The organism is Nocardioides sp. Z40_12 (genome assembly GCF_058215795.1).
The window spans coordinates 1-53,909 of the sequence record NZ_JBZAJA010000008.1; the positions used below are offsets into that span (position 1 = coordinate 1).

The 53,909-nt window shown below is 74.2% G+C and carries 59 protein-coding genes (1 of these 59 running past the window's edge); 22 read left to right on the forward strand and 37 right to left on the reverse strand.

Translation table 11 applies throughout. The annotated features are described in order from the left end of the window. Nucleotides 1–78: 78 nt before the first annotated feature. The 5 genes from AC4BG9_RS14890 to AC4BG9_RS14910 all read right to left on the reverse strand — a co-directional run bounded on the left by AC4BG9_RS14890 (nt 79) and on the right by AC4BG9_RS14910 (nt 5,898). Nucleotides 79–1,320: an EAL and HDOD domain-containing protein gene (locus tag AC4BG9_RS14890; protein ID WP_490571900.1), complete on the reverse strand. Its 1,242-nt coding sequence runs from the start codon at nt 1,318–1,320 to the stop codon at nt 79–81. Nucleotides 1,321–1,423: 103 nt separating this feature from the next. After that, nucleotides 1,424–2,212 carry an MBL fold metallo-hydrolase gene (locus tag AC4BG9_RS14895; protein ID WP_490571901.1) on the reverse strand — a complete coding sequence of 263 codons (789 nt, stop codon included), beginning with the start codon at nt 2,210–2,212 and terminating at the stop codon, nt 1,424–1,426. Between the two features lie 158 nt (nt 2,213–2,370). Beyond that, a complete protein-coding gene (locus AC4BG9_RS14900; protein WP_490571902.1) occupies nt 2,371–3,756 on the reverse strand; it encodes a cytochrome P450 in 1,386 nt (461 codons plus the stop codon). A 19-nt stretch (nt 3,757–3,775) separates the two neighbouring features. Beyond that, nucleotides 3,776–5,281, reverse strand: a complete 1,506-nt coding sequence (locus AC4BG9_RS14905) for a DUF6297 family protein (protein ID WP_490571903.1) — start codon at nt 5,279–5,281, stop codon at nt 3,776–3,778. Further along, a complete protein-coding gene (locus tag AC4BG9_RS14910; protein ID WP_490571904.1) occupies nt 5,278–5,898 on the reverse strand; it encodes an ABC transporter ATP-binding protein in 621 nt (206 codons plus the stop codon). The genes AC4BG9_RS14905 and AC4BG9_RS14910 overlap by 4 nt, the downstream gene beginning before the upstream one ends. Nucleotides 5,899–6,540: 642 nt before the next feature. On the opposite strand from AC4BG9_RS14910, the gene AC4BG9_RS14915 reads away from it, so the two are divergent. Beyond that, nucleotides 6,541–6,696 carry a hypothetical protein gene (locus AC4BG9_RS14915; RefSeq protein WP_490571905.1) on the forward strand — a complete coding sequence of 52 codons (156 nt, stop codon included), beginning with the start codon at nt 6,541–6,543 and terminating at the stop codon, nt 6,694–6,696. On the opposite strand, the gene AC4BG9_RS14920 is transcribed toward AC4BG9_RS14915, so the two are convergent. The 3 genes from AC4BG9_RS14920 to AC4BG9_RS14930 all read right to left on the reverse strand — a co-directional run bounded on the left by AC4BG9_RS14920 (nt 6,693) and on the right by AC4BG9_RS14930 (nt 9,026). Continuing rightward, nucleotides 6,693–7,301, reverse strand: a complete 609-nt coding sequence (locus AC4BG9_RS14920; protein ID WP_490571906.1) for a GNAT family N-acetyltransferase — start codon at nt 7,299–7,301, stop codon at nt 6,693–6,695. The genes AC4BG9_RS14915 and AC4BG9_RS14920 overlap by 4 nt on opposite strands. A gap of 84 nt (nt 7,302–7,385) precedes the next feature. Beyond that, nucleotides 7,386–8,654, reverse strand: a complete 1,269-nt coding sequence (locus AC4BG9_RS14925; protein WP_490571907.1) for an RNA polymerase sigma factor — start codon at nt 8,652–8,654, stop codon at nt 7,386–7,388. A gap of 9 nt (nt 8,655–8,663) precedes the next feature. Further along, on the reverse strand, nt 8,664–9,026 hold the full coding sequence (locus tag AC4BG9_RS14930) for a YciI family protein (RefSeq protein WP_490571908.1): 363 nt from the start codon (nt 9,024–9,026) through the stop codon (nt 8,664–8,666). Nucleotides 9,027–9,155: 129 nt separating this feature from the next. On the opposite strand from AC4BG9_RS14930, the gene AC4BG9_RS14935 reads away from it, so the two are divergent. Both AC4BG9_RS14935 and AC4BG9_RS14940 read left to right on the forward strand, forming a co-directional pair. Further along, nucleotides 9,156–9,680, forward strand: coding sequence for an acyl-CoA thioesterase (locus AC4BG9_RS14935; protein WP_489965564.1), 525 nt, complete (start codon nt 9,156–9,158; stop codon nt 9,678–9,680). A gap of 34 nt (nt 9,681–9,714) precedes the next feature. Beyond that, the gene (locus AC4BG9_RS14940) at nt 9,715–11,421 is read left to right on the forward strand and encodes an alpha/beta-hydrolase family protein (protein WP_490571909.1); all 1,707 of its coding nucleotides are present in this window, start codon (nt 9,715–9,717) and stop codon (nt 11,419–11,421) included. A gap of 26 nt (nt 11,422–11,447) precedes the next feature. Here the strand turns inward: AC4BG9_RS14940 and AC4BG9_RS14945 are convergent, their stop codons facing one another. Then, a complete protein-coding gene (locus tag AC4BG9_RS14945; protein ID WP_490571910.1) occupies nt 11,448–11,921 on the reverse strand; it encodes a hypothetical protein in 474 nt (157 codons plus the stop codon). A gap of 64 nt (nt 11,922–11,985) precedes the next feature. On the opposite strand from AC4BG9_RS14945, the gene AC4BG9_RS14950 reads away from it, so the two are divergent. Beyond that, the gene (locus AC4BG9_RS14950) at nt 11,986–12,459 is read left to right on the forward strand and encodes a GNAT family N-acetyltransferase (RefSeq protein WP_490572105.1); all 474 of its coding nucleotides are present in this window, start codon (nt 11,986–11,988) and stop codon (nt 12,457–12,459) included. Here the strand turns inward: AC4BG9_RS14950 and AC4BG9_RS14955 are convergent. Together AC4BG9_RS14955 and AC4BG9_RS14960 are read right to left on the reverse strand one after the other, a co-directional pair. Beyond that, a complete protein-coding gene (locus AC4BG9_RS14955; protein WP_490571911.1) occupies nt 12,441–12,857 on the reverse strand; it encodes a helix-turn-helix domain-containing protein in 417 nt (138 codons plus the stop codon). The two genes, AC4BG9_RS14950 and AC4BG9_RS14955, sit on opposite strands and share 19 nt — an antisense overlap. A 33-nt stretch (nt 12,858–12,890) precedes the next feature. Continuing rightward, nucleotides 12,891–13,466 carry a GNAT family N-acetyltransferase gene (locus AC4BG9_RS14960; RefSeq protein WP_490571912.1) on the reverse strand — a complete coding sequence of 192 codons (576 nt, stop codon included), beginning with the start codon at nt 13,464–13,466 and terminating at the stop codon, nt 12,891–12,893. Nucleotides 13,467–13,563: 97 nt separating this feature from the next. On the opposite strand from AC4BG9_RS14960, the gene AC4BG9_RS14965 reads away from it, so the two are divergent. Continuing rightward, nucleotides 13,564–14,439 carry an NAD-dependent epimerase/dehydratase family protein gene (locus AC4BG9_RS14965; protein ID WP_490571913.1) on the forward strand — a complete coding sequence of 292 codons (876 nt, stop codon included), beginning with the start codon at nt 13,564–13,566 and terminating at the stop codon, nt 14,437–14,439. On the opposite strand, the gene AC4BG9_RS14970 is transcribed toward AC4BG9_RS14965, so the two are convergent. Beyond that, on the reverse strand, nt 14,412–16,076 hold the full coding sequence (locus tag AC4BG9_RS14970; RefSeq protein ID WP_490571914.1) for an FAD-binding protein: 1,665 nt from the start codon (nt 16,074–16,076) through the stop codon (nt 14,412–14,414). The genes AC4BG9_RS14965 and AC4BG9_RS14970 overlap by 28 nt on opposite strands. Nucleotides 16,077–16,132: 56 nt before the next feature. On the opposite strand from AC4BG9_RS14970, the gene AC4BG9_RS14975 reads away from it, so the two are divergent. Next, complete coding sequence (locus AC4BG9_RS14975) at nt 16,133–16,771, forward strand: TetR/AcrR family transcriptional regulator (protein ID WP_490571915.1); 639 nt, start codon at nt 16,133–16,135, stop codon at nt 16,769–16,771. On the opposite strand, the gene AC4BG9_RS14980 is transcribed toward AC4BG9_RS14975, so the two are convergent. Together AC4BG9_RS14980 and AC4BG9_RS14985 are read right to left on the reverse strand one after the other, a co-directional pair. Next, a complete protein-coding gene (locus AC4BG9_RS14980) occupies nt 16,768–17,322 on the reverse strand; it encodes a DsbA family protein (RefSeq protein ID WP_490571916.1) in 555 nt (184 codons plus the stop codon). The two genes, AC4BG9_RS14975 and AC4BG9_RS14980, sit on opposite strands and share 4 nt — an antisense overlap. A 19-nt stretch (nt 17,323–17,341) precedes the next feature. Next, nucleotides 17,342–17,596 carry a hypothetical protein gene (locus tag AC4BG9_RS14985; RefSeq protein WP_490571917.1) on the reverse strand — a complete coding sequence of 85 codons (255 nt, stop codon included), beginning with the start codon at nt 17,594–17,596 and terminating at the stop codon, nt 17,342–17,344. 151 nt (nt 17,597–17,747) lie between these two features. Here AC4BG9_RS14985 and AC4BG9_RS14990 point away from each other — a divergent pair, with 151 nt between their 5' ends. Then, complete coding sequence (locus tag AC4BG9_RS14990; protein ID WP_490571918.1) at nt 17,748–18,782, forward strand: LLM class flavin-dependent oxidoreductase; 1,035 nt, start codon at nt 17,748–17,750, stop codon at nt 18,780–18,782. Nucleotides 18,783–18,833: 51 nt separating this feature from the next. On the opposite strand, the gene AC4BG9_RS14995 is transcribed toward AC4BG9_RS14990, so the two are convergent. Both AC4BG9_RS14995 and AC4BG9_RS15000 read right to left on the reverse strand, forming a co-directional pair. Continuing rightward, the gene (locus AC4BG9_RS14995; RefSeq protein WP_490571919.1) at nt 18,834–20,003 is read right to left on the reverse strand and encodes an ABC transporter permease; all 1,170 of its coding nucleotides are present in this window, start codon (nt 20,001–20,003) and stop codon (nt 18,834–18,836) included. Next, entirely contained in the window at nt 20,000–20,908 is a 909-nt protein-coding gene (locus AC4BG9_RS15000) for an ABC transporter ATP-binding protein (RefSeq protein ID WP_490571920.1), read from the reverse strand. Before AC4BG9_RS15000 ends, AC4BG9_RS14995 begins: the two co-directional genes overlap by 4 nt. 233 nt (nt 20,909–21,141) lie before the next feature. On the opposite strand from AC4BG9_RS15000, the gene AC4BG9_RS15005 reads away from it, so the two are divergent. Next, nucleotides 21,142–22,287 carry an AI-2E family transporter gene (locus AC4BG9_RS15005; RefSeq protein WP_490571921.1) on the forward strand — a complete coding sequence of 382 codons (1,146 nt, stop codon included), beginning with the start codon at nt 21,142–21,144 and terminating at the stop codon, nt 22,285–22,287. A 24-nt stretch (nt 22,288–22,311) separates the two neighbouring features. Here AC4BG9_RS15005 and AC4BG9_RS15010 read toward each other — a convergent pair whose 3' ends face one another. The 5 genes from AC4BG9_RS15010 to AC4BG9_RS15030 form a co-directional block, all read right to left on the reverse strand. Then, nucleotides 22,312–23,286: a methylenetetrahydrofolate reductase gene (locus AC4BG9_RS15010; RefSeq protein ID WP_490571922.1), complete on the reverse strand. Its 975-nt coding sequence runs from the start codon at nt 23,284–23,286 to the stop codon at nt 22,312–22,314. Further along, on the reverse strand, nt 23,280–24,233 hold the full coding sequence (locus tag AC4BG9_RS15015) for a hypothetical protein (protein WP_490571923.1): 954 nt from the start codon (nt 24,231–24,233) through the stop codon (nt 23,280–23,282). The genes AC4BG9_RS15010 and AC4BG9_RS15015 overlap by 7 nt, the downstream gene beginning before the upstream one ends. 32 nt (nt 24,234–24,265) lie before the next feature. Then, nucleotides 24,266–25,537 carry an ATP-binding protein gene (locus AC4BG9_RS15020; RefSeq protein WP_490571924.1) on the reverse strand — a complete coding sequence of 424 codons (1,272 nt, stop codon included), beginning with the start codon at nt 25,535–25,537 and terminating at the stop codon, nt 24,266–24,268. A 220-nt stretch (nt 25,538–25,757) separates the two neighbouring features. Then, nucleotides 25,758–26,501 (reverse strand): GAF and ANTAR domain-containing protein, encoded by a 744-nt coding sequence (locus AC4BG9_RS15025; protein ID WP_490571925.1) that lies wholly within the window; start codon nt 26,499–26,501, stop codon nt 25,758–25,760. A gap of 40 nt (nt 26,502–26,541) precedes the next feature. Beyond that, on the reverse strand, nt 26,542–26,919 hold the full coding sequence (locus AC4BG9_RS15030; protein ID WP_490571926.1) for an MmcQ/YjbR family DNA-binding protein: 378 nt from the start codon (nt 26,917–26,919) through the stop codon (nt 26,542–26,544). Nucleotides 26,920–26,946: 27 nt separating this feature from the next. Between AC4BG9_RS15030 and AC4BG9_RS15035 the strand changes: the two genes are divergently transcribed. The 6 genes from AC4BG9_RS15035 to AC4BG9_RS15060 all read left to right on the forward strand — a co-directional run bounded on the left by AC4BG9_RS15035 (nt 26,947) and on the right by AC4BG9_RS15060 (nt 32,771). After that, nucleotides 26,947–27,738 carry a class I SAM-dependent methyltransferase gene (locus tag AC4BG9_RS15035; RefSeq protein ID WP_490571927.1) on the forward strand — a complete coding sequence of 264 codons (792 nt, stop codon included), beginning with the start codon at nt 26,947–26,949 and terminating at the stop codon, nt 27,736–27,738. A 44-nt stretch (nt 27,739–27,782) separates the two neighbouring features. After that, a complete protein-coding gene (locus AC4BG9_RS15040; protein WP_490571928.1) occupies nt 27,783–28,244 on the forward strand; it encodes a GNAT family N-acetyltransferase in 462 nt (153 codons plus the stop codon). Nucleotides 28,245–28,316: 72 nt separating this feature from the next. Further along, entirely contained in the window at nt 28,317–29,369 is a 1,053-nt protein-coding gene (locus tag AC4BG9_RS15045; RefSeq protein WP_490571929.1) for an NAD(P)-dependent alcohol dehydrogenase, read from the forward strand. A gap of 79 nt (nt 29,370–29,448) precedes the next feature. After that, entirely contained in the window at nt 29,449–30,357 is a 909-nt protein-coding gene (locus AC4BG9_RS15050; protein ID WP_490571930.1) for an ATP-grasp domain-containing protein, read from the forward strand. Between the two features lie 3 nt (nt 30,358–30,360). Beyond that, a complete protein-coding gene (locus tag AC4BG9_RS15055) occupies nt 30,361–31,638 on the forward strand; it encodes a glycosyltransferase family 2 protein (RefSeq protein WP_490571931.1) in 1,278 nt (425 codons plus the stop codon). Next, on the forward strand, nt 31,635–32,771 hold the full coding sequence (locus tag AC4BG9_RS15060) for a hypothetical protein (protein WP_490571932.1): 1,137 nt from the start codon (nt 31,635–31,637) through the stop codon (nt 32,769–32,771). Before AC4BG9_RS15055 ends, AC4BG9_RS15060 begins: the two co-directional genes overlap by 4 nt. Here the strand turns inward: AC4BG9_RS15060 and AC4BG9_RS15065 are convergent. From AC4BG9_RS15065 to AC4BG9_RS15100, 8 genes are all read right to left on the reverse strand, one after another. Then, nucleotides 32,768–34,636, reverse strand: a complete 1,869-nt coding sequence (locus AC4BG9_RS15065) for a sensor histidine kinase (protein WP_490571933.1) — start codon at nt 34,634–34,636, stop codon at nt 32,768–32,770. The genes AC4BG9_RS15060 and AC4BG9_RS15065 overlap by 4 nt on opposite strands. Further along, a complete protein-coding gene (locus AC4BG9_RS15070) occupies nt 34,633–35,721 on the reverse strand; it encodes a PIG-L family deacetylase (RefSeq protein ID WP_490571934.1) in 1,089 nt (362 codons plus the stop codon). Before AC4BG9_RS15070 ends, AC4BG9_RS15065 begins: the two co-directional genes overlap by 4 nt. A gap of 115 nt (nt 35,722–35,836) precedes the next feature. Continuing rightward, the gene (locus tag AC4BG9_RS15075; RefSeq protein WP_490571935.1) at nt 35,837–36,505 is read right to left on the reverse strand and encodes a GNAT family N-acetyltransferase; all 669 of its coding nucleotides are present in this window, start codon (nt 36,503–36,505) and stop codon (nt 35,837–35,839) included. A gap of 38 nt (nt 36,506–36,543) precedes the next feature. Beyond that, complete coding sequence (locus tag AC4BG9_RS15080; RefSeq protein WP_490571936.1) at nt 36,544–37,200, reverse strand: hypothetical protein; 657 nt, start codon at nt 37,198–37,200, stop codon at nt 36,544–36,546. Then, a complete protein-coding gene (locus AC4BG9_RS15085; protein WP_490571937.1) occupies nt 37,197–38,399 on the reverse strand; it encodes a hypothetical protein in 1,203 nt (400 codons plus the stop codon). Before AC4BG9_RS15085 ends, AC4BG9_RS15080 begins: the two co-directional genes overlap by 4 nt. Then, nucleotides 38,396–39,676, reverse strand: a complete 1,281-nt coding sequence (locus AC4BG9_RS15090; protein WP_490571938.1) for a hypothetical protein — start codon at nt 39,674–39,676, stop codon at nt 38,396–38,398. The genes AC4BG9_RS15085 and AC4BG9_RS15090 overlap by 4 nt, the downstream gene beginning before the upstream one ends. 44 nt (nt 39,677–39,720) lie before the next feature. After that, entirely contained in the window at nt 39,721–39,945 is a 225-nt protein-coding gene (locus AC4BG9_RS15095; RefSeq protein WP_490571939.1) for an amphi-Trp domain-containing protein, read from the reverse strand. Nucleotides 39,946–40,021: 76 nt separating this feature from the next. Continuing rightward, nucleotides 40,022–40,855, reverse strand: coding sequence for a hypothetical protein (locus AC4BG9_RS15100; protein WP_490571940.1), 834 nt, complete (start codon nt 40,853–40,855; stop codon nt 40,022–40,024). 147 nt (nt 40,856–41,002) lie between these two features. On the opposite strand from AC4BG9_RS15100, the gene AC4BG9_RS15105 reads away from it, so the two are divergent. Continuing rightward, the gene (locus tag AC4BG9_RS15105; protein ID WP_490571941.1) at nt 41,003–41,869 is read left to right on the forward strand and encodes a hypothetical protein; all 867 of its coding nucleotides are present in this window, start codon (nt 41,003–41,005) and stop codon (nt 41,867–41,869) included. Nucleotides 41,870–41,974: 105 nt separating this feature from the next. Next, the gene (locus AC4BG9_RS15110) at nt 41,975–43,759 is read left to right on the forward strand and encodes a thiamine pyrophosphate-requiring protein (RefSeq protein ID WP_490571942.1); all 1,785 of its coding nucleotides are present in this window, start codon (nt 41,975–41,977) and stop codon (nt 43,757–43,759) included. 22 nt (nt 43,760–43,781) lie between these two features. Here AC4BG9_RS15110 and AC4BG9_RS15115 read toward each other — a convergent pair whose 3' ends face one another. The 5 genes from AC4BG9_RS15115 to AC4BG9_RS15135 form a co-directional block, all read right to left on the reverse strand. Next, the gene (locus tag AC4BG9_RS15115; protein ID WP_490571943.1) at nt 43,782–44,018 is read right to left on the reverse strand and encodes a hypothetical protein; all 237 of its coding nucleotides are present in this window, start codon (nt 44,016–44,018) and stop codon (nt 43,782–43,784) included. Between the two features lie 89 nt (nt 44,019–44,107). After that, nucleotides 44,108–44,980: a sigma-70 family RNA polymerase sigma factor gene (locus tag AC4BG9_RS15120; protein ID WP_490571944.1), complete on the reverse strand. Its 873-nt coding sequence runs from the start codon at nt 44,978–44,980 to the stop codon at nt 44,108–44,110. A 75-nt stretch (nt 44,981–45,055) separates the two neighbouring features. Beyond that, complete coding sequence (heR, locus tag AC4BG9_RS15125; protein ID WP_490571945.1) at nt 45,056–45,832, reverse strand: heliorhodopsin HeR; 777 nt, start codon at nt 45,830–45,832, stop codon at nt 45,056–45,058. Nucleotides 45,833–45,891: 59 nt separating this feature from the next. After that, nucleotides 45,892–46,338 carry a hypothetical protein gene (locus tag AC4BG9_RS15130; protein WP_490571946.1) on the reverse strand — a complete coding sequence of 149 codons (447 nt, stop codon included), beginning with the start codon at nt 46,336–46,338 and terminating at the stop codon, nt 45,892–45,894. A 10-nt stretch (nt 46,339–46,348) separates the two neighbouring features. Beyond that, nucleotides 46,349–46,954: a GNAT family N-acetyltransferase gene (locus AC4BG9_RS15135; RefSeq protein WP_490571947.1), complete on the reverse strand. Its 606-nt coding sequence runs from the start codon at nt 46,952–46,954 to the stop codon at nt 46,349–46,351. Nucleotides 46,955–47,060: 106 nt separating this feature from the next. Here AC4BG9_RS15135 and AC4BG9_RS15140 point away from each other — a divergent pair, with 106 nt between their 5' ends. Further along, a complete protein-coding gene (locus AC4BG9_RS15140) occupies nt 47,061–47,459 on the forward strand; it encodes a VOC family protein (RefSeq protein WP_490571948.1) in 399 nt (132 codons plus the stop codon). After that, nucleotides 47,456–47,968 (forward strand): GNAT family N-acetyltransferase, encoded by a 513-nt coding sequence (locus tag AC4BG9_RS15145; protein WP_490571949.1) that lies wholly within the window; start codon nt 47,456–47,458, stop codon nt 47,966–47,968. The genes AC4BG9_RS15140 and AC4BG9_RS15145 overlap by 4 nt, the downstream gene beginning before the upstream one ends. A 22-nt stretch (nt 47,969–47,990) precedes the next feature. Here the strand turns inward: AC4BG9_RS15145 and AC4BG9_RS15150 are convergent, their stop codons facing one another. Then, complete coding sequence (locus AC4BG9_RS15150; protein ID WP_490571950.1) at nt 47,991–48,920, reverse strand: DUF6910 family protein; 930 nt, start codon at nt 48,918–48,920, stop codon at nt 47,991–47,993. Between the two features lie 191 nt (nt 48,921–49,111). Between AC4BG9_RS15150 and AC4BG9_RS15155 the strand changes: the two genes are divergently transcribed. Together AC4BG9_RS15155 and AC4BG9_RS15160 are read left to right on the forward strand one after the other, a co-directional pair. Next, a complete protein-coding gene (locus AC4BG9_RS15155) occupies nt 49,112–49,444 on the forward strand; it encodes a hypothetical protein (RefSeq protein ID WP_490571951.1) in 333 nt (110 codons plus the stop codon). A gap of 41 nt (nt 49,445–49,485) precedes the next feature. Beyond that, complete coding sequence (locus tag AC4BG9_RS15160) at nt 49,486–50,301, forward strand: hypothetical protein (RefSeq protein ID WP_490571952.1); 816 nt, start codon at nt 49,486–49,488, stop codon at nt 50,299–50,301. Here the strand turns inward: AC4BG9_RS15160 and AC4BG9_RS15165 are convergent. Continuing rightward, nucleotides 50,298–50,594, reverse strand: a complete 297-nt coding sequence (locus AC4BG9_RS15165) for a DUF4193 family protein (protein ID WP_490571953.1) — start codon at nt 50,592–50,594, stop codon at nt 50,298–50,300. The genes AC4BG9_RS15160 and AC4BG9_RS15165 overlap by 4 nt on opposite strands. Before the next feature lie 145 nt (nt 50,595–50,739). Here AC4BG9_RS15165 and AC4BG9_RS15170 point away from each other — a divergent pair, with 145 nt between their 5' ends. Both AC4BG9_RS15170 and AC4BG9_RS15175 read left to right on the forward strand, forming a co-directional pair. Beyond that, a complete protein-coding gene (locus AC4BG9_RS15170; RefSeq protein WP_490571954.1) occupies nt 50,740–51,570 on the forward strand; it encodes a class II glutamine amidotransferase in 831 nt (276 codons plus the stop codon). A gap of 118 nt (nt 51,571–51,688) precedes the next feature. Then, the gene (locus tag AC4BG9_RS15175) at nt 51,689–53,266 is read left to right on the forward strand and encodes an amidase family protein (RefSeq protein ID WP_490571955.1); all 1,578 of its coding nucleotides are present in this window, start codon (nt 51,689–51,691) and stop codon (nt 53,264–53,266) included. Nucleotides 53,267–53,413: 147 nt separating this feature from the next. Here the strand turns inward: AC4BG9_RS15175 and AC4BG9_RS15180 are convergent, their stop codons facing one another. Then, nucleotides 53,414–53,909: the 3' portion of a helix-turn-helix transcriptional regulator gene (locus AC4BG9_RS15180; protein ID WP_490571956.1), read on the reverse strand. 77 nt of this gene lie beyond the right edge of the window; the window shows 496 of its 573 coding nt (coding positions 78–573); the start codon falls outside the window, past its right edge; the stop codon is at nt 53,414–53,416.

The following is a 53,909-nucleotide window of genomic DNA, read 5'->3' on the forward strand; positions in this document are numbered from 1 at the left end:
TCGACAAGCCACATCCCATCCGGAGGTTCTCGTTAGTTCAGCCAGGCTCGCCGATACCAACGTCCTGGCCGGGTACACCTAGGCCGGGGCCGCCGACTCCATCGCGTCGGCGTAGCTGGCGGCCCACGCGAACGACATGGCGCCGATCAGGGTGACCTCGTCGTGGTCGGCGGCCACCCGGCCACCGGTGTCGAGCGCCTGCTCGTGCTCCTCGACCCGGTCGATCAGGGCACCCACCGCACCCTCGCGAGCGAAGGCGGCCTGGGTCAGGTCCTCGCCGACGCTGATCTGCTCCTCGACGTCGGCGACCGGCACGCCCAGCAGGATGTGCAGCGCCGAGAGGAGTCCGGCGGTGAAGGCGAAGGGGCCGTCGATGCCCCGGTTGCGGGCCAGCAGCTCACACATCCGGGCGCGGACCAGGGTCGTGACCAGCGCGTCGCCCTGCCGCTGGCTGTGCCGGCTCAGGATCACCAGGGCCGCCCACTGCCGCAGCCGGACCGTGCCCAGCACCACCAGGGCCTCGCGCAGGGTGCGCACCTGACGGCGGACGCCGCCACCGGCACCGGACGAGGCCATGGTCAGCAGCTGGGCGACCAGGGCCGGGTCGCCGCGCAGGACGTCCTCGATCCGGTCGAGGTCGAGGTCGCGGCTGAGCAGCTCGACCCCGAGCTGCAGCTGCGTGACCGGCAACGGCGCACCGGCCACCTCGCTGGGCGCCTCGAAGACCCGCACCGCGCGCCCCAGGAACATGGCGAAGCCGGCCGACTGCGCCCAGGCGAGCTGGAGCTCGGTGTCGCAACCGGCGGCCACCAGCTGAACCGGCTGCTCCGCGTAGCCGGCGACGGCCGCCTCGGCGGCGGTCCGGTCGAGGGCGCCGACGTCGAGCTTGACCAGGTCGGCCAGGGCCAGCAGCGCAGAGGTCGGCTCGGTCCAGTCGGCGTGCTCGACCAGGATGGTGAAACCGGCCTGCTTGTAGGACTCGATCGCCGCCAGGAGCTCGTCGTCGACTTCCGACGGCACCTCGAGGACGACGCGGCGCGGCGGCAGGCTCAGCCGGGTCTCGCTGACCAGGACCGCCCGGTCGACCGCACAGAAGAGCAGGCTCCGGCCGACGATGGCCGACAGGTTGATGTCGATCGAGCTGAGCAGGCTCGCCCCGCGAACCACGGTCTCGCGCTCGTCGAGCTGGGCGTGGGCGGCAGGGTCGGGCGCGCGGTTGACGAGCTCGAAGCCCACGATCTCGCGGGCGGCGTCCACCACGGGCACCCGGCCCACGATCATCCCCGCAGCCACGTCTGCCTCGTCCATCAGGCCGGTCATCTGTGATCAGTCTCCTGTCGAGCGGCACCGAGAGTTCCGCCCGCAGATCGTATGTCGGCGTTCGCGGTCGCGCAGGAGAATCGGCGCGGGTGCCGAGCGACCGTCAGAGCAGCACGGTCTCCCCGCGCTGGACCGACTGCACCCGGTCGCCGAAGCCCGCGTCCCGGGCCCGCCGGGTGAAGTCCGACAGCGGCGAGCGGAACACTCGGTAGTCGTCGTGGTGCACCGGGATCGCGCTCTTCGGCTGCACCCGCCGGAGGAAGTCGACCCCTTGCACGTCGTCCATGGTCACGGTGTGGAAGAGCACGCGGGTGCCGCCCAGGTGGACCACGGCCACGTCGATCTCCGGGTGCCGGCGCGCAACCTCGTCGAGGTGGTCGCCGGTCAGGGTGTCGCCGCTCAGGTAGACCCGGCGGCGCACCTCGCCACCGATACGGTGGGTGAGCAGGCTGCCCATCACCGGCGGCAGCAGCGCGCCCATCACCCCGCGGGCGTGGATCCCCGGCACCGCCTCGACGCTCAGCGTCTCCTCGCCCTGCTCGCCGCTCTTGGTGAGCGTCTCGCTCTGCCAGGTCTCCAGCCCCCTGGCCTGGAACTTCCAGCTCCGCAGCTTGTCCGCCGCCTTCTTCGTGGTGATCACCGGCTGGTCCCGGACGAGCTCGCGTCGGGCGATCCGGTCGAAGTGGTCGCCGTGCAGGTGCGAGAGCACGATCGCGTCCAGCGGCGGCAGGTCGCCCGGCTGCATCGCCGGCTCGGTGAGCCGCTTCGACCAGAGCCCCTTGCCCAGGTAGGCCCGCTGCCCCCGGTGCAGGAAGTTCGGGTCGGTCAGCACCGTGAACGACCCCAGCCGGAGGAGGGTGGTCGCCGTGCCGACGAAGGTGAGGTTGTCCACCCGCTGGGTGTACCCGGGGCCTGGCGGTTTCACCGGGGCGCCGGTGAAACCGGCAGTTCTTGACCGTTGCAACGGTGCAGAACTGCAAGTTTCGTACGAGGAGTCGGCCGATGGGCGCGACTCCGGGGTCGCCCACGCCGTACGCCGGGGCGACCGGCTCAGCGCAGCTGGACGGGCAGGCGGTGGTAGCCGCGGAGGATCCGCGTGGGACGACGTACGGCGCCCGGCGCGAGCTGCAGGTCCGGGAACCGGTCGAAGAGCGCCCGCAGCCCGACCTCTCCCTCCATCCGGGCCAGCGAGGCGCCCAGGCAGTGGTGGCGTCCTGCGGAGAACGCGAGGTGGTCGCGCGCGTTCGGACGTTTCACGTCGAACCGGGTCGGGTCGGGGAAGACGTCGGGGTCCCGGTTGGCGCCGCCGAGCACGGTGGCGACCAGCGTGCCGGGGGCGACCCGCACCCCGGCCACGACCGTCTCCTCCCGGCAGGTGCGCGCGGTGAGCAGCACCGGCGGGTCGACCCGCAGCGCCTCCTCCACCGCGTTGGTCCACCACGACGGGTCCTCGCGCAGCAGCGCGAGCTGGTCGGGGTCCTCCCGCAGCAGCACCACCGCGTTGCCCAGCAGGTTGACCGTGGTCTCGAAGCCCGCGGCCAGCACCAGCCCGGCGGTCGCCTTCAGCTCCTGCTCGTCCAGCCCCACACCGTCGTCCTGGGCCCGCACCAGCTGGCTCATCAGGTCGTCACCGGGCCGGCTCCGCAGCAGGCGCAGGTGCTCTGTCAGCCAGGCGTCGAACTGGGCCAGCGCCGTGTCGACCGACTTGTACTCCGCCCAGGGCAGGCCCAGGTCGAGGCTCGAAGCGGCGGCGGTGCCCATCTCCAGCACCTTGCGCTGCTGGTCGGCCGGCACCCCGAGCACCTCGCAGATCACCGCCACCGGCAGCGGCGCGCAGTAGGCCTCGATGAGGTCGACCGGCCCGTCGGCGGCGCGGGCCGCGAGGTCGTCGAGCAGCCCTGCGGCGATCTCCTCGGTCCGTTCCCGGAGCCGCTCGACCGCTCGCGCGGTGAAGACCCGGGTGACCAGCTTGCGGTAGCGGGTGTGGTCCGGCGGCTCGGTGACCAGCAACGACGGCGGGTGCACGGGATGGAGGCTCTCGGGCGCCGACCAGTCCCGCAGCCGCACCAGCCAGGGCTGCGCGGGGCCAGGTACGCCGGCGGCGAACGCCGGGCTGCTGAGCACCTCGCGGACCACCGCGTGCCGGGCGGTGACCCGGCCGAACGCCGTCCCCGGGAGCGGGCCCCGGGCACGGATGTCCTCGATCACCTGCCACGCGAGAGCCGGGTCGGGCTGGCTGGTGGCGACCACCAACCGGCCCTGCAGGTCACCGCGGCGAGCCGAGGTGCGCAGCGCGAACCGCGGCAGCCCCTCGGAGACGCCCCAGTGGATCGCCCGGGTCGGGCGCAAGCCGGCGGGGACCCTCCGGGTCAGGGCGGAGACGACGCGGACGGGCCCGGACCGGGCGGAGGCCGGCTTCGCAGTAGTGGACGACACGCCAGCCAGTGTGGCCCGATCAGCGCTCCTTGACCACCTGTCGTCCCAGGGCGGCCAGCGCCACCAGGACGACGTACGGCTCCCCCACCAGGACGAGCGCCAGCCCGAGCAGGAGCGCCAGGTCGGGGCCGTGCAGGAGCGAGTGGATCAGCCCCGTCGGCACCGCCCCCGCCGGCGTGCTGATCACCGCACCGAGCTCGACGGGCGCCGGGTCGGCGGCGCGCATCGTGGCGGCCAGCCCGGCGACCGCCAGGTGGACGCCGCCCCACCAGGGCCCGTTCACCAGCAGCACGGCGGGGACGGCGACCAGCGTGCTGGCCAGGGTCGGCGCGAGGGTGAGCGCCAGGGTCACCGTCCGGGGTGCGAGGCGCACCGAACGGCGCAGCCCGCGCGATCCGAGCCAGGTGCGCAGGCCGGCCCCGGCCTGGCGCCCCGCCCAGGCGACGACGGCGGTCGCGGCGAGGATCGCGGCGCCGTAGCCGAACCCCTCGCCCGCGACCAGCACCAGCGGCACGGCCAGGAAGGTGACGGCGACCGAGCGCCACCGCCGGCGCAGCTGCCGGGCGTCGGCGACCAGGAACGCCACCCCGCCCCGGCCGCGCAGCGGGCGGGACGGGTGCCGGCCGCGACGCCGGTCGGAGCGGCGGCGCTGGAGCCCGGAGAGCGGGGAGGCGTCGAGCATCAGGGCGGAGTCCGCGACCGCGTCGACCACCTCGCGGCCGCGCGCCAGCTGGGCGTCGGAGAGCTCGGCGAGGCGGCCGGCGGCGCGGAGGGTGACGACGAGGCCCGCGACCAGGGCCACGGCGAGGACGGCGGCGAGCACCCAGGTCGCGCCCAGCACCCGCTCGGTGGAGAGCCCGGGGTTCCGCGGCAGCCCGGCTCCGCCGAGCAGCACCCAGCTGAGCAGGACCAGCCCCACCCCGCCCAGGAGGCCGGCCGGAAGCCTGCCCGGAGCCCGGCCCCACGGCTGCGCCGTCTGGGTCGGCAGGAGCGAGAGCGGGACCAAGGCGCCACCCACGGCACCGAGGGCAGCCCCCGCGGCGAGCGGGGCGGGCTCGAGACCGCCGCCCTGCGCGGCCATCGCGGCGAGCAGCCCGACGGCCACGCCGCCGAACGCTGACCCGGCGACGGCCGCACCCAGGGGGCCCCGGAGCAGCACCGCCCGGTCCGCGGTGGTGGTGAGCAACCAGCGCGCGCTGGCCCGCTCCGCGGAGACCGGGCCCACCGCTCCGAGCGCGAGCAGCAGCCCGCCGAGGCCGAGGCAGACGACCGCGAGAGCGGCGTACGCCGGGTGCTCCTGCACCGCGCACGCGCCGGCGCTGCAGACGCGGCCGGTGAAGGTCTCGCGGGCGAAGGAGAGGATCCAGACGGTGATCAGCGCCGTGCTGAAGACCCAGGCGTAGAGGTCGGTGAACCGCTCGCCCGCCTCGCGGGCGCGGGACCGGGCGACCACCAGGGCGCGCGCCACCTCGCGCGCGGCGACGTCGTCGCCTCCCCGGTCGCGCGCCACGCCCGTGGCGATCATCCGGCGTCGACCGCGACCACGCGGGCCCCGGAGGCGACCACCAGGTCCTCGGAGTGGCAGGCCATCAGCACCGAACGGCCCTCCGCGGCCTGCTCGCCGAGCCAGGCGCCGAGCCAGGCGCGGCCCTCGGTGTCGAGCCGCTGCTCCGGCTCGTCGACCAGCAGCAGGCGCCACGGGCGGACCAGGGCGACGGCCAACGAGAGCCGCTGCTTCTGTCCGGAGCTGAGCGTGCCCGGGACCTGGTCGGCCACGCCCGTCAGGCCGACCTCGACCAGCGCGGCACGGGCGGCGGCCGTGGGATCGACCACGCTGTCGGCGCGCGCGAGCAGGTCGAGGTGCTCGAGCACGGTGAGGTCGGGGAACCACGCGCCGTCGTCGAGCAGCGCCAGCACGTCGCCGCGGACGTCCGCCTCGCGGGTGTCGAGCGGTCGGTCGTCGAGCAGCACCTCGCCGTCCTCCGGCTCCTCGATCCCGACCAGGCAGCGCATCAGGGTGGTCTTGCCGGCACCGTTGGGTCCGACCAGCGCCACCACCTCCCCCGCGGCTACGTCGAGGTCGACACCCTCGAGCACCTTCCGTCCGCCGAACTCCTTCGTCAGCCCCCGCACCCTCAGCATGCCGAAAGCCTAGGGCAGTCAAGGGGGCGTGCCGGCGCTGCGTCCGGCCCTGTGGACAACAGCCCTCTCGACCCCTCGCAGACTTTTTTCGAACAGGTGTACAGAGTGTGAGACCTGGGCAGACCGAGGTGCCGCCAGCGGCACCTCCGACCTGGCCGACCTGGAGTTCCTCTGCTCCTGGCACCACCATCGAGCCCACGATCCCGGCTACACGACCACCCGGATGCCGAACGGTGACGTCCGGTTCCGCAGGCGGCGGTGAGGGTGCGTCCGCCTGGCACACTCGTGCCCCATGACCACCGCAACCCACGACGAGCCGGCCCGCGGTCCGCGAACTGGAGCCCTCGACGCGATCGCCTGGCTGCTGCTGGGCGCGGGCAGCGTGTTGCTGCTGCTGCGGTACGGCGACCTGGGCGAGGTGCCCACGCACTTCGGCGTCGGCGGGGAGGCGGACGACTGGGGCCCCGGTGGTCGCTGCTGGTCCTGCTCGCGCTCTGGGCCGGGCTGCTGGCGGGGACGACGCTCCTCGCCCGGCGTCCGGAGTGGCACAACTACCCGCGGGAGGTCACCGACGAGAACCGCGCGGTCCTGCACGCGCAGTCCTCACGGATGATGGCGTGGGTCGGGATCGGGTTGTCGGTCGTGTTCGCAGGAATCATGCTGGCCGCGACCTCCGCCGCCGGGGCGGGCGTCGCCGGGAGCAGCGAAAGCACCGGGCTCGCGGTCTCCGGCGTCGGCATCGTGGTCGTCCTCGTCGCCCCGGTCGTCGGGATGGTCCGGATGCTCCGCGCCCGCTAGGAGAACGCGTCGAACGCTGCGGCATAGCGGAACCGGCCGCGGGGATGCTCGCGTCCCGCAAGCGCGAGCGCCTGGAAGAAGTCCCCGTATGCCGCGTCGGGCGCCTCCACGCCCAGCGTGCTCGCGGGCACGAAGCCGAAACGTCGGTAGTAGGCGGGGTCGCCGACCAGCGCCACCAGGGTCTCTCCCGCCTCCTCGGCGCGGGCCAGCACGGCCCGGACCAGGGCAGACCCGATCCCCTGCCGCTGCAGCGCCGGCGTGACGCTGACCGGGCCCAGTCCCAGCGCCGGTGCGGCGTCCACGTGGGCGCGGGTGCAGACGACGTGGCCGACGACCTGACCCTGGGACTCAGCGACCAGGGAGAGCGCGGGGAGCCATCCGTCGTCGCGGCGGAGCAGCCTCAGCAGGTCCACCTCGCCGGGCGGACCGCCTGGCGAGGACGGCGGGGCGGAGTGGGGCGCGCTCCGGAACGCGTCGGCGACGACGGTGGCGACTCGGGGGACGTCGGCCGGCTCCTCGGCGCGGATCACCACGTCCGGGCCGCCGGGCGCACGCGGGCGGAGGTCGTCCTGACCACCGCGCGTGCCGGGCTCGTGCTGCTCCATGGATCGGACGCTAGTCGTCGCCGGCCATCACCCCACCCGTTTTTCCGCGCCCGAGGCGCCCACCCGCCCCGTCCACCCGCCCGTTCACCTGTCGCGGTCCCGCAGGAACTCCCTCTCGGCCTCGTTGTCGGTCATCGTGATCGCCAGGTCGTAGGCGACCCGCGCTTCCTCGCGCCGCCCGAGACGACGCAGCAGGTCGGCGCGGGCGACGTGGAGAGGCTGGTACGCCGCGAGCGGCCCGGCCAGCTCCTCGACGAGCGGCAGCGCTGCGGCCGACCCCTCCAGCTCGGCCACCGCGAGTGCCCGGTTGAGCGCGACCACCGGCGTCGGGGTGACCGCGTAGAGCTGGTCGTAGAGCGCCACCACCTGCGACCAGTCGGTCTCCGCGGCACTCGCCGCGTCGGTGTGCACGGCGTTGATCGCGGCGTGCAGCTGGTGGTGTCCGGGACGGCTGAGCCCGGCGCGGTTGCGGCGCAGGCACTCGCGGACCAGGGCATGCCCCTCTGCCACCAGGTCGCGGTCCCAGCGGGTCCGGTCCTGCTCGTCCAACGGCACCAGCCGTCCGTCGGCCACCCGCGCCGGTCGGCGCGCCTCGGTGAGCAGCATCAACGCCAGCAGCCCCATCACCTCGGGCTCGTCGGGCATCAGCCCCCTCAGCACCCGGGTCAGCCGGATCGCCTCCGCGCACAGGTCGGTGCGCACCGGCTGGGCCCCGTGGCGCGGCAGGTAGCCCTCGTTGAAGACCAGGTAGAGGGTCGCCAGCACTCCGCCCAGCCGGTCGGGCAGGTCGGCGTCGGCCGGCACCCGGTAGGGGATCCGCGCCGCGGCGATCTTCTGCTTGGCGCGGGTGATCCGCTGCGCCATCGCCCGCTCCTCCACCAGGAACGCCGCGGCGATCTCCGGCACGGTCAGACCGCCGAGAAGCCGCAGGGTCAGGGCCACCCGGGTGGCCGGAGCCAGCGCCGGGTGGCAGCAGGTGAACACGAGTCTGAGCCGCTCGTCCGGGATCGACGACGGCGGCTCCTCGGAGCGGCCTGGGTCGTGCAGCATGGCGGCCTCCTGGTGCCGGGCCTGCCGGGTCGACTCCCGGCGCACGCGGTCCAGCGCGCGGTTGCGCGCGGTGGTGGCCAGCCACCCGGGCGGATGCGGGGGCAGGCCGTCGGTGGGCCAGCGGCGTACCGCCTCGGCGAAGGCGTCCTGGGTGACCTCCTCGGCCAGCCCCAGGTCGCCGAACCGGTGGGCGAGGGCCGCCACGATCCGGCCGAACTCCTCGCGGTGGAGCTCCTCGATCCGGTGCCCCACGGAGTACTCGCCCACCCGCTCGTCCGACTGGTCGGGGCCGCGTTCGCTCACCGGCCCCGCTCACTCCGACTGGAAGGGGCGGACCTCGACCTTGCCCCGGCACGCCTTCGAGCCCTCCGCCGCCAGCGCGAGCGCCTCGTCGAGGTCGGCGGCGTTGATCACCCAGAAGCCGCCGATCAGCTCCTTGGACTCCAGGTAGGGGCCGTCGGTGGTGACCGTGTCGTCCTTGGTGCCGTCGACCACGGTGGCGGTGTGCGCGGGCTGGAGGCCGCCGGCGAAGACCCAGTGACCGCGCTCGCGGAGGCTCTCGTTGAAGCGCCCGGTCTCCTCGAAGGCCTGCTCCATCTCCTCCTTGCTCGCATACGGACCGTAGTCGCCGGCGGGCTCGGTCTCGCCCCAGACGGACAGCAGGTACTCGGCCATGACATTCTCCTTCTCGTTCGACGTCAGCACGACGCTAGTGCCGTGCCCTCACCCCTTCCACGAACGGCACCCGTCGCTTGCGACACCCCCCGGCGAAGTTCTTTTCGCCGGCCCGCAGACTTCTCCCTCGTGAACCTCTACTTCCGCCTGCTCAGGATGCTGCTCACCTCGCGGCGCCGCAGACGCGTCGACCTCTGGGACGGCGTGACCTCCCCCTTCCGCGTGCAGCCGACCGACCTCGACACGGTCGGCCACATGAACAACGCGAAGTACCTGGCCCTGATGGACCTGGGCCGCGTCGACCTGATGCTGCGCTCGGGCTTCTTCGCCTCGACCCGCCGGCGCGGCTGGTACGCCGTGGTCTCCGCGCAGACGATCCGCTACCGACGCTCGCTCCAGCCCCGGCAGCGGTTCGAGCTGCGCACCGAGGTCCTCGGCATCGACGAGAAGGCGATGTACTTCACCCAGACGTTCCTGGTCGCGGGCGAGATGTACGCCCAGGCCGTGGTGCAGTGCCGGGTGCTGTCGAAGCGCGACGGCTCGGTGCCGGCCGCCGAGGTGGTCGAGGCGATCGGCGGCGTCCCCGCCGGTCGCGACCTGACCCTGCCGCAGTGGGTGCAGGACTGGGCGCTCGGGGTCCGCCAGAGCGCTTGAGCCAGGGCGCCTGAAAGAGCACTACGCTCGGCCCATGCCCCCCAGCAGCGACGAGGGCACCCCGGCGGCCACCGGTCCCGCACCGGCCGCGGGGCGTCTCACCCGGCTCGTCCGGCGGCCGCGGCTGCTCGGCGTCCTGCTCGGGGCGCTGCTGCTGGTGGAGTCGTGGCAGCCGACGCTGCTGGCGCGCGACTGGCTGCTCCAGGGCGTCGTCTCCGGGGTGGCTCTCACCGTCGGCTACGCCGTGGGCGCCCTCCTGACCTGGTGCGTGCGCCTGCTGCGCGACCGCCTCGCCGCCGGCCCGGGGCCGCTCTCTGCCCAAGCCGACCTGCGGCTCCGCGTGGTCCTCGGTGTCCTGGTGCTGGGCTGGGTGGGGTGGTCCGGCGCCCGGGCGGTGGAAGCCCACCGGTGGACCTGGGAGCGGCTCGGCCACGAGCCGGCCAGCGCCCCGCTGCTCTACGGCGGCTCAGTGGGCGTGGCGCTCGTGGTCGCCGTGGCGCTGCTCGGTCTGGCCTGGCCGGTGCGGTGGCTGCGCCGGCGGGCCACCAACCTGGGCGACCGCCTGCTCCCCCGCTGGATCGCGGCCGGGCTGGCCACCGTGCTGGTGCTGTGGGCGGTGGTCTCCGCCCTCAACACCTGGGTCTACCAACGCACCCTCGATGCGCTCAACGAGGCCTTCACCCTCTCCGACCTCGAGATCGACGGCGGCGCCGAGCCACCCACCTCGCTGCTCCGCTCCGCCGGCCCGGCCTCGGCGGTGGCGTGGGAGGAGGTGGGCGACGAGGGACGCCGCTTCCTGCGCCGCGGCGCCACGCTGGACCAGCTCGCAGAGCTGGCCCCCGAGGGCGTCGAGCCGGTGGAGCCGGTCCGCGTCTACGTCGGCCGGGCCACCACCGACGACCCCGACGAGCGCGCCGCCCTCGCCCTCGCCGAGCTCGAGACGTTCGGCGCCTTCGACCGGGCGGCCGTCCTGGTGGTGGTGCCGACCGGGACGGGGTGGGTCAACGAGCAGATCGTCCAGCCGGTCGAGCACCTCTACGGCGGCGACGTCGCCACCGTCTCGATGCAGTACTCGCACCTGCCCAGCCCGCTCGCCTTCCTCACCGAGGCCGGGGCGGCCCGGGAGTCGGGGCGCGCACTGGTCGAGGCGGTGCAGGAACGGATCGACGCGGAGCCGGCGCAGGAGCGCCCCGCGTTGCTGGTGGCGGGCGAGAGCCTCGGCTCGTTCGGCGGCAGCGCGGCCTACGCCGATCTCGACGACCTGGTCGACCGGACCTCCGCCTCGCTCTGGGTGGGCCCGCCGGAGACCATGCCGCTGCGCCGCGAGGCCGAGCGGGCCCGCCGGGCCGGCTCGCCCCAGGTCAGGCCGGTGGTCGGGGACGGCACGAGCGTTCTCTTCGCCAACCGCGACTCCGACGTCAGCGGGCGGCCACACGCCGTCTTCCTCCAGCAGGCCGACGACCCGATCGTCTGGTGGGACTGGGAGACCGCCTACGACGAGCCCGACTGGCTGGCCGAGCCGCTGGACCCGGCGGTCAACCCGGCGATGGAGTGGTCTCCGGTGACGACCTTCCTCAACCTCGCGGTCGACATGGCGGTGAGCACCGCCTTCGAAGAGGACTTCGGCCACAAGTACGGCACCCAGCCGCTCACCGCCTGGGTGGCGATGCTGGAGCCGGCGGGGTGGGAGCCGGAGCGGGTGGCGGCGCTGCGGGAACGGCTGGCGCGGCTACCCCGCTGAGCCCGGTCAGGTCCAGCCAGCTCAGGTCAGGTCCAGCGCCGCATCACCAGGCGCGGGAAGCCGCCGGCGACCGCGTCGGTGGGCGCCACCAGCTCGAAGCCGGCGTCCTCGAAGAGCTTGCGGGTGCCGACGAAGGCCATCGTGAGGTCGACCCGCTCGCCGCGGTTGTCGACCGGGTAGCCCTCGACCACGGGGCGCCGTGGTCGGCGGCGTAGTCGAAGGCGCCGGCGACCAGGTGGTGGGAGATGCCGCGGCGACGGCGCCCCGGCCGGACGCGGACGCAGAAGATCGACCACGCCGGCTGGTCGTCGATCGCGGGGATCTTGGTGGAGCGGGCCGGTCAGCTCGCGGTTGGTCCGCGAGTCGACGCGGTGGCTCAGGCACCAGCAGACGCTGGCGTCCGGACGCCTGGGCCCGAGCAGGGTGGCGACGTCGTCGAACCGCGCCAGCGTGGCGGGACGGATCTCGATGCCCATCGGCTGCTCCTGGGGGGACGTCATCTCACACCTGTTCTTCCACGCAGGGCCAGGTCGTGCAAGGGTCGTGGTCGTGGCAGCCCAGGACGTGACGGTACGACGCGGCACCCCCCACGACGCCGAGGTGGCGGGCCGTCTCCTCTTCGACTTCAACACCGAGTTCGAGACCCCGACGCCCTCGTCCGCCGTCCTCGCCGAACGCTTCCGGCCGCTGCTGGCCCGCGAGGACGTCTTCCTGCTGCTCGCCCTCGGCGAGGGCGAGGGCGGTGGGCAGGAGCCGGTGGGCTTCGCGCTGCTCACCCTGCGCCCCACGCCCTACTACGACGGACCCCTCGCCCAGCTCGAGGAGCTCTACGTGCGCCCCCGGCTGCGCGACCACGGGATCGGCACGGCGCTCCTCACGCGGGCGATCGAGGCCGTCGACGAGCACGGCGCCGGGGAGGTGCACATCAACGTCGACGAGGTCGACGTCGACACCCGGCGCTTCTACGAGCGCCACGGCTTCGTCAACGTCGAGCCGGGCACCGACTACCGGATGCTCTGCTACCTGCGCGAGCTGTGACGGTAGCTGCTGGGGGTGAAGCCCAGGACGGTCCGGAAGTCGGCCGTCAGGTGCGCGTGGTCGGCGTACCCCAGCTCCGCCGCCACCGTGGCGAGCTCGACCGACGGGTCGTCGCGCACCCGCTCGGCGGCCTCCTGCAGGCGGCGGCGACGGTTCATCGCGGCGGGTGGGATCCCGACGTACCGGCGGGCGAGGCGCTGCACCGTGCGGGGCGAGACACCCAGGCGCTCGGCGACGTGCTCCACCCGCAGCACCTCGGGATCGGAGTCGATCACGTCGGCCATCGCGTTGGCCGTCAGCGCCTGGTCGTCCGGCGGGGGCGCGGTGTCGAGGAGCCAGTCGCCGTACGCCGCCACCGCCGACGTACGCCGCTCCTCGGGCGTGCCCGGCCCGGTCATCGCCGCCAGCACCGGGGGGGCGGGCTCCGCGGCTCAGGTCGGGCGGCGCATCACCACGCGCGGGAAACCGCCCGCCACCGCGTCGGTGCGCGCGGCCAGGGTGAACCCGCCGTCCTCGAAGAGCTTGCGGGTGCCCACGAAGGCCATCGTCAGGTCGACCTTCTGCCCGTCGTTGTCCACCGGGTAGCCCTCCACCGCGGGGGCGCCCTGGGCGGCGGCGTACGCGACGGCACCGGCGAGCAGGGAGTGGGAGATGCCCTGGCCGCGGTGTCCCGGCCGGACCCGGAGGCAGATCACCGACCAGACCGGCAGGTCGTCGACCGGCCGGATCCTGGTCGACCGGGCCACCGGGAGCTCCGCGCGCGGCGCCACCGCCGCCCAGCCGACCACCTCGTCCCCGTCGTAGGCGAGCACGCCCGGGGCGACCTTGCGGGCGCAGAGGTCGCGCATCGCGTCGCGGCGCGCCGTCCCGCCGAGCTCGCGGTTGGTCCTGGAGTCGATCCGGTGGCTCAGGCACCAGCAGACGTTCGAACCCGGCTTCTTGGGCCCGAGCATGGTGGCCACGTCGTCGAACCGGCTCAGGGTCGCGGGCCTCACCTCGATCGCCATGGTTCCTCCCCTCCCGCTCCTGCTTCTCGGGTCCTGCCTGCCACGTTAGCGGCGAGCAGGCCCGGGCGGGCGTGACCGCCCGACGTACCGTGGCGCCATGCCTTCCGAGCCCAGCCGGACCGGATCCCCGGCCACCGGCGCCGACGCCCTGCTGGTGGGCTGCGGCGACCTGGGCACCGCCATCGGGCTGCGGCTGGCCGCCCGGGGGCAGCGCGTGCTGGCGCTGCGGCGGCGCGCCGAGCTCGTCCCGCCGCCGCTGGAGGGGATCCACGCCGACCTCACCGTGGGCCGGCCGGCCCTGCCCCCGATGGACCTCGAGCAGCTCGTCGTCGCGCTCACCGCCCGGCCGCGCACCGAGGAGGCCTACCGGGCGACGTACGTCGAGGGGCTGGGCTTCGCGCTCGACGGAATCGAGGCGGTCGGGGCGGTGCCGCGCCGGGCGGTCCTGGTCTCCTCCACCTCGGTCTACGGGGTGGTCGCCGAGGGCGAGCCGGTCGACGAGTCGACCCCCGCCCGTCCCGCGGACGGCCCGGGCCGGATGCTGCTGGAGGCCGAGCAGCTCTTCCTCGAGCGGGTGCCGCACGGCACCGTGCTCCGGCTCTCCGGCCTCTACGGACGGGGGCCGAGCCGGTTCGCCGAACAGGTGCTCTCGGGGAAGGTCACCGACCCCGACCGGTGGACCAACCGCCTGCACCGCGACGACGCCGCGGCGGCGGTGGTCCACCTGCTCGCTCTGGAGAGCGAGCCGGAGCCGCTCTACGTCGGCACCGACGACGAGCCGGCCGTGCTCGGCGAGGTCGCGGCCTTCCTCGCCCAGCGGCTCGGCGCCCCCCGCCCGCCGAGGCCGTCGGCCCCCCACCGGCACGGCAAGCGCCTCTCCAACGCCCGGCTCCGGGCGACCGGCTGGGAGCCGGCCTACCCGAGCTACCGGGACGGCTACCGCGACTACCCGGCGGCGGGAACCGGCACCTGAGCCTTGGCCATGTCCCGTCCGGCGCGCATGCCGAAGACGACGGCCGGGCCGATGGTCGAGCCGGGACCGGGGTAGGTCCGCCCCATCACCGACGCGGAGTTGTTGCCCGCGGAGTAGAGCCCCTCGATCACCGAGCCGTCGGCGCGCAGCGCCCGGCCCTCGGTGTCGGTGACGACACCGCCCTTGGTGCCGAGGTCGCCGATGACCACCTTGAACGCGGTGAACGGACCCTTCTCCAGCGGCCCCAGGCACGGGTTGGGGCGCACCGTCGGGTCGCCGTAGTAGCGGTCGTACGCCGAGTTGCCGCGGCCGAAGTCGCCGTCGACACCGCAGCGGGCGAAGCCGTTGAACCGCGCCACCGTGGACCCGAGCCGGGCGGGGTCGATGCCCAGCTTGCCGGCGAGCTCGTCCAGGGTGTCGGCCTTGACCATGATCCCGGCCTCGACCATCGCCTTGTTCTTCCGGGGGTCCATCGCGTAGGTGCGCAGGTAGCGGCGGGCGTGCCGGACGTCGGCGATCATCCAGTACGGCCCGTCCTTGTCGTGCTCGAGCATGGCGTGGCCGAGGTCGACGTAGGACTCGGACTCGTTGGCGAACCGGTCGCCGGCGGAGTCGACCATGAGCGAGTAGGGGAACGACCGCTCGCTCACGATGAAGGACGGCTCACCACCCTCGACCGGCGCGATCGAGGCGCCCCACCAGGCGTCGTCCATCAGCTCGAGCGCGGCGCCCGCCCGGGCGGCGATGTCGATCGGCGCGCCGAGGTTGCCGGGCGCACCCGACGGCGAGCCGTCGATGCCGTGGTGCTTGCGCCGCATCTCCTTGTTGTGGTCGAAGCCGCCCGCGGCCAGCATCACGCCGCGCGTGGCCCCGACGGTGACCGTTCGGCCACCACGGGTCACCCGGACGCCGACGACGCGGTCGCCCTCGACGACCAGCTCCTCGAGCGGGGCCTCGAGCCACAGCTCCGCGCCGTTGCGCTGGACCACGACGTCGAGCAGCGCCGCGGTGAAACCGGCGCCGATGCCGGCGAGCTTCTTGCCGCGCACCACGCCGCCCAGGGCGCGGCCGACGAGCTGGGCGCCGCGCGCGGCGCCCGAGGCGGTCACCCAGGAGCGGCCCAGCAGCCAGACGTCGTCGGTCTTGACCGGCAGGCCGGCGGGGGCCTGGCAGGTCTTCCACCAGTCGCCGATCTGCTTGAGGTCGAAGGGCTTGACCTCGAGGCCGCGGCCGATCTTGCCGCCCGGCAGCTCGGGGTAGTAGTCGGCGTAGTCGGGCGCCCGGACCAGCTCGACGCCGTACTTCTCGACGGTCTCGACGAAGTCGGCGATGCCGTCGACGAAGGCCTCCTTGCGTGCCCGCGAGGTGGCCAGCCCCTCCTCGCCCACGGTGGCGTCGAGGTAGGCCAGCGCCTCCTCGCGGGAGTCGCCCACGCCGTCGCGACGCATCAGCGGGTTGTTCGGCATCCACATGCCGCCGCCGGACATGGCGGTGTTGCCGCCCCACTTGGCGGTGCTCTCCACCATCAGGACGCTCAGGCCCTCGTCGGTGGCGGCCAGCGCGGTCGCGAACCCGGCGGCGCCGGTCCCGACCACGACGACGTCGTAGGTGTGGTCGAACGTGCTGGTGCTGGTCATCTCGTTCTCCTCGTCAAACCAACCGGACAATGTTGTCCGGTTCGTAGACTGCCAGCATGCCCCCCGGACCCCGCGAAGACAAGGGCGACCCGCCCGCCGCGCGACTCCCCGCGCGCGACACCCGACGACCCGCGAGGACCGCCTCTCGCCCGGGCGAGCACAACCGCGGCCCGGCCGCCGCCGGGCAGAACCGCGCGGCCATCCTGAGCGCCGCGCGCCGGCTCTTCGCCGAGCGCGGCTACCACGTGCCGCTCAGCACGATCGCCCGGGAGGCGGGTGTCGGGCAGGGCGTGCTCTACCGGCACTTCCCGGCCCGGCACGACCTCGCCTTCGCGGTCTTCGAGGAGAACTTCGCCGAGCTCGAGGAGGTGGCCGGGGGCATCGACTCGCAGGTCTTCGCGCGACTGCTGAGCACCCTGGTCGAGCTGATCGTCGGCTCCGCCGCCTTCGTCGAGATGGTGGTCGACGCCCGGCGCACGCTCGCGACGTACGACGGCGACCAGCGCCTGCGCCGGATGGTGGAACGCGCGCTCACCACCTCCCAAGCCGCCGGCGGGGTCGCCGCCGACCTGGGTGTCGACGACGTGCTGCTGGCGGTACGGATGCTCTACGGGGTGGTCGTCACCGCCCCGGACGCCGCGGCCGCGCGGGTGGGGGTCGAGCGGGCCCGACGACTGCTGGGCGACTGGGCCTAGGCCCCGCAGGCGCAGGAGCCGCAGGCCCCGCCGCAGACCGACGCGGCCCGCTCCTCGGGCGACTCGTCGGCGTGCTCGCGGGCGAACTCCAGGGCGGAGACGTAGACCGCGCTGGGCTGCGGGCCGCCGACGCCGTACTTGCGGTCGATGACCAGGTAGGGCGCGGACTCGAAGCCGATCTGGGCGGCGGTCGCCTCGTCGACGCGGACGTCGTACCCGTGGTCGTCGGAGCCGAGCAGCTCCTCGACCTCGCCGGCCGCCAGCCCGGCCTCGGTGGCCAGCCGCAGCAGCACCGCGCGGTCGGTGGGGGACTCCTCCTCGGTGACGAACGCCTTCATCATCAGCTCGCGCAGCGCCCCGGCGCGACCCTGGCTGTCGGCGAGGTGCACCAGGCGGTGCGCGTCGTAGGTCGAGGGGCGCTCCACCTGGTAGGCGTGCCAGACGACCTCCACCTCGTCGCGGTGCTCCCACTCGGCCAGCGCCGACTCCAGGGCGACCTTCGCGAGGTAGCTGTCGAGGTGGGCCAGATCGGCCCAGATGTCGATGATCACGGCCTCCAGGGTACGCCCCTCACCGGAAGCAGGAGAGCCACGCCGGGGCGACCTGGGGGGTGAAGGCGCTGTGCTCGAAGAGCGCCGGGTCGCCCACACCGGTGCGCAGCCGCTCCAGCTGGCCCAGCCGCAGCCGGACGTCGGCCGAGCCCTCCTCCCAGCACCGCACCACGGGTGCCAGCTCGGTCTGCGCCACGGCCGGACCGAGCTGGTCGTGACCGCCGATGAGCAGACCGGCACACGCGAGGACGGCCAGCTGTGCCCGAGCCACCATGACCCTCGCTTCCTCGGACACCGGTTGTCCCGCCGCCCAGAGCCTGGCAAAGGGAAGCGGGCCAGTCATCGACACAATTGGGCATCGCGACTCCGGGGGCGTGGGCCCGGTCACGCGGAAGGGTTCGGGGCCCGGCGCTGTTGTGGGGGGCATGAAGAAGATCGGATTCCTCTCGTTCGGCCACTGGACGCCGTCCCCGCAGTCGCAGACCAGGTCGGCGGCCGACACGCTGCTCCAGTCGATCGACCTCGCGGTGGCCGCCGAGGAGCTCGGCGCCGACGGGGCCTACTTCCGGGTGCACCACTTCGCCCGGCAGCTCGCCTCGCCGTTCCCGCTGCTGGCCGCCGTCGGCGCCCGGACCAGCCGGATCGAGATCGGCACCGGCGTGATCGACATGCGCTACGAGAACCCCCTCTACATGGCCGAGGACGCCGGGGCCGCCGACCTGATCTCCGGCGGCCGGCTGCAGCTCGGCATCAGCCGGGGATCACCGGAGCAGGTCGTCGACGGGTGGCGCTACTTCGGCTTCCAGCCCGCGCCGGGCCCGGACGGGCAGGCGGGCGACCCGGCGCAGATGGCGCGCCAGCACACCGAGGTGCTGCTGGAGATCCTCAAGGGCGAGGGGTTCGCCGAGCCCCACCCGCGGCCGATGTTCCCCAACCCGCCGGGGCTGCTGCGGATCGAGCCGCACTCGCCCGGCCTGCGCGAGCGCATCTGGTGGGGCGCCGGGTCGCGGGCCACCGCCGAGTGGGCGGCGGAGAAGGGGATGAACCTGATGAGCTCGACGCTGCTCACCGAGGACACCGGCGTCCCGTTCCACCAGCTGCAGGCCGAGCAGATCCAGCGGTTCCGCGACGCCTGGGCCAAGGCCGGCCACGCGCACGAGCCGCGGGTCTCGGTGAGCCGCAGCATCTTCCCGCTGGTCAACGACACCGACCGGGCGTACTTCGGCCACGAGGGCACCGGCCAGGACCAGGTCGGCAACATCGACGGCGGCCGCGCCCGCTTCGGCAAGACCTACGCCGCCGAGCCCGACGTGCTGGTCGAGCAGCTCGCCGAGGACGAGGCGATCGCCGCGGCCGACACCCTGCTGCTCACCGTGCCCAACCAGCTCGGCGTCGACTACAACGCCCACGTGCTGGAGAGCCTGCTCACCCACGTCGCGCCGGCGCTGGGCTGGCGCTGAGCGCGGGCGCCGGACCCCGGCTGCGACCCCGGCTGCGACCCCGGCGCCGGCTCAGGAGCGGAGCGCCGCCAGCAGTCGCACGCGCGCCCCGGTCTGCAGGACACCCCGGGCGTAGAGGCGCCCGGCCAGCCACACCAGGACGGGAAGGATCGCGACGGAGAGACCCAGCGACAGGGCCACCTCCCAGGTCTCCACGCCGCCCAGCGCGGTCCGGACCGGCATCATCAGCGGGGCGCAGAAGGGCAGCTGCGACAGCACGACGACCAGCTGGTTGCCGGGGTCCCACGGCACGACGCTGACGGCGAGCACGTAGGGCACCATCATCAGCATGACGACGGGCGAGATGACCTGGGAGACGTCCTCCTGCCGGGAGACGAGGGCCGCGAGGCCCGCCAGCACGATCGCGTAGGTGGCGTAGCCCAGGACGAACCAGACCAGGGTCCACAGGGCGGTCGCACCCAGGTCGAGGGAGCTGGCGTCGAAGAGGTCGAAGGCCACCGCCGAGACCACCGCCGCCGCGAGCACGCAGACCACCTGGATCAGCCCGACCACGCCGATGCCGAGCACCTTCCCGGCGAGCAGCTGCCACGGGCGCACCGTCGCCAGCAGCAGCTCCACCACCCGGCTCGACTTCTCCTCGACCACCCCCTGGGCGACCATCTGCCCGGAGCTCATCACGGCGACGAAGATCAGGATCCCGGCGGCCAGGCCGGCGAAGACCTGGGCGCCGTCCCGCTCCTCGCCGTCCAGGCGCTCGACGGTGGGCGCCGCCTCGGCCAGGGCTCGGCTGACCGACGCCGGGTCGCCACCGAGCGCGCCGACCTCGTCGGCGAGCGCCTCCTGCTGGGCCATGGCGCTGAGCAGGGGCGAGAGCGAGCCGGGCACGTCCTTGTCGACCAGCACGACGAGGTCCGGCAGCAGCGCCAGGTCGGCGTCGCCTGCTGCGACGAGCCGCTCGGCGGCCTCCCGGTCGGCGACCTCCACCAGCTCGACCTCGGTCTCACCCGCGGCCGCGAGCGACTGCAGCGTGCCACCGAGCACGGCGGAGCCGGGGACGACGGCGACGCGCTCGGCGCTCGGCGAGGCCAGCCAGGCCGCGAGCGCGCTGCCCAGGACGATCGTCGCGACGAGCGCCAGCGTGGTGAGGACGAAGGTCCGGGAGCCGGCCTTGGTCCGGATCTCCCGTCCGGCGACCAGCGCGACGACGTTCCGCGACCTCACGAGGACACCACGTCGCGGTAGAGGTCGACGAGGGTGGGCCGGGCCTGGGCGAACTCGGTCACCGGCCCGGCGGCCAGCGCGGCCCGGAGCAGCCGCTGCTCGGCGCCGCTCGGCGGGTCGGGGAGCTCGACGACCGTGCGGGCGCCCTCGCGAGCCACGACCCGGCTCCCGGGGACGGTGTCGGGCAGCGTGCCGGTCCAGGCGTCGGCGGGTGGACCCTCGACCACCCAGCGGGGAGCCTCGTGCCGGGCGAGCTCGTCGACGCGACCCACCGCCACCATCCGGCCGTCCCGGATGATGCCGACGCGGTCGCAGAGCCGCTCCACGAGGTCAAGCTGGTGGGAGGAGAAGAGCACCGGCACCCCGGCGGCGGCCCGCTCGCGCAGCACGCCGCTCATCACGTCGACCGCGACCGGGTCGAGCCCGGAGAAGGGCTCGTCGAGGACCAGTGCCTCGGGGTCGTGGGTGAGCGCGGCGGCGAGCTGGACCCGCTGCTGGTTGCCGAGGGAGAGCTTCTGCACCTCGTCGCCGACCCGGCCGCCGACACCGAGGCGCTCGGTCCAGCGCACCATCGACGCCTGTGCGTCGCCGCGGGACATGCCGTGCAGCCGAGCGAGGTGGACGAGCTGGTCACCCACCTTCATCCGGGGGTAGAGGCCGCGCTCCTCGGGCATGTAGCCGATCCGGCGACGGTGCTCCTCCCCCACGGGCTCCCCGTCCCAACGGACGGCGCCGGAGTCGGCGGCGAGGACGCCGAGGATGATCCGCATGGTGGTCGACTTGCCGGCACCGTTGGACCCGACGAAGCCGAAGATCTCGCCCGCCGTGACGTCGAACGTCGTCTCCTGCAGGGCCACCACCTCGCCGTAGGACTTGGAGAGACGGTCGATCTCGAGTGTGGGCACGGCCGACAGCCAAGCAGGTTCCGCACGGGTGCCGGGTGCCGGGTGCCGGGGACCGGGTGCCACCCCGCGTGCCACGGCCGGGACGCGCTCCCGGCGGGGCGAGGCGCCCGACGGGGATGAAGTCAGGCAGGGTTGGGCACTGGCGGGCCGGGACGCGCCCGGATCCCGCAGGACCTAGTGACCGGAGAGAGAACGTGCTCGGCAGACGCAGGACGCCACCCCCACAGCCCGTCGTGCCGGCGTTGCCGCCCGCGGCTCCCCCGCCGCCGCCGAAGCCGCCGACCCGCGGCGAGGTGCTCGACCGGGTGGGCGGCCGGATGGCGACCTGGTCGCTGCGGCTGCTGCTGATCGGGGCCGCCACGGTGGTGGGGTTCTGGATCCTCGGCAAGATCTGGGACGTCACCCTCCCGGTGGTGCTGGGGCTGCTGCTCGCCACCGTGCTCTGGCCGCCGACGCGGCTGCTGCGCAAGGTGATGCCGGCGGCGCTCGCGGCGCTGCTCACCCTGCTCGCCGGGATCGGCGCGATGGTCGGGCTGATCTTCGTGCTGGCGCCCCAGGTGATGGGTCAGTGGGAGGAGGTCCGCGACGCCGCGCTCGACGGCATCCTCGAGCTCCGGGACCTGATCGCCGAGGAGCCCTTCAACGTCAGCAGCGACCAGATCGACGACGTCTTCGACCAGATCCTCGAGCAGGCGCAGGGGAACGCCGGCTCCATCGCCGGCGGCGTCCTCACCGGCGTCAGCACGGCCACGTCGTTCCTGATCACCGGGATCCTGGCGCTGGTCCTGTGCTTCTTCTTCCTCAAGGACGGCCCCAAGTTCGTCCCGTGGATCAGCGAGCTCGCCGGTCCGCGGGCGGCACCCCACGCGGCCGAGGTCTCCCGGCGGCTGTGGGTCACGCTGAGCGGCTTCATCAAGGCCCAAGCCGCGGTCGGCCTGGTCGACGCGGTGGCCATCGGCATCGGCCTGGTGATCCTGGGGGTGCCCTTCTGGCTGCCGCTGTCGGTGCTGATCTTCTTCGGCGCCTTCATCCCCATCATCGGCGCCTTCCTGACCGGCGCGATCGCCGCCCTGGTCGCGCTGGTCACCGACGGCCCGACCAACGCCCTCATCGTGGTGCTGCTGATCGTCGTGGTGCAGCAGCTGGAGGGCAACGTGCTCCAGCCGATGCTGGTCGGCCGCACCCTCGACCTGCAGCCCGCGCTGGTGATCCTCTCGGTCACCGCGGGCGGCGGCCTCGCCGGCATCGTCGGCATGTTCCTCGCCGTCCCGCTGCTGGCGGTCAGCGTGGCGCTGCTGCGCTACGCCAGGGAGATGCTGGAGGAGAAGGCGCGGCAGCCCGACGAGGTCGATCCGCGGGGCCCGGCCATCGAGCTGTAGCCGACCGGGCGAGGCCTGGTCCGCTCAGCGGGGCAGCAGCGCCCGCACCCGGGCGGCCAGCTCGACCGACGCCTCGATCTCGGCGCGGCGCACCGAGACGCTCTCCACGTTGAAGCCGATCGGGGCGCCGAGCCGCTCCGCGTAGGCGACCAGCTCGGTGGCCGTGGCCAGGCACTGGTCGAACGACGCCGCCAGGGTGTCGTCGGTGTGGCGCAGCTCGTTCTGCATCCACCGCGGCACCCGGACCCCGAGCCACTGCAGGAAGTCGAGCGTCTTCGCCGAGCCGCAGACCGAGAGGGTGAAGACCAGCGGGACCGGCTCCACCCCCTCGGCCCGGCACGCGTAGGCGTAGTCGGAGAGCAGGTCCTTGGCGGCGTTGACGTCGTAGACCACCTGGGTGACGAAGAACGAGCAGCCCCGGGCCTGCTTGGCGAGGAGCCGCGCGTGCTCGCCGCCGCGCTCCGCGTGCCGCTCCGGGATGGCCACGGCGCCGAGCAGCAGCCCGGCCGGGCCGCCGGGCCGGTCGCTGCCCGGCTCCTGCGGCAGCTCACGGTGCAGCTCACGGTGCAGCTCCTGGGCCCGGGGCAGCGTGGTCCGGACCGGCTTCTCGCGCGACGAGGCCCCGACGAAGACCGTCAGCACCCGGGCGGGGTCCTGCGCCCGCATCCAGCCGGCGAGCTCCTCCTCGTCGTACTTGCCGACGCACCGGTAGATCACCAGCGGCTTCTCCCAGGCCGCGAACTCCTCGGCGAAGTCGGCGGGGTCGAGGGTCGAGCTGAAGGGGAAGGGCCGCTCGTCGGGGTTGCGGTCGCTCTCGTCGTCGATGTCGTAGAGGACGATCGCGTCGAGGTCGAGCCCGGCCAGCCGCTCGAGGGTGCGCTCGGCGACCTGCCTGACCTTCTCCGGAGGGCTCTCGGAGCGCGGTGGGGTGAGCCCGAAGAGCACCATGCCGCCGCGACGGTCCGCGAGAAGGCGGACCAGACCGGGGTCGTTCAGCACTCGGCCCCGCCCTCCACGAACCAGCCGCCGTTGGCGTGCCGGATCAGCGCCAGGACGACCACGGGCCGGCCGTCGACGACCACGGAGGCCTCCGCGCGAGCGCCGTCGCGGGAGTCGATCCGCACCTCGGAGCCGGGCCGCGACCACGGCGCGACCGCGTCCCGGGGTGTGGTGCCCACCGCGGGTGCGGCGGCGTCGCTCATGAAGACCGAGGGCATGCCGGAACAGCCGAGCCGCTCGACCATCGCGGACCAGCGCTGCTGCCGGCCCGGGTCGTCCTCGCCCGGGCCGTTGGCCGGACCGGGGTCGAGGCCCGCGCCCACCTCGGTCAGCGTCTCCAGCAGCGTCGGCGGCGCCTGGAGCACCCCGGTGACCACGCCCGGGTCCTCGTCGAGGCCCGCGACCCGGTCGGCCGGGCGACTGCTCAGCCGCACCTCGCGGCAGCCGAAGTCGTCGACGACGACGCCGGTCAGGTCGTCGTCGTGGGCGGTGACCAGCATCCAGCGCGGTCCCAGCTCCTGGGTGCACATGCGGTCCTGCTTCGCGGGAGCCAGCGCGGCCAGGTCGCGGTCGATCCCGGCGAGCAGCTCCTGACCGACCGGCTGGGGCCCGCCCACCCGCTGCCAGCCCGAACCGGATCCCGAGCCCTGGCCCGGGTCGTAGCGGCAGACCCACGCCTCCTGGGCGGCGGCCAGCGCCGGCGCGGCCGTGGCCGGCTCGCCGAACCGCTCGTCCTGGGAGGCGGGCTCGGGCAGCCGCGCGGGACAGACCTCTCCGTCCGCGGCGGCGATCTCGTCGGACCCGGTCGGCGCCGCGCCCGGTGCGTCCGAGGCCTCCTCGGTGCCGCAGGCGCCGAGGGCGAGGACCAGGCCGAGGAGCGGGACGACGGACGCCCGGGTGAGTGTCCGGGAGCGCAGGAGGCTGTTCATGGGGGTGGGACGCGCCACCCCCGCGATCGGTTCCGTCGGCGCCCGGCCCCTCATGCGGGGGGTGCGGGCAGGCTGACGACGAACGTCGTCCCCGCGCCGAGCCGGGACGAGCAGCTGATCGTGCCGCCGTGGCGCTCCAAGGCCCGCCGGACGATCGAGAGGCCCAGGCCGCTGCCCGGCGAGGAGAGCGCGGCGGGGTTGGTCGAGCGGAAGAACTCCTCGAAGAGGTGCTCCTGGTCCTCCGGCGAGATGCCGAGGCCGGTGTCGGCGACCTCCAGGGTCACCGACCCCGCCCCTGGGGTCAGCCGCACGGCCACCCGGCCCCCCTCGGGGGTGTACTTGACGGCGTTGCTGAGCAGGTTGGTGACGACCAGGTCGAGCTCGTCGCGCACCCCCCAGGCGGGCACCGGGCCCGCGGGCAGCTCCCGCTGGACGGTCAGGCCCTTGCGGAGCACCTCGACCCCGAGCAGGTCGAGCACCTCGTCGACGACCGCCACCAGGTCGACGGGGGCGGGCTCGAAGGGCTGGGTCTCCTGGTCGGACCGGGAGAGGACGAGGAGGTCCTCGACCAGGTGCTGCATCCGCTTGCCGCCCCGCTCGATCACCTCGATGGAGTGCAGGACGCCGTGGGGCAGCTCGGTGTCGCCGTCCAGGATCTCCACGTGGCCGAGGATCGCGGTGAGCGGATTCTTCAGCTCGTGGGCGAGGGTGGAGATGAGCCGCGCCTTGTAGCCGTTGACCTCGCGCAGCTCGGCGACGATCCGTCGCTCCTTCTCGAAGGCGCGGGCGGTGGCGAGCGCCCGGCCGAGGTCGCGGCCGATGTCGAGGGCGGCGCGCTGCTCGCCGGGCGTCCAGCCGTTGTCGGAGTCGTTGCGGCTCAGCACCAGGGTGCCGAGGCACTCGCGACCGGCGCCGATCGGCACGCACAGCAGGCGGGTGATCCCGAGCTCGGCCATCATCTCGTAGACCCGCTGCTGGTCCCGCTCGGGCAGCACCCACGCGGGGGTGGTCTCCCCGTCGAAGATCGCGACGCCCTGGACCCGCCACAGCTCGCGGGCGACCACCCGGCCGACGAGCTTGAGCTCGTGCGGCAGGTCGAGCGTGCGCCCCCGGTCGTCGCGCACCGCGTCGTGGCCGAGGTCGTCGCCCTTGAAGGCCTGGATCCACACCCCGGAGGCACGGAAGCCGTCCAGGATGGCCGTCTGGCAGACCTCGACGATGCGGGAGAGGACGAGCTCGGAGCTCACGGCGCGCACGATCGTCCGGGACACGGTGGCGAGCCTGACCCTCTCGGTCAGCTCGACGTCCAGGGTGGTGGTCATCGCCCACGGCCTCTCACGTGGCGCCCCGCTGCAGGGCATGCCTGGTCGAGCGTACGGTTACCGCCGGGTAGACGTCCATAGGACACAGCCAACAGCGCCGGGCCAAAGGTCCCGACCGTGAACGGGGCCCGTCGGGACGCGACGCGGCCGTCGCACCCCACTGCTAGAGCACGACGACCGCGTGTCGGCCGTACCCCGGTGACCCCGAGCGAACCGGGGTCTATTCAATCCGCGCAGCCCGCTCGCCGGCGCCCGCGATGCGCTGGTCCTCGGCCTGGTCGGCGATCACCCGCTCGGCGACCAGGCCCAGCTTGAGGTTGAGGTCCTGGGAGGCCTTGCGCAGCACCTCGAAGGCCTCGTTGGAGGAGATCCCGTGGGCCGCCATCAGCAGCCCGGTCGCCTTGCCGATCTCGCGGTTGCTGACCAGCCCCGCCCGCAGCGTCTGCGCCTCGGCGTGGTGGCTGGCGGCGCCCAGGGCGACGGAGGCGAAGGCGGCCACGAGGGCGCCGGCGCGGGCCGAGTCGTCGTCGAGCGCGCCCGGGGTCTCGGAGAAGATGTTGAGCGCCCCACCCTTGCGCTGCCCCACCCGGATCCGGTAGCCGATCATCCCGCGCACGGGCGTGCGCTCCAGCACCAGCCGGGCGAGCTCGGGCCAGGTGGATCCCCGGGTGAGGTCGCTGTCGATCTGGAAGGCCTCCTCGGTGATCGCGTCGTAGCAGGGGCCGTCGCGCAGCTCCTCCTCGAGGGCGTCGATCGTCCGGGCCACCTCGCTGGTCGGGCCGTGCACCGTCATCCGGCCACCCCCGGCCAGGATGGAGATCGCGGCATGGTCACAACCCGGCACGACGGCCACCGCCGTCCGCGTGATCGCGGCGTAGATCTCCTCGTAGCCGGGGCGGTCGTAGACGATCTCCGCGAGGGCGGAGAGCGCAAGGGTGACCTCACCCGGAATCTCATCACGCACGAGAGGATTATGCCGCACCCGGCGAAGCCCCCCCGCATCGTCAGGTCGCCGGGCGCTCGACCTGCGCGGCCAGGTGCGCAGGCGCCTGCACGCAGTAGGAGTCGGTCAGCGCCTCGGCCAGCTCCTGCCAGTCGGTCCGCTCGTCGAGCAGCATCCCGATCAGGTTGCCGCCCCACCCGGCGCGGAAGTAGGGCTCGCCCAGGTGCTGGTAGGCCGCCACCTCGTCGGGCTCGCCGCGGAAGGTGATCCGGAAGCGCTGGTCCTCCCCGCCGAAGACGTGCGCCACCGTGGCGCCGCCCACGCGCCACCGCACGCCGGTCCAGGCGGGCTCCTGCCGGCAGGAGGGCAGGGCCGAGAGCACCCGGTCGATCCGGGCGACCCACTCCTCGGGGACCACGGGTCGGTCAGCCAGCGCCATGGGGCGGAAGCCTGCCACGATCGCCGGATGAACCCCTACACGCACGGACACCACGAGTCGGTGCTGCGCTCCCACCGGTGGCGGACGGCGGAGAACTCCGCCCCCCACCTGCTGCCCCACCTGCGAGCGGAGACGACGCTGCTCGACGTCGGCGCCGGCCCCGGCACGATCACCGTCGACCTGGCGGGCCGGGTGGCCTCGGTGACGGCGACCGAGATCAGCGAGGAGGCGCTCGCGCTCAGCCGGGCGCTGGCGGCCGAGCGGGGCGTCACCAACGTGCGCTTCGAGGTGCAGGACGTGCACGCGCTCGACCTGCGCGACGACACCTTCGACGTCACCCACGCCCACCAGGTGCTCCAGCACGTCGCCGACCCGGTGCAGGCGCTGCGCGAGATGCGCCGGGTGACCCGGCCCGGAGGGTTGGTCGCGGTGCGCGAGAGCGACTACCGCGGGTTCGCCTGGTTCCCGGCGCTGCCGGAGCTCGACGAGTGGATGGCGCTCTACCAGGAGGCGGCCCGGGCCAACGGCGGCGAGCCGGACGCCGGGAGGCGGCTGCTGTCCTGGGCGCGGGCGGCCGGGTTCGAGGAGGTCACCGCGACCTCCTCCACCTGGTGCTTCGCCGACGACGCCGACCGCGCGTGGTGGGGCGGCATGTGGGCCGACCGCATCCTGGAGTCGGCGATGGGCGCCCAGCTGCTCGACGAGGGCCGGGCCACCCGCGCCGACCTCGAGCGGATCTCCGCCGCCTGGCGGCGGTGGGCCGCCGACCCCGACGGGTGGCTCTCGCTGCTGCACGGCGAGGTGCTCTGCCGGGCCTGAACCCGGGCCGCCGGGGCGACCACGAGCGTCCTATCGTCGAAGACGTGCCTCCCACACCTCCCGTCCTGCGCTCCGCCGGCTTCGCGGAGCTGACCACCACCGAGCTCTACGCCCTGCTCCGGCTGCGGGTCGACGTCTTCGTGGTCGAGCAGGAGTGCCCCTACCCCGATCTCGACGGCCGTGACGACGAGCCCGGCACCCGCCACGTGTGGCTCGAGCGCGACGGCGAGGTGCTCGCCGCGCTCCGGGTGCTCCGGGACCCGGACGCGACCGTGATCGGCCGCGTCGTCACCCGCGGCGACCAGCGCGGCCACGGGTACGCCGCCCGGCTGCTCACCTCGACGCTCGAGTGGCTCGCGACGCAGGGGGGTGCCGGCACGGTGCGGATCGGCGCCCAGGCCCACCTGGAGCAGTGGTACGCCCGGTTCGGCTTCGTCCGCACCGGTCCGGGCTACCTCGAGGACGGCATCGCGCACCTGCCGATGGGGCTGACGCTGCCGGCCTGACCCGGCCTGACCCGGCCGGCCCCGACCGAACTCCTCCGGGGGAGCTTGGGACGGGTCTGCTTCACTGGCTCGGTGACCAGCCAGACCGCCACCCGAGCCCTCGTCGCCCCCTCCGCGGGCGCGCCCTTCGAGCAGCGCACCGTCGAGCACCGGGCGCTGCGCGACGACGACATCCTGATCGACATCGCCTACGCCGGCATCTGCCACAGCGACATCCACCAGGTCCGCGAGGAGTGGGGCAAGGCCATCTTCCCGATGGTGCCGGGCCACGAGATCGCCGGCACCGTGGCCGCGGTCGGCGACGGGGTGACCAGCCACCAGGTCGGTGACCGGGTCGGCGTCGGCTGCATGGTCGACAGCTGCGGGGAGTGTCAGTACTGCAAGGACGGCCAGGAGCAGTACTGCGAGAAGGGCGCGGTGATGACCTACAACGGCCGCGGCTACGACGGCGAGGAGACCAAGGGCGGCTACGCCCAGCAGGTCGTCGTCTCCGAGCGGTTCGCGGTGCGGATCCCCGAGGGGATCGGCCTCGACGAGGCGGCTCCGTTGCTCTGCGCCGGCATCACCACCTGGAGCCCGCTGCGCCGCTACGGCGTCGGCCCGGGCAGCAAGGTCGCGGTGATCGGCCTGGGCGGGCTCGGCCACATGGCGGTCAAGCTGGCCGCCGCGCTCGGCGCCGAGGTCACGGTGCTGAGCCGCAGCGAGGCCAAGCGCAAGGACGCCGCGGAGCTCGGTGCCACGGCGTACGCCGCCACCGAGGACGCCGAGAGCCTCAAGCCGCTGCGCAGCTCGTTCGACGTCATCGTCAACACCGTCAGCGCCGACCTGCCGATCGCCACCTACCTGCGCCTGCTCAAGCCGCTCGGCACCCTGGTCAACGTGGGCCTGCCCCCGGGCGCCTTCGAGGTGCCGCCGGGGATGCTGGTCGGCGGCAGCCGCTCGATCGCCGGCTCCAACATCGGCGGCATCCCCGCGACCCAGGAGATGCTCGACTTCTGCGCCGAGCACGGGATCGGCGCGACGATCGAGACCATCTCGGCCGACCAGGTCGACGCCGCCTACGACCGGGTGGTCGCGGGAGACGTGCGCTACCGCGTGGTGATCGACACCTCGACGCTGGGCTGACGCCGGCCGGGCACACCCTGCTGCCCACCCGGGCCGCAGGACCCTGGTCGCCGGGCGCGCCCCTGCCTACAGTCGTGGGATGAGCGCCGCCGCCGACCAGCGCCGGACGATCCTGGTGACCGGTGCCGCCGGACCCGCGGGTCGCACGCTCGGCGCGCAGCTGGCCGGGCGCGGCGATGCCGCCGGGCTGCGGGTGCTCGGCGTCGACCTGGCCCCGGTCGACGTCCCCGGCTACGAGGAGGTCGGGCCGGTCGCGGGCGCGCTCGACCCCGACTACGACCAGGCCATGGTCGAGCTGCTGGCCAGGCTGGGTCCCGACCTGGTGCTGCCCACGGTCGCGGAGGAGCTGCCCCGGCTCGCCGTGCTGGGGGCGGCGGCCGGACTCGGCGACCGGCTGGTGCTCTCGGCCCCCGGCCCGGCCGCGCTCGCCGCCGACAAGCTGCTCACCATGTGGGCGCTGGAGCGGGCCGGAGTGCCGGTGCCGGCCTTCGGCGCCGCGGACCGCCTCGGCTCGGCCGCCGAGGCGCTGGCATGGGCCGCCGGACCCCTGGTGGTCAAGCCCCGGGTGGCCAGGGGCGGGCGCGGGGTGCACGTGGTGGAGTCGCCGGACGACCCGGCGTGGCATCAGGTCGACGGCTCCTGGGTGGCCCAGACCTTCGCGCCCGGCACCGAGTACAGCCCGCAGGTCTACCGCTCGCCGACCACCGGCGGGTGCGTGGTGGTGGTGCTGGAGAAGACCGGGCGCAAGCAGGGCCGGGTGGGCAACGCGACGTCCGTCGTCAGGCTCGCCGACGGGGCCGCGCCCGACGTCGCCGAGGTCGCGGCCGCCGCGGTGGTCGCGCTCGACCTGGTGGGGCCGGTCGACCTCGACGTCCGCCGGACGACGGACGGCACTCCCGTGGTGCTCGAGGTCAACGCGCGGTTCGGCGCGGTCTGTGCCGAGGCTCCCGAGCTGCTCGGATCCGTCCTCGAGCAGTGGCCGCGATGAGCGATGCTCTCCTTCCTGGCGGCCCTCCTCCTGGTCATCGTCCTGCCGTTGGCCGTGCTCGGGCTCGTCCGGCTGCTGCTCGTGCCGTGCGCGCTGCTCTTCGAGCTCAGGCAGCGCCGGCAGTCACCCGGGCCGGCGGGGTGCGGCCCGCTCTTCACCGAGCCGCCGCTGGTGAGCGTCGTCATCCCGGCGTTCCGCGAGGGGGTGGTGATCGACAACTGCCTGCGTTCGGTGCTGGGCAGCGCCTACCCGCGGCTCGAAGTGATCTGCGTGGACGACGGGTCCCCCGACGACACCTACGAGCGGATGGTCCGCATCGCGCAGGCACACCCCGGCCGGGTCACGGCCCTGCGCCAGGAGAACGCCGGCAAGGGCGCGGCGCTCAACACCGGGCTCGAGATCGCGACGGGCGACGTGCTGATCCTGGTGGACGCCGACGGCCTCTTCCGTCCCGACACGGTGCTCCGGATGCTGCGTGGCTTCCGCAGCCCCCGCATCGGGGCGGTCTGCGGCAACGACCGTCCGGTCAACCTGGACCGGGTGCAGACCAGGCTGCTCGCGCTGATCAGCCATGTCGGGACCGGCCTGATGCGGCGTGCCCTGGACGTGCTGGGGTGCCTGCCCATCGTCTCGGGCAACAGCGGCGCCTTCCGGCGCGACGTGCTCGAGCGCACCGGGCCGCTGCGCACCGACACCCTCGGCGAGGACCTCGAGCTCACCTGGCGGGTCCACCGGGCGGGCTTCCAGGTGGCCTTCGCGCCCGACGCCCTGGTCTACGCCGAGTCGCCCTCGACCGTGCGCGGCCTGTGGCGCCAGCGGGTCCGCTGGGCCCGCGGCCTGCTGCAGACCACCTCGATGCACTGGCCGGTGCTGGGCAACCCCCGCTACGGCCGGTTCGGGCTCTACCTGCTCTTCAACACCGCCACCCAGGTGGTCGCCCCCTTCGCCCAGGTGACGGGGCTGGTCACCCTGGTCGTCCTGGTCACGACCGACGGCGTCCGCTGGCTCCCCGACCGGTGGTGGGCCTGGGTGCTCGTGCTGGGCGTGCCACTGGCGCTCGGCCTCCTGCTCCTCGCCTGCCTGCTCGACCGGGCCCTGGGCGACCTGCGCTACCTGTGGACGGCCCTCCTGTGGCCCGCCTACTCCACCCTGATGACCTTCGTCATGCTCGATGCGGTCCGCCTCGAGCTCACCCATGCGGAGAACCGATGGAACAAGCTGGAAAGAAGCGGGACCGTGTCAGTGGCGGAAGTCCGCGACGACGAGGGCCGTGGCTGGTGATCCTGGCCGTCCCGCTGGTGCTGACCGTGCTGGCGGCCCTGCTGATCGCCCGGCCGTGGGAGGAGCTGCCCACCCTGCGGCCTGACGAGCGCCCGGACGAGATCCGCTCGCTGAGCATCGACTTCTCCACGGTCGTCGACCCCACCACCAACTGGGGTGCCGTCGACGAGCGGCTCAACTCGGTCGACGCCAACGCCGTCGACCTCAACGCCGGACGGGTGGAGTTCACCGCCTTCGACTGGGACGAGCACCCGGAGGCGGCGGCCCAGCCCGGGTTCGACCACATCAAGCGGGCCGCCAGTGCGCTGGCCCGGACCGACGACGGCACCCCCCGGTCGTTCGCCCTCATCGTGGACGCCTACGTGCCCGGCTGGATCCAGGACGACCCGTCGATCGCGGGGGTCTCGGCGGACGGCACGCGCTCCCGCTACCGTGCGTCTGCCTCGCAGCTGGCCCGGGGCGAGGTGGGCGACCGGCTGGTCGACTACGTGGCGGCGCTGGGCGCCCGCTACGAGCCGAGCCAGATCGCGGTCACCGAGCTCTTCCTCAACCGGTTCAGCTTCGGCGACGACGACCTCGGGCTCTTCCGCGAGATGACCGGCGAGCAGGACTGGCCCCGCACCCCCGACGGCGAGATCGACGAGCAGGGGACGACTCTCACCACCTGGCGGGCCGAGGTGCTGGCCGGCCTGATGAGCCGGATGCGTGCGGCGCTGGACGAGGTCGACGACGGGGAGGGCGCCGAGATCGAGCTGGCCATGGACGTCCGGCTCGACTGGGAGGACCCCGCGGTGGGCTCGCTGGGCAGCGGCCACGACTACGCCGTCCTGCTCGAGGCGGTCGACCGGCTCGTGCTGTGGGCCTACGTCTTCGAGGACCGCGCACCCACGGACATCGAGGAGGTGACCGCGGGGCTGCAGGCCGCCGGACTCGACATGTCGCGCTTCACCATCTCCGTGGGCCTGTGGGCGCGAGGACCGGGTGGGGACGTCGACGACGCGATCACTCCCTCCCGGCTCGCCACGTCGGTCCGCGCCGCCCAGACGCACGGGATCTCCCACGTCAACGTCACCCCGCTCCGGCTGATGTCGGACGAGGCCTGGGCGGCGCTCGCGGAGGTGTGGAACCCCTAGCCCTGCCCCTGACCCTGCCCCTGCCCCGGGTGCTGGTCCGGGTGCTGGTCCGGGTGCTGGTCCGGGTGCTGGTCCGGGTCCGGGTCCTTTCTCGCTGCCTCCTCCGGCAGCGGGTGGGCCCCGGAGTCGGTCGACCGGGCCGTGTCGCTGTGCAGGTCGGGGAGCAGCGCGTCCACCTCGGTGCCACGTCCGAGCTCGCTGCGGATGGACATGGTGCCGCCGTGCTGGGAGACCACCGTCTGGGCCAGGGAGAGTCCGAGCCCCAGCCCGGGCACCTGACGGCGCCGGCTCTCGCGGGTGCGGTAGAAGCGCTGGGTGATCCGCTCCAGCTCCTCCGGGGCGATCCCCACGCCCTGGTCGACCACCCGGATCCGGGCGGCCCGCTCGCCGTCGGGGGCGGTGGCCCGCTCGGCGCTGACCACGACGTGCGTCCCCTCGGGGCTGTACTTGAGCGCGTTGTTGATCAGGTTGTCCACCACCTGGCCCAGCCGCTGGCCGTCGGAGACCAACGGGACCGGCGAGTCGCCGGCGACCTCCAGGGTGATCCCAGCCCCGGTCGCCTCCGGGCCCTGACTGGCGACGGCCGTCCGGACCACCTCGGCCACGTCCAGCTCCTCGGGCACCATCGGAACGCCGCGAGCCACCCGGGCGCCGAGCAGCAGGTCCTCGACCAGCGCCCGGAGCCGGCGGGCGTTGCGGCCGATCACCTCCAGGTAGGTGCGCTGCTCCTCGTCGAGCTGCCCGCCGTGGAGCTCGAGCAGGTCGAGGTAGCCCAGGATGGCCACCAGCGGGGTCCTCAGCTCGTGGCTGACCAGGCTGAGGAACTCCTGCTGGGCCTTCTCGGCCGCCTCCCGCTCGGTGGTGTCGGCCCCGATGAAGAGGTAGCCGGCCGGCACGGCGTCGTCGGGGCTCTCCAGCCCGTCGCGCAGGGTGACGGTGTACTCCAGGTGGCGCTCGGTGCCGTCGGGCAGGGTGCGCACCAGCTCACCGACGTAGGGCTGTCCGTGCGCGGCGTCGCCCACCAGCAGCGTCATCGCCTCGTCATCGGTCAGCAGGCGCTCCCGGATCTCGCTGCCGGCCTGTCGCACCGGGCCGAAGAGCTCGAGCAGGGAGTGGCCGACCAGCTGGTCGGTCGGACGTCCGAGCAGCCGCTCGGCGCCGATGTTGGCCAGCAGCACCTTCCCGGCGAAGTCGGTGGCCACCACCGCCTGCTCGGTGGCGGCGGACATGATCGTGAACATCGTGTCCCGGGAGCGGCGCAGGTCGCGGGCCACGAGTGCGATCCGGTTCCTGGCCGCGACGAGCTGCTCGGACTGGCGCCGGACCGTCTCGGAGAACGCGTGCAGCCCCAACGCGACCGTGATGACCATGATCATCGTGACGAGCGCCCGGACGGCAGGGAACCCGGGGTCGGGAAGCACCACGAGCGGCGCGACCAGCACCACCGCGGACCCGACCAGCGCGATCGACACGGCGGTCCGGCCCGGCGCCAGGGACAAGGTGACGACCGGCAGGAAGAGCAGCACGTCGAGGCTGCCCACCCCCTCCCCGGCACCGAGGTCGATCAGGCCGACGGCGAGCAGCGTGGGCACACCGAGGATGTAGGCACCCACGGGCGAGCGCCGGTCCCAGGTGCCGAGCCAGGCCACCAGCTGCATCGCCACCACGGTCGCCACGCCCGCGACGATCAGCCACGGGTGCCGCGGAGTGATCGCCAGCGGGACCAGCGCCGCGATGAGCACGTAGAGGACGGTGGTCGGCAGCTGGCGCAGGCCGGAGGCGTCGGCCCGGAACCACGCCCGGCTCAGGCGGACGAGCCGGCCCGTGGTCGGCTCCTCGGCGAGGAGGAGCCAGGAGTCGCTCACCGGCGTTCCCGGGCGTCATCCCCGTGCTCGCTGTCGGCGTCCTGCCCGTCGACGGCCGGAGCGACGCGCACCCGCGAGGTGGTCACGACCAGCTCGGTGGCGCGCAACGTCTCCAGGGGCTCCACCTCGCGGGCCGGGCTGAAGCGGGACCAGTAGCGCGCGGTGGTCCGCACCACGTCGGGCTGGATGTACTCGCGGTGCGACTGGGAGACGAACGCCGCGAGCATCTGCAGCTTGGTCTCCACGAACCCCTCGACGTCGACGAACCGGTTGGGCGCGAAGTCGACCGTCGAGGACGGGCTCTGGAAGCACCACACCGAGCCGACGCCCCGCGCACCGATCTCGACCGCCTCGTGGACCGCGCGGTGGTCCTGGTGCCGGTCGTGGGCCCCGTGGGTGTAGATCCGGTCGGGCTGCAGGTCGGCCACCACCTCCTCCACCGACGTGATCAGCCCCTCCGCCGGCACCAGGTGGGTGTCCGGGTACTCCAGGTGGATCAGGCGGGCACCGACCACAGCGGCGGCGTCGGCCGCCTCGCTGCGGCGCTCCACCGTGTCGCCGCCCACCGCTCCGCCGGACATGATGAGGATCGTCAGGTCGTCGCCCGCGGTGGCGTGCGCGGCCAGGGTGCCGCCGACCCCGATCTCGACGTCGTCGGGGTGGGAGCCCACCGCCAGCACCCGCTGACGGGCTCCGCTGCGGCGGGTCCGGGTGAGCTCGGCCAGCTCGGTGGCTCGCTCGACCAGGATGGTGGCCGGCACGGGCTTGGTGAGGAACTCGTCGGCCGCCTCGCGCAGCGCGACCACCGCGTGGTCGAAGGTGGGGTAGGCGGTGAGGATGATGATGGAGAGGTCCGGGTCGATCTCGCGCACCCGCGGCAGGATCTCCAGGCCGGAGCGACCCGGGAGCATGATGTCGCTGACCAGCACGTCGTAGGCGCCCGGCTGCATCCGCGCCAGCGCGTCCTCCGCGGTGCCGACCACGTCGACGGAGAACCCGCCGTGGCGGCTCAGCGCGATGCGGATGAACTCGGCGGAGTCGCGGGCGTCCTCGAGCACCAGCGCCCGCAACTGGAGCTCGGCCACGGTGACTCCCCTCCGCCGGAGGTCGGACCACCACGGTAGGCCCGTGGAGGGCCGGCGTGCACGGGCCAGAAGTCACATCGGCCGGGTCACCGGCCCGTCTGGGACGGTGAAGGCCTCACTGCCGGCGCGGGGAGTCGGCGAACAGGTGGCACAGCAGGTCGCGGCTGCGCAGCTCCGTGCGGCGCGGGTCCGCCAGCACCGGGTGCAACCGCTCCCCCGCGACGCTCCCTTCGACGACCCCGAGCTCGGGCCCGCCGGCGTCCGGGGTGGCAGCGTCGAGCAGCACCTCGACGTCGTGGATGCCGGAGCCGGTCTCCAGGATCGTCGTCGGTCCCAGCCTGCGCAGCATCGCCAGGGAGGCCGGATTGTCCTGCAGCACCTCGGTGAGCACCCTGGTCACCCCGGCGGGGCGGCTGCGCACCAGCTCCGGCAGCAGCGCGGAGGCGACCCCCCGGCCCTGCCACTCGTCCCTGACCGTCACGGCCAGGTCGGCGGCGTCCGGGAGGTCGGGGTAGCGCACCAGGCGGCCGATCGCCACCGGGGCGTAGACGTGGTCCTCGACCTCGGGGCAGAGGACCAGGGCGACGTGGTCGACCCCGTCCACGTCGTCGACGAGGTGGGAGAGCATCGCCTCGCTCAACCGGGTCATGGGGGTCAGGAAACGCAGTCGTCGAGACTCCGGCGAGAGCTGCTCGAACGCCTCCGCGAGCCGCTGCTTGTCGGTGTGGTCGAGGGCGACGACCCAGGCGTGGGTGCCGTCTCGCAGCATGACCTCTTGCGCCATCGGACCTCCCAGATCGGCGGACAGCCTCTCCCGCGAGCCTAGGCCGTCGCGCGTGACACCGCTCTGCGGCGCCAGCCCAGCACGATCGCCAGCACGATCCACACGCCCAGGAGGACGGGCGAGGCATAGAGCACGCCGACGAAGAACCCGCCGACCGGTCCGCCGTAGTAGTCGAACTCGCGGCGCTCGAGCGGCTCCTCGGGCAGCTGCGCGATCCACTCCGGCAGCCGCAGTGCCGCCTCGCCCAGGTACTCCGGCTCCCGCTCGACCCGCGGCCCGTCGTACGGCCCGTCGACGAGGGCGTAGCCCTCGGAGACCTGCGTGGTGCTTCGCTCCGGTCCCTGCCACAGCACGACCACCGCCGGCTCGTCGAGCCGGTGCAGCATCTGCTCGGCGGCCTGGGCGTAGTGGTCGTAGCCGGCGGCGCGGCTCTCCCGCCAGACCACCACGTGCACCGGCAGGTCGCGCTCGGCGATCGCGGCCGCGACGGCCGCCTCGCCCTCCTCGTCGAGGAGGTGACGCGCGTCCTCGCTGACGTGCACCCGGTCGTCGCGGAGCCCCTCGACCGCCGCCACCACCCGGTCGCCGGCGTTGCCGAAGGCGCGCTCGGCGCCGCTGTCGAGGTGGAGCACCACCGGCACGACGGCCAGTGCGCCCAGCGCGAGCGAGACGGGCAGCCGCTTCCACCACCTCATCGCAGCTCCCGCTGTGCGGCGGCCACCGGGTGCCACAGGTCGTCGACGAAGGCGCCGTACCCGGTCCGGGCCCACACCGTGTCGGCCTCGTACCAGGGGCGGCGCCGGCCCAGCACGCCGGCCGGCACCCGCATCGGCTCCAGCGTCCGCTCCGGGGCGTCGCGGCACCACTCGCAGACGGGCACGGTGAGGTCCCGGTCGGCGACCGGCACCCGGCGACGGTGCGGTCCCTCGCCGTGGCGGGGGTCGAAGAAGCAGGGACGGTAGGGCTTGGGGCGCCCCTTCCGCGACCGGGCCGCGAAGTCGAGCGCCCGGTCGGCCGTCCGGGTGAGCACCAGGGCGCCCACCAGGTCGTCGAGGTCCGTCTCGTCGGTGCCGGTGCGGTCCAGCACGGTGCGGGCGGTGTCGTAGGAGCCGTCCACCAGGATCCGGGTCTCCTCCGTGAGCGCCGCTCCGGTCGGGGAGGCCAGCCGCTCGGCCAGCGCGTCGAGCTCGCCCTCGGCGAGCGCCCGGACCTCGTCGGGGCCGGGCAGCGGCGCCGCCTCCCGCTCCGCCTCGACGGGACGTCGCGGCGCGAGGGCCGAGAGGGTGCGCCAGCGGTGCACGAAGCGGAGCACCAGCCAGGCGCAGCCGCCCACCACCAGGAACGCCATGGTCGACCACACGGCGTAGTCGCCCGGCATCGGGTGCTCGTAGTCGAGGTCCCACTCCGGGGGCTCGCGCCAGACCTCCTCCTCCGCGAAGGCTCCCCACTCCTCGGGGCTGAGGTCGCCGTTCTCGGCGAGCACGGTCAGGTCGCGGGCGGCCACGCCGGGCAGGCTGAGCGCGGCGTCCGCCCCTCCTTCGGGGGCGTGCTCGCTCTGGGCCCGGTAGCGCAGCGACTCCTCGGGGACGTCGCCGAAGGTCACCAGCGCGTGGGCGTAGCTCACCGGGTCGGTCTGGACCCAGAAGACCGCGTCGCCGCCGATCCGCTCGTGGAGCAGGGTGGCGAGCTCGCGGTCGGGGTCGTTGCCGGAGAGGCCGTCGGGCGCCGGCACCATCACGACGTACGCCGGGAAGGGCGCCTCCTCGACGATCTCGCGCAGCCCCTCGCGCACCTCCTCGGTGTGGCCGTTGCCGAAGAGGACGTCGACCTGCACCGGGTCCTCCAGCAGCGCCTCGGCGAGCTCGTCGGGGGTCGGGCCGGCGGGGGCGTTCACCGCAGCTCCCGGTGGATCCGGGTGACCAGGTCGGGCTCCAGCGCGCCGAACCCGGTCGACGCCCACGGCTCCCGGTCGGTCTCGAAGTAGTGGCGCGGCCTGCCCTGGACCACCACGTCGAGGATGTCGGGGCGCCGGCCCGCCTGCAGGTCGCGGCGGCAGGCCTCGCAGATCGGCGCCTTGACGGTGCCCGAGTCGTGCTCGAGGGTGCGGTCGCGGCCGGCCCGCCCGTGCAGCGGGTTGAGGAAGCACGGCGCCGCCGGGGTGAAGGCCCTGCCGCGCCTGGCCGCCGCGAGCGCCTCCTGGCCGCGGCCGGCCAGGACCACGGCGCCCACCGCGTCGAGCGGGTCGACGGGGGCCGCCGGGTCGTCGTCGGCCGGGAGGACCCGCCCGGCCGCCTCGTAGTGGTCGAGCGCGGCGGCCCAGGCCGCGCTGTCGGAGCCGGTCATCTCGGCGGCGTCGATGCTCTCCCCGAGGCGCAGCACGTCTCTGCGGGCGCGCCGGACCAGCTCGACGTCACCGGCGGCCCGGACCCGCTCCAGGACCGAGTCGGGCAGGACGAACGTCGCCGACGAGCCCTGGCCGCGCAGCCGGGTCACGGCCGTCTTGACGCCGACGACCACGATGGCGAGGAGCAGCACCACGAGCGCGCCCTCGGCCACCCCGAGACCGTCGTCGGACCCGCCGTCGGAGCGGTCCGACGGGGTGAGCGTCTGGGTCTGGCCGCTCTCCCGCTCCTGCCGGGTCTGCTCCAGGGAGGCGGTCCGGCCCTCGGCCGCGTCGCGCACCAGCTCCCCGAAGGTGCCCTCGGCGAGCCCGTCGACGATGCGCAGCAGCCCTTCGCCGAGCTCGTGCGGGGCGCCCACCCCGTCGGGCTTGCGGTCGCCCTCGGAGAGCACCAGCTCCACGTCGTCGGTCAGGTCCTCCGACCCGGCGACCTCGCCCCACTGCAGGATCGCGAGGTTGAGCTCGGTGCCGTCGGGCAGCCGCGGGTAGAACGCCTCGCCCTCCCGGCTGCGCCAGATGTTGTTGACCCCCACGTAGAGCCCGTCCGGCCCACCGGCGTCGTGCACCCGCACGAGCAGGTCCGACCCGCCGTGGATGCCCTCCTCCGGCGGTTCGACCAGCACCAGGTTGAGGGGCACCCCGGCCTCCCGGGCGGCCGTCTGGATCTGCTCGAGCTGGCGGGGTGGGATCCACCCCTCGGCGCCGGGCCCCACGTGCACCCCGCCGGCCTGGAGGTCTGCGACGATCGCGTCGATGTCGCGGTCGGGCACGCGGGTCTCCTCAGGGTCGTGGGGTCGGCTCGGTCACCTGGTCGTCACCAGGTGAGCTCGATCTCCAGCTCGTTCTCGTCGCCGCCGATCTCGACCTCGACCTTGAGGGTGACCTCGTCGGGCACGTCGACGGTGATCCGGTGGCCGTTCTTCTCCAGCTCCACGGAGTTGTGGCGGGCCAGCGCGTCGGCCAGCGCGTGCAGCTTGGCGGCGGCCTCCTCGCGGCTCATCTTCTTGGTCTGGTCGATGTCGAACAGGTCGTCGCTCACGTGTCTCTCCCTCGTTCCCGACCCGGACGGGTCGCGGTGTTGCCCAGACCGTATCCCGCGGCGCGGGAGGCCCGCCTCAGACGTGGCCGCTGAGCTGGGCCATCCTGGCGGCCAGGGCGTCGACCATCGCGCTCGCCTGCTTGGCGGGGAGCGCGGAGCGCCGGTCGCCGCCCTCGCTCGAGACGGGGAGCACGTCGACGGAGAGCCGCGCCCCGCCGGCGAGGGCGCGCAGCTCGTCGAGCCGGTCGGCGAAGGGGGAGCCGCTGCCGGGCGAGTAGTAGGCCAGCGCCTCCTCGACCCGGTCGGGGTAGAGGTCGGTCTTGGTGACCGCGACGACGAGCCAGACCGGCTTGTCGCGGCGTACCGCCATCGAGGCGATCCGGTGCGCGGTGATCGTCCAGTCCTCCAGCTCGGCGGCGAGCTGCTCCTCACGGGTGGCGCTGGCGGCGCCGGTGGTGCCGGCGGTGCGCCGCGGGGTGGCGTGCCCCCAGGCCACCACGTGGACGACGCCGTCGACCGGCTCGTCGTGGAAGACCTCGTCGAGGGCGCCCAGCCTGGTGGCGGCGTTGTCGCCGGGCACCACCAGGAAGCGGAACCCCTGGAGCCGCCGGGAGCGGCGGGTACGGCGCTCCATCACCGCCGAGCCGACCTCGGCGGCGCCGGCGTTGGTGGTGCGCCGGGTCAGCCGGTCGGCGAGCTGGGTCTTGCCGACCCCGGTCATCCCGGTGACGGCGACGACGGGGAAGCGGCGGCGGAAGAGCCGGCCGACCCGCTCCGGGGTCGCGGCGAGGCCGGTGAGGAGACCGCCGGCGACGGTGACCCCGAGGGCCGACCGGCTGCTCCCCCGGGCCGCGGCGGGCAGCAGCCTGCGGATCCGGGCGGCGGTGGGACGGGACGCGGGGTCGGGCACGTGGCCTCCTGGGGCGCGGATCGGTCGCGGCGTCGGTCGCGGCTGGGAGTGAGCCTACGGTGACGGTCGTGAGCCGCCCAGGGTCAGCCCGGCTCGCTCCGGGCTCGCTCCAGGCCAGTCCAGGGTCGTCGGGGGCAGACTCGAGGCATGGCGGGTGCGGGGTCGACGAGGGTGGGCGCGGGTTCCGCGGTCCTGCTCGTCGTCGGGCTGCTGCTGCTCGCGGTCGCCGTCCCCGCGACGTGGGCGGACCGGACGCTCCTCGACGACGCGCGCTTCAGCGCCGCCGTGGCCCCGGTGATCGAGGAGCCCGCGGTCCGCGACGAGGTGGCCGCCGAGATGACCGACGCCGTCCTGGACCGCGTCCCGGCGCTGGCGCCCGCCCGGAACGCGGTCGCGTCCTCCTTCGAGCGGCTGGTCGCCACCGACGCCTTCGCCGACACCTGGCGCACCGCGGTGGAGTCCGCCCACCGTCGCGCCGTGGCCGCTGTCCGCGGCGAGGACGAGGGCCTGCGGGTCGGCGACACCACCGTGCGGGTCGAGCTGGCGCCGCTGATCGCCGAGGCCAAGCAGCGCCTCGTCGACTCCGGGGTGCCGTTCGCGCAGCTGATCCCCGAGGTCGACGCGTCGTTCGTGCTGGTGGACTCCCCCGAGGTGGGAGAAGCCGTCCGGGCGGCGCGCTTCGTGGACACCTGGGCACCGTGGCTGCTCGCGGCGAGCCTGCTGGTGCTGCTCCTCGCCGTGGCGGCGGCCCGGTCGCGGGCCCGGGCCCTGGGCTGGGGCGGGCTCGGGGTCGCGATCACGATGGCGGCGGTGCTGGGCGGGCTGGCGCTGCTGCGGTGGCGCTACCTGGGCGGGATCGAGGACGCCGGACGCTCCCCCGCCGCTGCGCGGGCGGTCTTCGACGCACTCACCTCGTCGCTGCGCAGCACCACGCTGGGTGCGGGCGCCGCGGGTCTGGCCGTGGCGGTGCTCGCCTGGCTCTGGGTGCTGGCGCGCGGGCGCCGCTCCGCCTGAGCCCGGGCGGGCGTCGGGCGCGCAGGCCGGCGGGGCCGGGGCAGGCCCGCGCATGAGGCGCGCGCCGGCCGGGCACCGAGTGGTCGGGCGAGCGCAGGAGGAGCGATGGCGGAGCAGCGGCTGGTGGCCGACCTGGTGGTGGAGCGGCTGCGCGCCTGGGGCGTGGAGCGGCTCTTCGGCTACTCCGGCGACGGCATCAACCCGGTGATGGGGGCCCTGCGCCGGGCGGGCGGCGATCCCGAGTTCGTGCAGGCACGGCACGAGGAGAACGCCGCCCTGATGGCCGTGGGGCACGCCAAGTACACCGACGGCGTCGGTGTCATGGTCAGCACCCAGGGGCCCGGCGCGGTCCACCTGCTCAACGGGCTCTACGACGCCAAGCTCGACCACCAGCCGGTGGTCGCGATCGTCGGACAGCAGCCCACCACCGCCCTCGGCGCGGAGTACCAGCAGGAGATCGACCTGACCAGCCTCTTCAAGGACGTCGCGGCGCAGTACGTGCAGGCCGTGCTCGCCCCGGAGCAGGCGGCGATGGTGCTCGACCGTGCCTTCCGCACGGCGCTGGCGACCCGCTCCCCGTGCGTGGTGATCCTCCCCCACGACGTGCAGGTCGAGCCGGCCCCCGAGGAGGTGCCGCACGAGCACGGGGTGGTCCCGACGGTGCCGCAGTGGCGCCCGCCGCGGGTGATGCCCGCCGACGACGACCTCGCCGAGGCGGCCGCGGTGCTCAACGCCGGGGAGCGGGTGGCGCTGCTGGTCGGCCAGGGCGCCCGGCACGCCGGAGACCAGGTGCGCGCGGTGGCCGAGCGGCTGGGGGCAGGGGTCACCACCAGCCTGCTGGGCAAGCCGTGGTGGGACGAGACGCTGGCGACCAGCTGCGGCGTGATGGGCCACCTCGGCACCACCGCGTCCGGCTGGCTGCTGGACAGCTGCGACACCCTGCTGATCGTCGGCAGCAACGACCCGTGGACGGAGTTCTACCCGGCGCCCGGGCAGGCGCGGGCGGTGCAGGTCGACCTCGACGGCCGGCACCTCGGCAACCGCTACCCGGTCGAGGTGGGGCTCGTCGGCGACGCCGCCGAGACGCTGACCGCGCTGCTGCCTCTCCTCGAGGAGCGGCAGGACCTGGCCTGGCGCGACGAGGTCGTCGGGCAGGTCGCCCGCTGGCACTCCCTCGCGCAGCAGCGTGCCGGCAGCACCGCCGTGCCGCTCAGCCCGGAGCGGGTGGTCCGCGCGCTGACGCCTCGCCTCCCCGGCGACGCCCGGGTGAGCGTCGACGTCGGGTCGATCACCTACTGGTATGCCCGGCACCTCACCCTGCCGCCCGGCGTGCCGGCGCACCTCTCCTCGACCCTGGCCTCGATGGGCTCGGCCCTGCCCTACGGGCTGGCCGCCAAGCTCGACGCGCCCGACCGGCCGCTGGTGGCGCTGGCCGGCGACGGCGCCATGCAGATGAACGGCGTCGCGGAGCTGATCACCGTCGCCCACCGGTGGCGGGAGTGGGCCGACCCCCGGTTCGTCGTGCTGGTCCTGCACAACCGCGACCTCGCGGAGGTGACCTGGGAGCAGCGCGAGACCGAGGGCGACCCGCGCTACGACGCCAGCCAGTCGCTCCCCGACTTCCCCTACGCCGGCTACGCCGAGCTCCTGGGCCTCACCGGGATCCGGGTGGAGCGGCCCGAGGAGGTCGACGCCGCCTGGGAGCGGGCGTTGGCCGCCGACCGGCCGGTGGTGCTGGAGGCGGTGGTCGATCCGGACGTGCCGCTCCTCCCGCCGTTCCCCGGTGGCGCGGAGAAGCTGGAGAGCTTCCGCCGGGGACTGGCACAGGAGGAGGACGGCGAGCGCGCCCGGGCGCTGCTCGACGAACAGGCCGCCCAGGAAGGGGAGTGAGCCCCCTCCCCGCGATCCCTCCTCAGTCGGCCGGCAGGTCGGCGAAGGACTGCTTCATGTCGCGGTACCAGCCCAGCGACTTCTTCGGGTGACGCCAGCGCCCCTTCATCTCGTCGCGGGCCGGCTGGTGGCTGGCGTCGCCGGCCTTCTCCGCCTCCTTGAGGTGCTGGTCCTGGGCGTTGATCACGTCGTCGGCGCTCTCGCCACGGTGGGCGAGGTCGCAGGGGCCGCCGAGCTGACGGCAGGTCATGGTCTTCATGGTGACTCTTCCTCCTGGTGTCGGGCTGGTGTCGATCTCTCTCTGCCTTGTTGACGAGTGGCGTCGCCCGGGTGTGACCGGGCTGCCGCTCAGCTGCGCGGTCCGGCCCCCTCGCGGCGGACCACGCGGGCGAGGACGGCGGGGTCGGCGCGGAAGGTGATCCGGCGTACGGCGCCGTGCTCGACGACGAAGTCGAAGAGCACCCGCGCCTCGCCGCGGTGGAACCACGCGGCACCCGGTCGGTCGTCGAGGAGGACCGGGAGGGCCGCGTGCGCGCTGCCGTTGAAGAACTCCGCGACCTGCTGCGCGCCCTCGATCCGCTGCGGGGTGCCCGCGAGCAGCGCCGCGTCGTCGGCGGTCACCTCGATGTCGGGGGCGAGCAGCTGGAGCAGGCGCTCGAACTGCGCCTCCCGCGCGGCCGCCATGAAGGCGTCCACCACCTGCCAGTGGGCGAGCGCGTCCTCGGGCGCGGGCTGCCGCACCTTGGCGCGGGCCCGGGAGGCCAGCTTGCGGGCCGCGGCGGGCGTGGTGTCGAGCACCGAGGCGATCGTGGCGAACTCGAAGCCGAAGGTGTCGTGGAGGACGAAGGCGACCCGCTCGGCCGGGCTGAGCCGCTCCAGGACGACCTGGAGCGCGGCACCGACGGTGTCGGCCATCGCCACCTCGTCGGCCGGGTCGGGTGCGAGCGCCTCCACGGCGAGGTCGTCGACGGGGACAGGGGTGCGGGCCCGCAGCCGGTCCAGGCACAGGCGGGTGGTGACCGTGGTCAGCCAGGCGGGCAGGTTGTCGATCGGCGCCCCACCGGGCTGGCCGGGGTCCCCGGCGGCCGCCCGCCGCGCGGTGGCGTCCAGTCGGAGCCAGGCCTGCTGCACGACGTCCTGCGCCTCGTCGGCGTCGCCCAGCACTCGGCTGGCCAGCGTCACCAACCGCGGCCGCTCGGTCTCGAACTCCTGCGTCGTCATCCCACGCTCCTCCTCGGTCGGGCCCACCTTCCTGACGCGACAGCGGGGCCGGACGTGACCGCGCGGAGGCGTCGCTCAGCCGGCGAGGGAGCCGCCGAAGATCTGCCACGCCAGGGCCGACTTCGCGACCAGGCTGAGCACGAGGTAGGCCTTCTCCCCGAACGCGTAGCTGCGCCAGGGACCGACCTCTCGGTACTGCAGCCACTGGTTGAGCGCGAAGCTGTTGAAGAAGACGAAGAGGGAGACGAAGATCCCGATCACGAAGCCCGGGACCTCGTCGGCCGCCACCACGTTGTACGCGATCGCCACCCAGGGCGTGGCGCCCGCGACGCAGCCGAACCAGAACGGCTTCATCGTCAGCCGCTCCCTGCCCGGCGGGTTGGCCGACTCCTGGAGCCAGCCGAAGAGGATCATCGAGACGTTGGCGCCGGCGATGCCGATCAGGGCGCTGATCCCGTCGATCCCCGTGTAGAGCGCGATGAGCACCACCATCAGGGTGGCGCTGAACGAGTACTCCACCCACCGGAAGCGGTTGATCCCGCCCCGCAGGTCGCCCTCGTAGGTGCGCCGGAGGACCGTCGCGGTGAGCAGGTGGTCGACCGCGGCGAGGGCGAGGAAGGCGGCCACCGCCGGACCGATCGGCAGGTCGAGGAGCGCCTCGGGGGACTCCGACGGCGTCCCCGGCGGCCCGGCCGGCAGCGACTCGGTGACGGGGATGGCGAAGTCCGTCGCCAGCCAGACCACCGCCGCCGCCTGCGCGAGGTGGAGGACGGTGAGTGCGAGGTTCCAGCCGCGCAGGGAGCGCAGGCTGCGCTCGTCCACGCCGCTCGCAGTAGTTCCCGAGGTCGTCATCCCGCCATCATGCCGGGTGCGGGGCCCCGGGAGTCAGGGCTCGTCCACGCCCTCGTCGGTCACGGGACCCGCGGGAGCTGCACCCGGCAGTAGAGCGAGCCGCCGTCCTGTCGCGCCGCCCTGGCGAGGGAGGCGAGCAGGTGGAGCTGGACCCGGAGCGTCTCCGGCTCGACGGCGCCGCCGAACTCCTCGGTCCGCGACCACGGGCCCACCGCCGCGGCGAGCTGGTCGGCGTCGGCGCCGGCGAGGGCGTCGACCAGCCCGTCGGTGACGGTGAGCACCTGGCGCTCCCCGCCGTCCCGCTCCGCCAACCGGGCACCCCAGCGCGGGTCCGCGGCGATCTGGGCCGACGGGCGGCCGGTGAGCAGGGCCTCGAGCGTGCCGCCCTGGGCGACCGGATCGACCCGGGTGTCGGCCACGGTCCGGTACGCCGACGCGCCCGGTGCCAGCGCCCCCGCGGCGGTCGCGTCGTCGGGGGCGAGGAACCAGTCGTAGCGCACGGCCATGCCGGAGACCCTAGTGGCGACCGGCGAGGGCCTCGCCGCGAGACCCGGCCAGCACCAGCACGCAGACCTCGATGCCCTCGCTGCCCGCCACGGCGCGCAGCCACGCGGGCCGGGTCCGGTGCACCTCCCGCCATCCTGCGGCGGCGTACATCGCGACGGCCGCCTCGTGCACCGGCAGCACCTCCAGGCAGGGGTGCAGGTCGCGAGCGAGGATGTCGGCGACCACCGTCTCCAGCAGGAGGCGGCCCACCCCCAGCCCCCGGGCCTCCTCCGCCACGAAGAGCGAGCGGACCCAGGCCAGCCGGTCGGTCGGGCTGCCGTGGGCGCGGGCGGCCGCGGTGTTGATCTCCCCGGCGTCCCCGGGGCCGTGGGCCGGCCCGGTCCAGCAGGCGTGCCCGACGGGGCGGCCCTCGAGCTCGGCGGTCCACGCGGCCGCCGCGTCGTGGCCGTGCAGGAACTGCTCGGTCGGCACCGGCAACGGGTTGCGGAACGGGTAGCGGGTGCGGGGCTGCTGGGCGAGCAGCGCCTCGCCCAGCAGCGGGAGGTCGGCGGGTCGGCGGGGCCGGACCACGGCCACCGGTCGCCGGCCGTCGGGGGCGGGCTGCACGTTGCTCACCGGCCCATCCTGCCCGGCGCGCTTCCTCGCAGGCGCCCGGGGCGGGGGACGCCGGTGCGTGACGGCTCGGTGGACCGATCCCGGTGCCGCGGGGCAGAGTGCGGGGATGAGCTGCTTCGTCTCCCACACCTCCTTCGACTGCCGCAACGCCTACGAGCTCTCCGAGTGGTGGAAGCCGGTCCTGGACTACGTCGACGGCGACGGCGACCCCAACCTGCCCGGCCACGACGAGTGCATGATCCGCGACCCGCGGACCGGCCACTCGATCCTCTTCATCGAGGTGCCGGAGGAGAAGAGCGTGAAGAACCGGGCCCACCTCGACCTGCGGCCCCGGCAGGGCACCCGCGACGAGGAGGTGGAGCGACTGCGCGCGCTCGGGGCGACCGAGGTTGCCGACCTGCGGGGCCACTACGGGCCGGGCAGCGGCTGGGTGGTCTTCGCCGACCCCGAGGGCAACGAGTTCTGCGTGCTGCGCTCCGAGGGCGAGCTCGCTGCCGAGTCGTGACGTCGCTCTCGCTGCCCTCACCCGACCGGTACGACGCCTGGGCGGCGTGCGTGCGCGACTTCGGCGACGGCCCACGGCACGGGTCGGGCGACTGGCTGGTGCCCGGCTTCGGACCCGACCGCACGTCGTTCGACACCCTGCTCGCGGCGATCACACGCGAGGCCGACCCGTCGGCGTCGCTGCCTGAGGGCCGGGTGCGCTCGGACTACTACTGGGTGAGCGAGGGCCCCGAGGTGGTGGGCTTCCTGGCGGTCCGGCACGCGCTCACCGACCGGCTGCTGCAGGTCGGCGGTCACATCGGCTACAGCATCAGGCCGTCGCGGCGGCGGCGCGGCCACGCCCACCGGGCCCTGGCGCTCGGGGTGGTGCGGGCCCGCGAGCTCGGCCTCTCCCGGGTGCTGGTCACCTGCGACGAGGAGAACGTGGCCTCCGCGCGCACCATCGAGGGCAACGGCGGCGTGCTGGAGGACGTGAGGGAGGGGAAGCGGCGGTACTGGATCGCCCTCTGACGCCGGCGGCGCGGCCGGAGCCTCAGGTCGCGAGGTCGAGCACCAGGGCGAGCGAGGGGGTCTCCGGGTCGTCGGCGTCGGCCACGGCGAGCAGCCGGGCCCCGTGCGGGCGGGCCTCCAGCAGCATCAGCCCCTCCACCTTGGCGACAGACCCGTGGACCGCCGGCAGGGGCGCCAGCGCGCTGGTGGCGGGACCGTCGAGGAGCGCCAGGGCCGAGCCGACCACCGGGCCGTCGTCCTGGACGGTGGGGCTGTCCTCGGCGGCGGCGGAGACCAGGATCGTGCCGTCGGGGAGGAGCAGCGCGTCGGTGATCGCCAGTGCCACGTCAGCCACGTCGCCCAGCCGGTAGAGGTGCGGGTGGGAGACGGGCACCTCGTCGGGTCGAGCCCGCCCCTGAACCGCCTCGAGCAGCGGGACCAGGGCGAGGTCGACGCTGGCCGACGGCACGCCCGCCGAGGGGAGGCCGCGCTGGTACCAGCGCAGCCTGTCGCCGGCCACCACGTGAGCGCCCTCCAGGTTGAGCGCGCCCGGGTCGACGCCGAGGGTCTCGGCGACGACGGCGTAGAGGGCGGTCATCTCCACCGCCTCCCCGGTGGGCCGGCCGCCGGGTCGCAGCCACGACCAGCGCATCCGGGCCGGGGACGACCCCGACCCGAGGAGCAGCACCCCGGGGCCGTCCGCGAGCGGGACCTCGCAGGCGGCCTCGAGGTCGGGCTTGAGGTGCTTGGTGCCCGAGCCGGTGCCGAAGACCTCGTGCCCGCCGGTGGCCGGGAGCAGCCGGACCGGTACGGCGTCCGCACCGTCGAGGCCACCCGCGAACCAGGCGGCGTGGGTCGCGTCGTCCTGCGCCACCAGGAAGCCGTCGCCCCAGGCGGTCACGGCGGAGGCGGCGCGCACCGGGCTGCCGTCGGCGAACCTCAACTGCTCGACGCGCGCCACCTCGACCCTCATGGGTCCAGCGTCCCACTCAGGAGATGGGGCCGCTGCCCTCCGCCTCGACGCGCTCCTCGTGGAACAGCTCGCGTAGGAGATCTGCTGGCCCACCGGGTGGACTGGACCGGAGCGGCGACTGAGGTGCGTGGGCCCACCCGCGGCCGCCGACGTAGGCTCCTGGGCCTGACCAGCAGACGAAGAGGTGCACCATGCCGGCGAGCCGATCCGCCCGGGAGCGCAAGGCCGCCGTCGAGGCGGGCCCGCTGGCGCGGGTGAAGATCGACGTCGGCGCGGACAAGCAGTTCGTCTACAAGATCAGCTGCTCGGCGTGCGTCGCCAAGGCCGGGCGCCCCTGGTCCACCTATCGTCCCGGCGAGGACAACGGGTTCATGGCCGCGATGGACCGCTGGGTCTTCCACCTCACCGAGAAGCACCCGGACGCGGAGGCACCCTGCCTCGCCTACCTGGCCGCCGCCCAGCAGCGGCTCCACGAACGGCGCGAGGGCGCGGCGCAGACGCCGGACCGCGGTTCCGACGGGTAGGGAGCGCCCGTGCGCCCGGCACCTCCACCTAGGGTCGTCGCGTGACCGCGTCCCACCTGCTCACGCACGCCCAGTACCTCGACCTGCTCGACCGGCACGGGCGTGCCGCCCTCGACGCCCTCGGCGGGCTGGCGCCGGACGCGACGGTGCCGCCGTCGGGGGACGCGGCCCACGGCTTCGCCCGGGAGCACCTGGCGACGCTGGAGATCTGGGCGTGGCTCCTGAGCCACCCGGAGTCCGACTGGCGCGCCTACCAGCAGGTCGAACCCCCGGCCGGCTACGGCGACGTCCTGGCCGCGATCGGCCGGGAGCGGGACCGGCTGGTCCGCCTGCTCATCGACGTCGGCCCCGACCAGGGGCTCGACTACTTCGGGCGGCCCGGCACCTCCCACGACGTGGCGCGGCTGCTCGCCCACGAGTCGATCAGCGTCGCCACCGCCGCCGGCGAGGCGCGCGGCACCCCGGCACCTGCCCTGCACCCCGACGTCGCGTCGGACTGCGTGGACCGTGCCCTGGCGCACTGGGGCGAACCCGAGGCCGACGTCGCGTGGCAGCCCGCGCCCGCTCACCTCGTGGCCGAGGACACGGGCAGGTCGTGGTGGGTCCGCTTCGGTCTCCATGACGACAGGAGCACCGGGGGCGCCGGGGGCGCCAGCGGCGCCGTCGCCCCGGGGACGGCGGCGCCGCCGGCGCTCACGCTGACGGCCCCCGCCGACCTGCTGCTGCGCTGGCTCGAGGGGCACGCCGGCCCCTCCCCCCGGGTCGAGGGCGACGACACCGTCCTACGGACGCTGCGGGTCGCCCTCGGCCACCGGATCGCGCCGCCGCCGCGGCGGCCCTGGTGGCGGCGGGGCTAGGCGCAGTCGCCGCAGAGCTGCGAGTCCGGGGACGAGCGGCGCGAGCCGTGCTGGACCAGGTAGCAGCCGGAGCAGGTGAACTCGTCCGCCTGCATCGGGGTGACCTCGATGGAGAGCGTCTCGTGGGAGAGGTCCGCGCCCGGCAGCTCGTAGGACTCGGCGGCCTCCGCCTCGTCCTCGTCGACCTTGCCGGAGGACTTGTCCTGCTCGCCCGCAGTGAGGCGTCGCGCCTCCAGGCTCTCCTCCTTCTGCTCCTCTTCGGTCTTGCGTGATGCGTCGTAGTCGGTGGCCATGTGGTCCTTTCAGGGTCGGAGGCCGGATCGTAGCCCCGCAGACGGCTGCGGCGTGCAACGGGGCGACAACCCGGACCCGACAGGCCCTGGCCAGAGGCTCCGACCTGGGCCTACTGTGCCGAGAGGGGCAGGAGAGGAGTGCCGGATGTGTCGTTGGCTCGCCTACTCCGGGTCGCCGCTGCTGGTCGAGGACCTGCTCTTCAAGCCCGCCAACTCGCTGGTGGTGCAGAGCAGGCACGCCCGGCTGGGTGAGGAGTCGCTCAACGGCGACGGCTTCGGCATCGGCTGGTACGGCGACCGCGGGACGCCGGGGCGCTACCGCAGCACCGAGCCCGCCTGGAACGACCTGAACCTGCGCGAGATCTCGGCGCAGGTGCGCTCGTCGCGGATCTTCGCCCACGTCCGGGCGACCAGCGGCTCCCCGGTGCAGCAGACCAACTGCCACCCCTTCAGCCACGGCCGGTGGCTGTGGATGCACAACGGCGCCCTCGCCGGGTTCGGGCTGCTCAAGCGCGACCTGATGCTGGCCGTCGACCCCGCGTTGTTCCCGTTCATCGCGGGCTCCACCGACACCGAGCTCTTCTTCTTCCTGGCCCTGACCTTGGGGCTGGAGGACGACCCGCCCGCGGCGGTGGCCCGGGCGGTCGGCCTGATCGAGCAGACCGGACGGCGGCGCGGTGTGGAGCACCCGGTGGCAATGACGGTGGCCACCACCGACGGCGAGACCACCTGGGCGTTCCGCTACGCCAGCGGCGGGAGGTCGAGGTCGCTGTTCCACAGCATCGACGTCGACACGCTCCGGCACCAGCACCCCGACCACCCGGCGCTGCACGACCTGTCCCCGGAGTCCCGGCTCGTGGTCTCCGAGCCCCTCGACGACCTGGCCGGCGCCTGGCGGGAGATCCCCGAGGCGACCCGCGTCGTCGTACGCGGGCTCGAGGTCGAGGAGCGCCCGTTCGGGCCGCTCGCCCCCTGAGCGCCGGAGGCTTAACGCGCGCGTCACGCGCTGCTAACCGGCGGCGCACTCACGCGCCACAAGGTAAAGCCTCCAGCTCCCGGCGGCAGTCGGGATGCGCCTCGTCAAGGAGGACCACATGCAGTCTCGGAAGCTTCTGGCCGGCGCGGCGATGCTCGCCGCCTCGGCCACCCTCGTCGCCGTCCCGACCGTGGGCGTCGCCCACGGCCCGGGCCCTGGTCAGGGTCACGGCCCACGGCCGGGGTCCTTCGTGCTCGAAGAGGCGACCGTCGCCTCGATCCACCAGGCGTTCCGGTCCGGCCAGCTCACCTGCGCCCAGCTGATCGACGGCTACCTGACGCGGATCCAGGCCTACGAGAACCAGGGCCCGGCGATCAACTCGCTGATCACGGTCGCCGTCGACGCCAAGGCGCAGGCGCGTGCCCTGGACGCGAAGTACCAGCGGGCCAGGGGCAAGGTCGGGCCGCTGCACTGCATCCCGGTGGTCCTCAAGGACAACATCGACACCACCGACATGCCGACCACGGCCGGGTCCAGGACGCTGGTCGACGCCCTGCCCGTCCGGGAGGCGACCATCACCCGCAAGTTCCGCGAGGACGGCGCCCTGATCCTCGGCAAGGGCAACCTGGACGAGTGGGCCCACGGCGGCCGAGCCGGCTACAGCTCGGCCGGCGGCCAGACACTCAACCCCTACGACCTGTCCCGCTCGACGTCGGGGTCCTCCGGCGGGCCGGCGGCGGCCATCGCGGCCAACTTCGCCGTGATCTCGATCGGCAGCGACACCCTGGGGTCCATCCGGGGGCCGGTCGACGCCGAGTCGCTCGCCGGGCTGCGGCCCACGATGGGGCTGGTGAGCCGGGCCGGTGTCGTGCCCTTCTCCTCCACCTTCGACGCGGCGGGCCCGATGACCCGCACGGTCACCGACACCGCGCTCACCCTCAACACGCTGGCCGGCTACGACGCCGGGGACCCCGCCACCCGGGCCAGCCGCGGCAAGATCCCGCGGGACTACACCGCCTACCTGCGCAAGAGCTCCTTCAAGGGGGCGCGGATCGGCGTGCTGCGCAACTACGTCACCGACGCCACGGACCCGATGATGGACTCGGCGGTCGCGACGATGCGTCGCCTGGGCGCCACGGTGGTCGACGACCTGGCCGTCCCGGCGGAGGCGCTGGGGCTGCGGGCGCAGTACTACACCCTGATCTCGGAGACCGAGTTCAAGAGCGAGCTGGGGCAGTACCTCACCTCCACGCGGCCGGGCGCGTCGGTGGCCTCCCACCAGGACGTCTTCGAGGCCAGCTCCCAGCCGGGGTTCGGGATCGCCCCCGAGGTCCTCAGCCGGCTCAGCAGCGAGACCCAGCGCGGCGGCCTGGACGACCCGGCCTACGTGGCGGCGGCGCAGACCGCGCCGGCCCAGATGCGGGCGGCGCTCGACAAGCTGCTCGAGGACAACGACCTCGACGCGCTGGTCCGCCCGACGGCCGGCGGCAGCGACCTGTCGGCGTTCTCCGGCTACCCCGACATGCTGGTCCCCGGCGGGGTCACCACCGGCGGCATCTCCGCGGGCCTGGCGTTCATGGCCGAGGCGTTCAGCGAGCCGAAGCTCCTGGGCTACGCCTACGCCTACGAGCAGGCCGTCCCGGCCCGGAAGCTCCCGGCCCTGACGCCGCCGATCCCCGCGAGCTGGTGGCGGTGACGGCGTGCTGAGCTGACCTGGTCGTCGGCCGTCAGGCCTCGCCCGCGGATGGTGACCTGCCCCACCGGAGACTGACGCATCCGGTCGCCGAGTGGCGAGAGGCGCTTCGAGCCGTTGACGGTCCTGCCACGCGGGTGCCCAGCCCCCTCAGAGGCGGTAGGGCGCCCGGCGCAGGACGTCGTCGCCCAGCACCAGCCGACGTCCGGTGAACGGCTCCTCCAGCGGGCGGCGGGTGAGCGTGGTGTCGGTGACCCGCACCAGCAGCTGCTGGTGCCGCTGCTCGACGAGGTAGAAGCCGGCGAAGTCGGAGAGTTCCTCGTAGGCGCCGATGAGGCCCGGCTGCCCGAGCAGGTCGAGCCAGAACCGCCAGCCGCGCAGCCGCTTGGTGCGGATCAGCGGCTGCACCACCTCGGCGTCCGGGAACGCGGCGCGCACCGCCGCGTCGAAGCGGTGCCGTGCCGGCTTGACCACCGGGTAGGAGCGGGCGTCGATCTGCTCAGTCACCGTGCCCGGCCCGGTGAGCAGGTCGTCGCGCAGGAGGTCGTCGACGCTGGTGCCGAACAGCCCGGCGAGCGCCTGGAGGTTCACCACGTCGGGGATGCCGCGGTCGGCCTCCCACTTGGTCACCGCCTGGCGCGAGACG

Excerpts from the sequence above, each read along its gene's own strand:
- AC4BG9_RS14890 (WP_490571900.1), bottom strand. The coding sequence starts at position 1,320 with ATGACCGGCCTGATGGACGAGGCAGACGTGGCTGCGGGGATGATCGTG.
- AC4BG9_RS14905 (WP_490571903.1), bottom strand. The coding sequence starts at position 5,281 with ATGATCGCCACGGGCGTGGCGCGCGACCGGGGAGGCGACGACGTCGCC.
- AC4BG9_RS14910 (WP_490571904.1), bottom strand. The coding sequence starts at position 5,898 with ATGCTGAGGGTGCGGGGGCTGACGAAGGAGTTCGGCGGACGGAAGGTG.
- AC4BG9_RS14920 (WP_490571906.1), bottom strand. The coding sequence starts at position 7,301 with ATGGAGCAGCACGAGCCCGGCACGCGCGGTGGTCAGGACGACCTCCGC.
- AC4BG9_RS14930 (WP_490571908.1), bottom strand. The coding sequence starts at position 9,026 with ATGGCCGAGTACCTGCTGTCCGTCTGGGGCGAGACCGAGCCCGCCGGC.
- AC4BG9_RS14940 (WP_490571909.1), top strand. The coding sequence starts at position 9,715 with ATGCCCCCCAGCAGCGACGAGGGCACCCCGGCGGCCACCGGTCCCGCA.
- AC4BG9_RS14945 (WP_490571910.1), bottom strand. The coding sequence starts at position 11,921 with ATGACGTCCCCCCAGGAGCAGCCGATGGGCATCGAGATCCGTCCCGCC.
- AC4BG9_RS14955 (WP_490571911.1), bottom strand. The coding sequence starts at position 12,857 with ATGACCGGGCCGGGCACGCCCGAGGAGCGGCGTACGTCGGCGGTGGCG.
- AC4BG9_RS14960 (WP_490571912.1), bottom strand. The coding sequence starts at position 13,466 with ATGGCGATCGAGGTGAGGCCCGCGACCCTGAGCCGGTTCGACGACGTG.
- AC4BG9_RS14965 (WP_490571913.1), top strand. The coding sequence starts at position 13,564 with ATGCCTTCCGAGCCCAGCCGGACCGGATCCCCGGCCACCGGCGCCGAC.
- AC4BG9_RS14970 (WP_490571914.1), bottom strand. The coding sequence starts at position 16,076 with ATGACCAGCACCAGCACGTTCGACCACACCTACGACGTCGTCGTGGTC.
- AC4BG9_RS14975 (WP_490571915.1), top strand. The coding sequence starts at position 16,133 with ATGCCCCCCGGACCCCGCGAAGACAAGGGCGACCCGCCCGCCGCGCGA.
- AC4BG9_RS14985 (WP_490571917.1), bottom strand. The coding sequence starts at position 17,596 with ATGGTGGCTCGGGCACAGCTGGCCGTCCTCGCGTGTGCCGGTCTGCTC.
- AC4BG9_RS14990 (WP_490571918.1), top strand. The coding sequence starts at position 17,748 with ATGAAGAAGATCGGATTCCTCTCGTTCGGCCACTGGACGCCGTCCCCG.
- AC4BG9_RS15020 (WP_490571924.1), bottom strand. The coding sequence starts at position 25,537 with ATGACCACCACCCTGGACGTCGAGCTGACCGAGAGGGTCAGGCTCGCC.
- AC4BG9_RS15030 (WP_490571926.1), bottom strand. The coding sequence starts at position 26,919 with ATGGCGCTGGCTGACCGACCCGTGGTCCCCGAGGAGTGGGTCGCCCGG.
- AC4BG9_RS15035 (WP_490571927.1), top strand. The coding sequence starts at position 26,947 with ATGAACCCCTACACGCACGGACACCACGAGTCGGTGCTGCGCTCCCAC.
- AC4BG9_RS15050 (WP_490571930.1), top strand. The coding sequence starts at position 29,449 with ATGAGCGCCGCCGCCGACCAGCGCCGGACGATCCTGGTGACCGGTGCC.
- AC4BG9_RS15055 (WP_490571931.1), top strand. The coding sequence starts at position 30,361 with ATGCTCTCCTTCCTGGCGGCCCTCCTCCTGGTCATCGTCCTGCCGTTG.
- AC4BG9_RS15075 (WP_490571935.1), bottom strand. The coding sequence starts at position 36,505 with ATGGCGCAAGAGGTCATGCTGCGAGACGGCACCCACGCCTGGGTCGTC.
- AC4BG9_RS15080 (WP_490571936.1), bottom strand. The coding sequence starts at position 37,200 with ATGAGGTGGTGGAAGCGGCTGCCCGTCTCGCTCGCGCTGGGCGCACTG.
- AC4BG9_RS15105 (WP_490571941.1), top strand. The coding sequence starts at position 41,003 with ATGGCGGGTGCGGGGTCGACGAGGGTGGGCGCGGGTTCCGCGGTCCTG.
- AC4BG9_RS15110 (WP_490571942.1), top strand. The coding sequence starts at position 41,975 with ATGGCGGAGCAGCGGCTGGTGGCCGACCTGGTGGTGGAGCGGCTGCGC.
- AC4BG9_RS15115 (WP_490571943.1), bottom strand. The coding sequence starts at position 44,018 with ATGAAGACCATGACCTGCCGTCAGCTCGGCGGCCCCTGCGACCTCGCC.
- AC4BG9_RS15120 (WP_490571944.1), bottom strand. The coding sequence starts at position 44,980 with ATGACGACGCAGGAGTTCGAGACCGAGCGGCCGCGGTTGGTGACGCTG.
- heR (WP_490571945.1), bottom strand. The coding sequence starts at position 45,832 with ATGACGACCTCGGGAACTACTGCGAGCGGCGTGGACGAGCGCAGCCTG.
- AC4BG9_RS15130 (WP_490571946.1), bottom strand. The coding sequence starts at position 46,338 with ATGGCCGTGCGCTACGACTGGTTCCTCGCCCCCGACGACGCGACCGCC.
- AC4BG9_RS15140 (WP_490571948.1), top strand. The coding sequence starts at position 47,061 with ATGAGCTGCTTCGTCTCCCACACCTCCTTCGACTGCCGCAACGCCTAC.
- AC4BG9_RS15150 (WP_490571950.1), bottom strand. The coding sequence starts at position 48,920 with ATGAGGGTCGAGGTGGCGCGCGTCGAGCAGTTGAGGTTCGCCGACGGC.
- AC4BG9_RS15155 (WP_490571951.1), top strand. The coding sequence starts at position 49,112 with ATGCCGGCGAGCCGATCCGCCCGGGAGCGCAAGGCCGCCGTCGAGGCG.
- AC4BG9_RS15165 (WP_490571953.1), bottom strand. The coding sequence starts at position 50,594 with ATGGCCACCGACTACGACGCATCACGCAAGACCGAAGAGGAGCAGAAG.
- AC4BG9_RS15170 (WP_490571954.1), top strand. The coding sequence starts at position 50,740 with ATGTGTCGTTGGCTCGCCTACTCCGGGTCGCCGCTGCTGGTCGAGGAC.
- AC4BG9_RS15175 (WP_490571955.1), top strand. The coding sequence starts at position 51,689 with ATGCAGTCTCGGAAGCTTCTGGCCGGCGCGGCGATGCTCGCCGCCTCG.